The organism is Rugamonas violacea, from assembly GCF_016461825.1.
Lineage (GTDB): Bacteria > Pseudomonadota > Gammaproteobacteria > Burkholderiales > Burkholderiaceae_D > Rugamonas.
In genome coordinates this window covers 137,274-192,230 of record NZ_JAEMNU010000083.1, presented here as the reverse complement: position 1 = coordinate 192,230, position 54,957 = coordinate 137,274, and the positions used below count along the sequence as shown (strand labels likewise).

54 protein-coding genes (1 of these 54 cut by a window edge) are annotated in these 54,957 nt (G+C 65.1%); 22 read left to right on the top strand and 32 right to left on the bottom strand.

Annotated elements, in window-relative coordinates; genetic code table 11:
- Positions 1-244, bottom strand: the beginning of a protein-coding gene (gene gluQRS, locus H7U20_RS16870) for a tRNA glutamyl-Q(34) synthetase GluQRS (protein WP_199760298.1). Its footprint begins 692 nt before the window's first position; the window shows 244 of its 936 coding nt (coding positions 1-244); it begins with the start codon at positions 242-244; its stop codon lies beyond the left edge, outside the window.
- Positions 245-336: 92 nt separating this feature from the next.
- Between gluQRS and H7U20_RS30340 the strand changes: the two genes are divergently transcribed.
- Both H7U20_RS30340 and H7U20_RS16860 read left to right on the top strand, forming a co-directional pair.
- Positions 337-1,275 carry a nucleoside recognition family protein gene (locus H7U20_RS30340; RefSeq protein WP_233410818.1) on the top strand — a complete coding sequence of 313 codons (939 nt, stop codon included), beginning with the start codon at positions 337-339 and terminating at the stop codon, positions 1,273-1,275.
- A 217-nt stretch (positions 1,276-1,492) separates the two neighbouring features.
- Positions 1,493-3,124, top strand: a complete 1,632-nt coding sequence (locus H7U20_RS16860; RefSeq protein WP_199760297.1) for a M28 family peptidase — start codon at positions 1,493-1,495, stop codon at positions 3,122-3,124.
- A gap of 69 nt (positions 3,125-3,193) precedes the next feature.
- On the opposite strand, the gene H7U20_RS16855 is transcribed toward H7U20_RS16860, so the two are convergent.
- From H7U20_RS16855 to H7U20_RS16820, 8 genes are all read right to left on the bottom strand, one after another.
- Positions 3,194-3,913: an NYN domain-containing protein gene (locus tag H7U20_RS16855; RefSeq protein WP_370593166.1), complete on the bottom strand. Its 720-nt coding sequence runs from the start codon at positions 3,911-3,913 to the stop codon at positions 3,194-3,196.
- A gap of 165 nt (positions 3,914-4,078) precedes the next feature.
- Complete coding sequence (locus tag H7U20_RS16850) at positions 4,079-4,750, bottom strand: SRPBCC family protein (RefSeq protein WP_199760295.1); 672 nt, start codon at positions 4,748-4,750, stop codon at positions 4,079-4,081.
- Positions 4,751-4,754: 4 nt separating this feature from the next.
- On the bottom strand, positions 4,755-5,447 hold the full coding sequence (locus H7U20_RS16845; protein WP_199760294.1) for a hypothetical protein: 693 nt from the start codon (positions 5,445-5,447) through the stop codon (positions 4,755-4,757).
- Between the two features lie 49 nt (positions 5,448-5,496).
- Complete coding sequence (locus tag H7U20_RS16840) at positions 5,497-6,552, bottom strand: AraC family transcriptional regulator (protein WP_199760293.1); 1,056 nt, start codon at positions 6,550-6,552, stop codon at positions 5,497-5,499.
- A gap of 178 nt (positions 6,553-6,730) precedes the next feature.
- Entirely contained in the window at positions 6,731-7,282 is a 552-nt protein-coding gene (locus H7U20_RS16835) for a DUF2059 domain-containing protein (protein WP_199760292.1), read from the bottom strand.
- A 56-nt stretch (positions 7,283-7,338) separates the two neighbouring features.
- Complete coding sequence (locus H7U20_RS16830) at positions 7,339-9,009, bottom strand: OmpP1/FadL family transporter (RefSeq protein ID WP_199760291.1); 1,671 nt, start codon at positions 9,007-9,009, stop codon at positions 7,339-7,341.
- On the bottom strand, positions 9,010-10,065 hold the full coding sequence (locus H7U20_RS16825; protein ID WP_233410817.1) for a transporter: 1,056 nt from the start codon (positions 10,063-10,065) through the stop codon (positions 9,010-9,012). It lies immediately after the preceding gene.
- Positions 10,066-10,147: 82 nt separating this feature from the next.
- On the bottom strand, positions 10,148-10,861 hold the full coding sequence (locus tag H7U20_RS16820; protein WP_233410816.1) for a C39 family peptidase: 714 nt from the start codon (positions 10,859-10,861) through the stop codon (positions 10,148-10,150).
- A 668-nt stretch (positions 10,862-11,529) separates the two neighbouring features.
- Between H7U20_RS16820 and H7U20_RS16815 the strand changes: the two genes are divergently transcribed.
- The 5 genes from H7U20_RS16815 to H7U20_RS16795 all read left to right on the top strand — a co-directional run bounded on the left by H7U20_RS16815 (position 11,530) and on the right by H7U20_RS16795 (position 15,109).
- Positions 11,530-12,042, top strand: coding sequence for a DUF6160 family protein (locus H7U20_RS16815; RefSeq protein WP_199760288.1), 513 nt, complete (start codon positions 11,530-11,532; stop codon positions 12,040-12,042).
- A 153-nt stretch (positions 12,043-12,195) separates the two neighbouring features.
- Positions 12,196-12,708, top strand: a complete 513-nt coding sequence (locus H7U20_RS16810; protein WP_199760287.1) for a DUF6160 family protein — start codon at positions 12,196-12,198, stop codon at positions 12,706-12,708.
- A 136-nt stretch (positions 12,709-12,844) separates the two neighbouring features.
- On the top strand, positions 12,845-13,705 hold the full coding sequence (locus H7U20_RS16805) for a hypothetical protein (protein WP_233410815.1): 861 nt from the start codon (positions 12,845-12,847) through the stop codon (positions 13,703-13,705).
- Between the two features lie 2 nt (positions 13,706-13,707).
- The gene (locus H7U20_RS16800) at positions 13,708-14,619 is read left to right on the top strand and encodes a hypothetical protein (RefSeq protein WP_233410814.1); all 912 of its coding nucleotides are present in this window, start codon (positions 13,708-13,710) and stop codon (positions 14,617-14,619) included.
- Position 14,620: 1 nt separating this feature from the next.
- Positions 14,621-15,109: a hypothetical protein gene (locus H7U20_RS16795; RefSeq protein WP_233410813.1), complete on the top strand. Its 489-nt coding sequence runs from the start codon at positions 14,621-14,623 to the stop codon at positions 15,107-15,109.
- 10 nt (positions 15,110-15,119) lie between these two features.
- Here the strand turns inward: H7U20_RS16795 and H7U20_RS16790 are convergent, their stop codons facing one another.
- Entirely contained in the window at positions 15,120-16,277 is a 1,158-nt protein-coding gene (locus H7U20_RS16790; RefSeq protein WP_199760397.1) for an MFS transporter, read from the bottom strand.
- A gap of 235 nt (positions 16,278-16,512) precedes the next feature.
- Positions 16,513-17,502 carry an LLM class flavin-dependent oxidoreductase gene (locus tag H7U20_RS16785; protein WP_199760286.1) on the bottom strand — a complete coding sequence of 330 codons (990 nt, stop codon included), beginning with the start codon at positions 17,500-17,502 and terminating at the stop codon, positions 16,513-16,515.
- A 169-nt stretch (positions 17,503-17,671) separates the two neighbouring features.
- On the opposite strand from H7U20_RS16785, the gene H7U20_RS16780 reads away from it, so the two are divergent.
- The 3 genes from H7U20_RS16780 (at position 17,672) to H7U20_RS16770 (ending at position 21,347) form a co-directional block, all read left to right on the top strand.
- A complete protein-coding gene (locus H7U20_RS16780; RefSeq protein ID WP_199760285.1) occupies positions 17,672-18,469 on the top strand; it encodes a substrate-binding periplasmic protein in 798 nt (265 codons plus the stop codon).
- Positions 18,470-18,535: 66 nt separating this feature from the next.
- Entirely contained in the window at positions 18,536-20,134 is a 1,599-nt protein-coding gene (locus H7U20_RS16775) for a dipeptidase (protein ID WP_199760284.1), read from the top strand.
- A 325-nt stretch (positions 20,135-20,459) separates the two neighbouring features.
- On the top strand, positions 20,460-21,347 hold the full coding sequence (locus tag H7U20_RS16770; RefSeq protein ID WP_199760396.1) for a TraB/GumN family protein: 888 nt from the start codon (positions 20,460-20,462) through the stop codon (positions 21,345-21,347).
- A gap of 53 nt (positions 21,348-21,400) precedes the next feature.
- On the opposite strand, the gene H7U20_RS16765 is transcribed toward H7U20_RS16770, so the two are convergent.
- Positions 21,401-21,976 (bottom strand): hypothetical protein, encoded by a 576-nt coding sequence (locus H7U20_RS16765; protein WP_199760283.1) that lies wholly within the window; start codon positions 21,974-21,976, stop codon positions 21,401-21,403.
- A gap of 318 nt (positions 21,977-22,294) precedes the next feature.
- Between H7U20_RS16765 and H7U20_RS16760 the strand changes: the two genes are divergently transcribed.
- The gene (locus H7U20_RS16760) at positions 22,295-22,645 is read left to right on the top strand and encodes a hypothetical protein (protein WP_199760282.1); all 351 of its coding nucleotides are present in this window, start codon (positions 22,295-22,297) and stop codon (positions 22,643-22,645) included.
- A gap of 21 nt (positions 22,646-22,666) precedes the next feature.
- On the opposite strand, the gene H7U20_RS16755 is transcribed toward H7U20_RS16760, so the two are convergent.
- The 5 genes from H7U20_RS16755 to H7U20_RS16735 form a co-directional block, all read right to left on the bottom strand.
- Entirely contained in the window at positions 22,667-23,068 is a 402-nt protein-coding gene (locus H7U20_RS16755) for a VanZ family protein (RefSeq protein WP_199760281.1), read from the bottom strand.
- Positions 23,069-23,569: 501 nt separating this feature from the next.
- Positions 23,570-24,334, bottom strand: coding sequence for an SDR family NAD(P)-dependent oxidoreductase (locus H7U20_RS16750; RefSeq protein WP_199760280.1), 765 nt, complete (start codon positions 24,332-24,334; stop codon positions 23,570-23,572).
- A 65-nt stretch (positions 24,335-24,399) separates the two neighbouring features.
- The gene (locus H7U20_RS16745; RefSeq protein ID WP_233410812.1) at positions 24,400-24,978 is read right to left on the bottom strand and encodes a TPM domain-containing protein; all 579 of its coding nucleotides are present in this window, start codon (positions 24,976-24,978) and stop codon (positions 24,400-24,402) included.
- Positions 24,978-25,793 (bottom strand): TPM domain-containing protein, encoded by an 816-nt coding sequence (locus H7U20_RS16740; protein WP_199760279.1) that lies wholly within the window; start codon positions 25,791-25,793, stop codon positions 24,978-24,980. The genes H7U20_RS16745 and H7U20_RS16740 overlap by 1 nt, the downstream gene beginning before the upstream one ends.
- 4 nt (positions 25,794-25,797) lie before the next feature.
- Positions 25,798-26,424 carry a LemA family protein gene (locus H7U20_RS16735; protein WP_199760278.1) on the bottom strand — a complete coding sequence of 209 codons (627 nt, stop codon included), beginning with the start codon at positions 26,422-26,424 and terminating at the stop codon, positions 25,798-25,800.
- Between the two features lie 155 nt (positions 26,425-26,579).
- Between H7U20_RS16735 and pyrF the strand changes: the two genes are divergently transcribed.
- Positions 26,580-27,401: an orotidine-5'-phosphate decarboxylase gene (gene pyrF / locus H7U20_RS16730; protein WP_199760277.1), complete on the top strand. Its 822-nt coding sequence runs from the start codon at positions 26,580-26,582 to the stop codon at positions 27,399-27,401.
- Positions 27,402-27,474: 73 nt separating this feature from the next.
- On the opposite strand, the gene sbcB is transcribed toward pyrF, so the two are convergent.
- The gene (sbcB, locus tag H7U20_RS16725) at positions 27,475-28,923 is read right to left on the bottom strand and encodes an exodeoxyribonuclease I (RefSeq protein ID WP_199760276.1); all 1,449 of its coding nucleotides are present in this window, start codon (positions 28,921-28,923) and stop codon (positions 27,475-27,477) included.
- A 129-nt stretch (positions 28,924-29,052) separates the two neighbouring features.
- Between sbcB and H7U20_RS16720 the strand changes: the two genes are divergently transcribed.
- On the top strand, positions 29,053-29,727 hold the full coding sequence (locus H7U20_RS16720) for a DUF5610 domain-containing protein (protein ID WP_199760275.1): 675 nt from the start codon (positions 29,053-29,055) through the stop codon (positions 29,725-29,727).
- Between the two features lie 56 nt (positions 29,728-29,783).
- Here the strand turns inward: H7U20_RS16720 and H7U20_RS16715 are convergent, their stop codons facing one another.
- The 5 genes from H7U20_RS16715 to H7U20_RS16695 all read right to left on the bottom strand — a co-directional run bounded on the left by H7U20_RS16715 (position 29,784) and on the right by H7U20_RS16695 (position 37,155).
- Positions 29,784-30,776 carry a GGDEF domain-containing protein gene (locus H7U20_RS16715; protein WP_199760274.1) on the bottom strand — a complete coding sequence of 331 codons (993 nt, stop codon included), beginning with the start codon at positions 30,774-30,776 and terminating at the stop codon, positions 29,784-29,786.
- A 456-nt stretch (positions 30,777-31,232) separates the two neighbouring features.
- Positions 31,233-31,739 (bottom strand): hypothetical protein, encoded by a 507-nt coding sequence (locus tag H7U20_RS16710; protein WP_199760273.1) that lies wholly within the window; start codon positions 31,737-31,739, stop codon positions 31,233-31,235.
- A gap of 417 nt (positions 31,740-32,156) precedes the next feature.
- Positions 32,157-32,789 carry a hypothetical protein gene (locus H7U20_RS16705; protein ID WP_199760272.1) on the bottom strand — a complete coding sequence of 211 codons (633 nt, stop codon included), beginning with the start codon at positions 32,787-32,789 and terminating at the stop codon, positions 32,157-32,159.
- Positions 32,789-35,095: an RHS repeat-associated core domain-containing protein gene (locus H7U20_RS16700; RefSeq protein WP_199760271.1), complete on the bottom strand. Its 2,307-nt coding sequence runs from the start codon at positions 35,093-35,095 to the stop codon at positions 32,789-32,791. Before H7U20_RS16700 ends, H7U20_RS16705 begins: the two co-directional genes overlap by 1 nt.
- The gene (locus tag H7U20_RS16695; protein WP_199760270.1) at positions 35,092-37,155 is read right to left on the bottom strand and encodes a DUF6531 domain-containing protein; all 2,064 of its coding nucleotides are present in this window, start codon (positions 37,153-37,155) and stop codon (positions 35,092-35,094) included. The genes H7U20_RS16700 and H7U20_RS16695 overlap by 4 nt, the downstream gene beginning before the upstream one ends.
- Positions 37,156-37,400: 245 nt before the next feature.
- Here H7U20_RS16695 and H7U20_RS16690 point away from each other — a divergent pair, with 245 nt between their 5' ends.
- The gene (locus tag H7U20_RS16690; protein ID WP_199760269.1) at positions 37,401-38,180 is read left to right on the top strand and encodes a helical backbone metal receptor; all 780 of its coding nucleotides are present in this window, start codon (positions 37,401-37,403) and stop codon (positions 38,178-38,180) included.
- 78 nt (positions 38,181-38,258) lie between these two features.
- Here the strand turns inward: H7U20_RS16690 and H7U20_RS16685 are convergent, their stop codons facing one another.
- The 4 genes from H7U20_RS16685 to H7U20_RS16670 all read right to left on the bottom strand — a co-directional run bounded on the left by H7U20_RS16685 (position 38,259) and on the right by H7U20_RS16670 (position 42,149).
- Complete coding sequence (locus H7U20_RS16685; protein ID WP_199760268.1) at positions 38,259-38,624, bottom strand: HPF/RaiA family ribosome-associated protein; 366 nt, start codon at positions 38,622-38,624, stop codon at positions 38,259-38,261.
- A gap of 198 nt (positions 38,625-38,822) precedes the next feature.
- Positions 38,823-39,488 (bottom strand): DUF1345 domain-containing protein, encoded by a 666-nt coding sequence (locus tag H7U20_RS16680; RefSeq protein ID WP_199760267.1) that lies wholly within the window; start codon positions 39,486-39,488, stop codon positions 38,823-38,825.
- A gap of 188 nt (positions 39,489-39,676) precedes the next feature.
- Positions 39,677-40,948 (bottom strand): MFS transporter, encoded by a 1,272-nt coding sequence (locus H7U20_RS16675; protein ID WP_199760266.1) that lies wholly within the window; start codon positions 40,946-40,948, stop codon positions 39,677-39,679.
- Between the two features lie 172 nt (positions 40,949-41,120).
- Positions 41,121-42,149, bottom strand: a complete 1,029-nt coding sequence (locus tag H7U20_RS16670; protein ID WP_199760265.1) for a CDP-6-deoxy-delta-3,4-glucoseen reductase — start codon at positions 42,147-42,149, stop codon at positions 41,121-41,123.
- 12 nt (positions 42,150-42,161) lie between these two features.
- On the opposite strand from H7U20_RS16670, the gene H7U20_RS16665 reads away from it, so the two are divergent.
- The 3 genes from H7U20_RS16665 (at position 42,162) to H7U20_RS16655 (ending at position 44,148) form a co-directional block, all read left to right on the top strand.
- Entirely contained in the window at positions 42,162-43,058 is an 897-nt protein-coding gene (locus H7U20_RS16665) for an SDR family oxidoreductase (protein WP_199760264.1), read from the top strand.
- Between the two features lie 355 nt (positions 43,059-43,413).
- Complete coding sequence (locus H7U20_RS16660; RefSeq protein WP_199760263.1) at positions 43,414-43,659, top strand: hypothetical protein; 246 nt, start codon at positions 43,414-43,416, stop codon at positions 43,657-43,659.
- Between the two features lie 249 nt (positions 43,660-43,908).
- Positions 43,909-44,148: a hypothetical protein gene (locus tag H7U20_RS16655; RefSeq protein ID WP_008445950.1), complete on the top strand. Its 240-nt coding sequence runs from the start codon at positions 43,909-43,911 to the stop codon at positions 44,146-44,148.
- Positions 44,149-44,370: 222 nt separating this feature from the next.
- Here H7U20_RS16655 and H7U20_RS16650 read toward each other — a convergent pair whose 3' ends face one another.
- The 4 genes from H7U20_RS16650 to H7U20_RS16635 all read right to left on the bottom strand — a co-directional run bounded on the left by H7U20_RS16650 (position 44,371) and on the right by H7U20_RS16635 (position 48,627).
- Positions 44,371-44,577: a hypothetical protein gene (locus H7U20_RS16650; protein ID WP_199760262.1), complete on the bottom strand. Its 207-nt coding sequence runs from the start codon at positions 44,575-44,577 to the stop codon at positions 44,371-44,373.
- Between the two features lie 67 nt (positions 44,578-44,644).
- Entirely contained in the window at positions 44,645-45,391 is a 747-nt protein-coding gene (locus tag H7U20_RS16645) for a glycine-rich domain-containing protein (protein ID WP_199760261.1), read from the bottom strand.
- A gap of 349 nt (positions 45,392-45,740) precedes the next feature.
- Complete coding sequence (locus H7U20_RS16640; protein ID WP_199760260.1) at positions 45,741-46,631, bottom strand: hypothetical protein; 891 nt, start codon at positions 46,629-46,631, stop codon at positions 45,741-45,743.
- A gap of 145 nt (positions 46,632-46,776) precedes the next feature.
- Complete coding sequence (locus H7U20_RS16635) at positions 46,777-48,627, bottom strand: CHASE domain-containing protein (protein ID WP_199760259.1); 1,851 nt, start codon at positions 48,625-48,627, stop codon at positions 46,777-46,779.
- 517 nt (positions 48,628-49,144) lie between these two features.
- Between H7U20_RS16635 and H7U20_RS16630 the strand changes: the two genes are divergently transcribed.
- Positions 49,145-50,044, top strand: a complete 900-nt coding sequence (locus H7U20_RS16630) for a hypothetical protein (RefSeq protein WP_199760258.1) — start codon at positions 49,145-49,147, stop codon at positions 50,042-50,044.
- Between the two features lie 111 nt (positions 50,045-50,155).
- Here H7U20_RS16630 and H7U20_RS16625 read toward each other — a convergent pair whose 3' ends face one another.
- Entirely contained in the window at positions 50,156-51,919 is a 1,764-nt protein-coding gene (locus H7U20_RS16625; RefSeq protein WP_199760257.1) for a glutamine--tRNA ligase/YqeY domain fusion protein, read from the bottom strand.
- 292 nt (positions 51,920-52,211) lie between these two features.
- Here H7U20_RS16625 and H7U20_RS16620 point away from each other — a divergent pair, with 292 nt between their 5' ends.
- The 4 genes from H7U20_RS16620 to H7U20_RS16605 all read left to right on the top strand — a co-directional run bounded on the left by H7U20_RS16620 (position 52,212) and on the right by H7U20_RS16605 (position 54,812).
- On the top strand, positions 52,212-52,505 hold the full coding sequence (locus H7U20_RS16620) for a DnaJ domain-containing protein (RefSeq protein WP_199760256.1): 294 nt from the start codon (positions 52,212-52,214) through the stop codon (positions 52,503-52,505).
- A 137-nt stretch (positions 52,506-52,642) separates the two neighbouring features.
- Positions 52,643-53,143, top strand: a complete 501-nt coding sequence (locus H7U20_RS16615) for a hypothetical protein (protein ID WP_199760255.1) — start codon at positions 52,643-52,645, stop codon at positions 53,141-53,143.
- Positions 53,144-53,145: 2 nt separating this feature from the next.
- The gene (locus H7U20_RS16610) at positions 53,146-53,925 is read left to right on the top strand and encodes a hypothetical protein (protein ID WP_199760254.1); all 780 of its coding nucleotides are present in this window, start codon (positions 53,146-53,148) and stop codon (positions 53,923-53,925) included.
- A gap of 14 nt (positions 53,926-53,939) precedes the next feature.
- Positions 53,940-54,812, top strand: a complete 873-nt coding sequence (locus H7U20_RS16605) for a hypothetical protein (protein ID WP_199760253.1) — start codon at positions 53,940-53,942, stop codon at positions 54,810-54,812.
- The last annotated feature ends 145 nt before the right edge of the window (positions 54,813-54,957 follow it).

Below are 54,957 nucleotides of genomic sequence, written 5' to 3'. Positions count from 1 at the left end.
GCCGGCTTTGCCAAGCGACCTCGCCGTCCCAGCGCATGCCGCAGCGTTGCAGCGAGGCGAGGATGTGCTGGTCGGCGCCGGCCACGTTGCGGTCGCCGTCGACGTCCTCGATGCGCACCAGCCAGCGGCCGTCGTGCAGGCGGGCGTCCAGATAGCTGGCCATGGCCGCCACCAGCGAGCCGAGGTGCAGCGGGCCGGTGGGCGAGGGGGCGAAGCGCCCGATGTATTGTGCTTGTTCACTCATGGCGCAATTTTAGCGTGCGCGGCGCTGCGCCGCTGCGCAACCGCGGGGTTTTTTGGCGATGCCCTTCAGCGCCGCAGAGGTTAAGATAGGCCATGGAACTTCTGACCGAGATCATTCTGCGCGCCGGCCGCTCCGCCGTCGAGCTGGCCTTCTTCATCCTGCTGCCGGTGATGGTGGTGATGTTGTCGTTGATGCGCCTGCTCGAAGCCAAGGGCATCCTCGACTGGCTGGTGGCGCGCCTGGCGCCGCTGCTGTTGCCGCTGGGCCTGACCGGGCTGTCGATCTTCGCCATGTTGCAGATCAGCTTCGTCAGCTTCGCCGCGCCCATCGCCACCCTGGCCATGATGGACCAGCGCGGCGTCTCCGACCGCCACCTGGCCGCCACCCTGGCGATGGTGTTGGCGACGGCGCAGGCGAATATCTCGATCCCGATGACGGCGCTGGGCCTGCACTTCGGCTTCACCTTGCTGTTCTCGCTGGCCGGCGGCCTGGCCGCCGCCGCCTCCACTTATTATTTGTTCGGCCGGCGCCTCAACGCTGCCGAGTTGAGCCAGGACCAGTCGCTGCCGCACCCGGTGGCCGAGGATGCCAAGGGCGTGCTCGACGTCATCAACCGCGCCGGCGCCGAATCCTTCCGCATCGCCGTGGCGGCGCTGCCGATGCTGATCTTGTCGCTGGTGGCGGTGACCTTGCTGCGCTCGGTCGGCGCCATCGACATGCTGACCCGCGCCCTGGCCGCGCCGATGGCCATGCTGCGCCTCGACGCCGCGCTGGTGCTGCCGGCGGTCACCAAGTTCCTCGGCGGCGCCACCGCCTGGATGGGTGTGATGGACGAGATGATCAAGCACGGCACGGCCGACGCCGCCATGCTCAACCGCAGCGCCGGCTTCCTGCTCAACCCCTTCGACCTGCCCGGCGTGGCGATCCTGATCTCGGCCGGCCGCCGCGTCGCCGGCGTGTGGCGCCAGGCCGCGCTGGGCGCCTGCGTCGGCATCGCCCTGCGCAGCCTGGCCCACCTGCTGCTGGCCTGAGGCCGCAGCCCCAGCCCCAGCCGCAGCCGTAGCCGTAGCCGTAGCCGTAGCCGGGGTCGGGGTCGGGCCGGTGGTGCTGCCGGCGCCGGCCGACACGGCGCGCCGAATGCTGCACTGCGCAAGAGGTCGCGCTTCGGCGCCGCGCGCGGCTGACATACAATGTGCGGCGCGGCAAATGCACAGACCGCACCCAAACCCCATTCGCGATTAGGATCCCATGCAAAAAATGTCCCCATCCTTCGTAGCCTCCGCCCTGGCCATCAGCCTGGCGCTGGCTTTCCCCGCCCACGCCCAGCAAGGCAAAACCGCGCCGGTGGTGCAGGAAGCGCCGTTGCGCGCCCATCTGGCCTTCCTCTCGAACGACGTGCTGGAAGGTCGTGGCACCGGCCAGCGCGGCGGCGACCTGACCGTTGCCTACCTGGAATCGCAGGCGGCGGCCCTGGGCCTGAAGCCGGCCAACGGCAACAGTTTCCGCCAGTCGGTGAAGATCGCCGGCGTCAAGTCGACCCCGGCCGAGAGCACCCTGCACCTGGAAGCGGGCGGCCAGACGCTGCCGCTGAGCTTCGGCCAGGACTGGGTCTGGGCGCCGGGCGACGCCAAGCCGGTGCACAGTTTCGACAACGGCATGGTCTTCGTCGGCTACGGCATCAGCGCGCCGGAAGAGGGTTGGGACGACTTCAAGGGTGTCGATGTGAGCGGCAAGGTGGTGGTCATGATGGTCAACGATCCGCAGCCGACCGCCGAGCAGCCGAACCGCTTCAACGGCAAGGGCTTGACCTACTACGGCCGCTGGACCTACAAATTCGAGGAAGCCAAGCGGCGTGGCGCCGCCGGCGTGTTGCTGATCCACACCGACGCCACCGCCTCCTACGGCTGGAGCGTGGTGCAGAACAGCTGGGCCGGTCCGGAACGCTTCCAGCTGGCCGAGGGCGCCGTTGGCAGCGGCCTGCATGGCTGGATGACCGACGCCACCGCGCGCAGCCTGTTCAAGGCCGCCGGCCAGGACCTGGACGCGCTGCGCGCCGGCGCCGAACGCAAGGACTTCAAACCGGTGGTGCTGGCCGCCAAGGTCAGCGGCGAGATGAAGGCCGCCGTGCGCCTGCTGGAGCAGTTCAACGTGGCCGGCATCGTGCCCGGCAGCGATCCGAAATTGAAGGACGAAGTGGTGATCTACAGCGCGCACTGGGACCACCTGGGCAAGCAAGGCACGGGCGCCGACACCATCTTCAACGGTGCCGTCGACAACGCCTCCGGCAGCGCCGCGCTGTTGGCCATGGCCAAGGAGGCGGTGCACTCGCCGGCCCGCCGCAGCCAGATGTTCCTGTGGGTCGCCGCCGAAGAGCAGGGCCTGCTGGGCAGCGCCGCCTACGCCACGGCGCCGTTGTGGCCGATGGCCAAGACGGCCGCCAACCTGAACCTGGACAGCTTGAACTTCGTCGGCGTGACGCGCGACATCGGCACGCAGGGCAGCGAGCGCACCGAGCTGGGCAAGATGGCCGAAGCCACCGCCAAGCAGATGGGCATGCGCATTTCCGAAGCCGAGCCCGATCTGGCCGGCGGCTACTTCCGCAGCGACCACTTCAACTTCGCCAAGGGCGGCGTGCCGGCCTTCTCGATCGAGGCGGGCCACGACTACGTGAAGAATCCGGCCGCCGCCAAGAAGTTGGTCGACGCCTATTCCGCGCGCTACCACCAAGTGAGCGACGAGTACGATGCCAGCTGGGATTTGTCGGGCATGACGCAGCAGGCGCAGTTCACACTGAACCTGGGCCGCCGTGTCGCCGACGCGCCGGCGATGCCGACCTGGAAGGCGGGCGACGCCTTCGGCAAAGTGCGCGCCGCCAAGTAAGCTTTGCAATGAAAACGGCCGCCTCGCGGCGGCCGTGCAGGCGAACATCATAATGAACCGTGCCGTCGACTACCAATGCGCCGGTTTCCGAATTGGTTTTTTCTTGGTCGGCACGAGGCTCGGAAGTTGCGCCTGAAGCAGTTGATCATCGCTCAGATTATTCATAGTCCAGTGTGCGAGACGTGCAAGCGAACCACTAAGACGGCGATGTATTGTTGCCCCATGAACAGGAGGGCGAATAGGGGCAACGACACCAATCATAATACTGCCAAAGTCCTCGCGTATCGCCTCAAGCACAGGCTCGGCATCGCTATCGTTCGATACCAAAATAACGCGGTCGTAGAGCCGTTTGTTGGCATCCCGATACATCCGGATAGCGAGATTGACGTCGGTTTTCTTTTCTTCCAATTTCCAAACTCTAACCCGGTTGCTCCGGTCATGCGGCTGTCCCTCGACGAAGGCAGCTATCAATGAGCCATTCTTATCGTACGAATGATTGCCGTAGACCATTTCAACGCGGTCGCCATACAAAGTCTTCAAGGCACGATGGTAGGCCGATTGAGCTTCAACGGAAGCGACACCATGTGTCGCGAAGGTAGCTAACGCGGGTGCCGTGAAGAAAATTACTTTTTCTAGCACCTCGTTCTGATCGCGCTGAACAAGCAAGGACTCGAAGAACTGAACAACATCGAACCACTTGAATTTTGTACCCCGCAACCGCCCATAGTACAAGTTGTAGCCATCAATGTAGACTGCTGTCCTCCTGACGGCTGCTCGGCTCGTTGGCACAGATTCACTCCCTGTAGATGTGAAAAAGCCGCCCAATAGAGCGGCTTCTCCGTCTCAAGCAAGAGCCAACTGAATGACGCCGCGAGAGATGAGTGGTACTTGTATACTAAAGCGTACTGACCGTGTTGTCAATTTCTGCAAGCTAACAGTGCAGCCTGCCACCGCTTACATCTTCTTCGCCTGTCCGCGCAGCGCTTCGAGCGTGCGCGGCAGGCTCTTCTTGCTCATCATGTCGACGATCCAGCCCAGGCCGTAGGGCACCGGCCCCGGGTCGGCGTAGACCACGTACTCGACCACCGACTTGGCCGGATTGAGCGGCAGCGGACTGAACATCCAGTAGCCGGTGGTGTCGGCGATGGTGTCCTCTATCTTCAGCTCGCCCGGCACCAGCTTCCAGTTCAACTGGCAAGTGGCGCCGCGTTGCTTGGCGTCGAGCTGCAAACGGTAGCGTTTGATTTTTCCCAACGGCAGTTCCAGCGTCATGTCGACCAGCACATTGTGCTCGTTGGCGGCGACCACCTGCGCGCTTTTGGTGTTGGGCATGTAGGCGGCGTAGGCCGGGTAGTCCTGCACGATGGCGCACAGCTTGGGCACCGGGGCGTCGATGATGGTGGCGGCGGCGAAGGACTTGCCGGGCAGGGCCGGCCGGTTCAGCTCGATCACCTCGATCTGCTCCTCCGACAGGCGCTCGTGGGCGATGTAGGGCGGTGGCGCGGCGTTCTGCGCGCCGGCGCGGCCGCCGCACAGCGCGATGGCCAGCAGCAGCGGCCATAGCGACGGCGGCCGGGACGGGCTCGGCGGCGCACGCAGGGCGAGACGCGAGAGTGGGCGGTTCATGGCGTCAGTGGTGGAAGGCGACGGTGATGACGGTGCCGCTCAGGTCGATGCCCTTGATGGCGATGCTGCCGAAGCTGGGGCCGTCGGTGCCCTTGATGCGGATGTTCTGGAAGTTCATCTCGCCGATCGAGGTGGGCAGGCTCAGGGTCAGCGAGCCGTCCTTGTTGATGGTGGCGGCCGCCTTGCTCGGATCGTAGACGACGTTCTTCATGCTCACGTCCGATTCGAGGAAACCCAGCACCGGGTTGACGATCTTGGCGATGTCGCCGACCGCCGCCACGCCGTTGTGCTTGATCTGCTCCTTGACGTGGGCCACCAGATCCTCGCTCATGCCCTGGGCGGCGGTGTCGCTCATCTCGTCCTCGGTCAGCGCTTGCAAGCCGGACTGCTGCTTGGTCAGCAGCACCGGCGTGGTGATGGTCAGCGCCGGCAGCGCCTCGACGGCATAGGCTTCCAGCGGCGCCAGCAGGGAGGTGGCGATGGCCGCCGCCAGGCGCAGGTTGCGCTGGGTGTGCAGGATGTCGTTGACGTGCTCGTGGGTGATGATGTCCCACTCGGCGAAAATGTCGCCCAGCCGTTGGCCGGTCTTGCGCTGGTGTTCGATGGCGGCGTCGAGCTGCTCCTGCGAAATCAGCTTCTTCCTGACGAGCAGCTGGCCGAACATCGATTTGTGGTGATTATGTGACAGCCATCCCATGGCGGACTCCGGTTGTGGTGGTTGGGCTACAAAGTGTTCGGGCGTGTGTTCAGGCGATCAGCTTGTGGCGCAGGCCATCGGGCGATGCGGCGGGCGCCGGTGCTGCAGTCGTTGCCGGCGGCGCTGGCGGCGTGGCCGTCAACAACGGTGGCGGACCGGGCTGGTGCGCCATCTGCACGATGTCCGACGGCGCCATGCCGAACCAGCGCTTGCAGGCGCGGTAGAAGGCGCTCGGCTCGGAGAAGCCGAGCTGGAAGCTGAGCATCTTCAGCGACAGTTCGCCGCTGCGCAGCGCCTGGCGCGCCAGTTCGCGGCGGGTGTCGTCGACCAGGCTGGTGAAGCTGGTGCCTTCCTCGGCCAAGCGGCGCTGCAGGGTGCGCTCGCTCATCATCAGGTTGGCCGCCACCTCGTCGCGGTGCGGCGGTCCCTTCGGCAGCAGGCTGGCCAGCATCGACTGCACCTTGGTGGTGAAGCAGGGCGGCGCGGCGCGCGCCAGGCTGGCCAGCGCGCGGCGGCCGTCGCCGTTTTCCAGCGGCTGGTTGGGCAGCGCCATGACCAGCTCGGTGTCGGAGAACTCCATCACGTTGTGCGGCATGTTGAACTTGACCGGGCAGCCGAAGGTTTCGCTGTAGACCTGGGCGTTGGCCGGTTGTGGAAAGGCGTACTCGACCACCACCGGGGTGGCGTCGTCGCGCCCGGCGGCGCAGCGCAGGGTGCGCAGCAGCACGCACCAGACGAAGTCGTAACGTTGTTGCGGCACCACACGCTGGCGTCCCGGCAGCAGCATGCCGACCCGGGTGTGGCCGTGGCAGCGCTCGATGGTGCTCTGCACGGTGGGCGAGTCGAGCATGATCTGGCCCATCACGCCGAGCCAGCCGAGCCGGTGCGGCGTGGAAATCTTCAGGCCGAGCAGGGGATCGCCGGATTTTTCCACCAGCAATTCCCACAGGTGGCTGAGCTTGTCGGACAGGGTCAGCGCGTCGCAGGCCAGGCCGTCGCCCTCGTCGAGGCCGGCTTCGGCGAACAGCGCCTCGGCCTCGACGCCGGACAGGGCCAGCCGCGACTTGACGCCGCGCACCAGGTGCAGTGCCGATGAATAACTCATGTCGCGTCCTCCGCGGTGGGGCGGAAGGGGCGCGCCGAAGATGGTTCAGTGAAGTGCGTAGACAAGGTGGACCTCCTGTATGTCACCACTGCGGTTGGACTAAACGCGGGCCGCGGACTGCGCCGCGGCTGTGCTGCTGTGTTGCGCTGTTGCTGCATTGCGGTGGGGCGGTGTGGCATCAAGGCGTGACGGCGGCGCGCAGGCGCAGGCCGATGCGCTCCTTCAGGCCTTGCAGCTTGGGGTCGATGACGCCGCGGGTATCCTTGGCGACGCTTTCGCCGAGCAGCTTTTGCATCTCCGGCACCATCGACTCGAACTTCTTCTTCACCGGCGATTCGAGGATCACGATCAGCTGGCGCAGCTCGTCCTCGGAGAAGCGCTCGGCCAGCAACGGCGCCACCGTCGAGGGGATCAGCTTGTCGGCGCTGCCGACGGTGATCGGGCTGGCCTCCTCCATGAATTTTTTCGCCTCGGCGACAACGTCGCTCATGGCGGCGTCGCGCTTGTCGGCGGCGGCGCGGCCCTGCAGCATGGCGCGGGCCTGTTGCACGGCGTCGGCCACCGGCGCCTGCAGCATGGTCTGGCCGATGGCGTCGATGCGCCACAGTTGCAGGATCTTGTTGACCAGCTCCTGCTTGGCCGGCGGCACCGGCGCGGCGGCGCCGGCCAGGCCGGCGGCGCAGAAGGCGAGGATGAGGACGGCGGTCTTGGCTTGGTTTGCTGCGGACATTGCTTACACTCCTATAAAAATCCGGCCGGGCGGCGTGCCCGGCCATGCTGCCAGGGTCAAAAGCGGTGGGTGAAGTTGACGCCCATATAGCGCACGCGGATGTCGCCGGAGACATCCTGGCCGGCATACGGGTTGTAGATCACGTTCAAAAAAGTGTTGCAGTTCAGGTTGCAGTCGGTGTTGGCCGGCACGTTGAACTTGCCGACCATGTAGGAGCCGCTGATGCTGATGTCGCTGTGCGGGCTCAGCTTGTAGTTCAGGCCCAGGCCGTAGAGCTTGGTGTCGGGCAGCGGCGCGATCAGGTCGATCTTGTTGGCCGGGATGGAGCTCTTGCGCGGCTCGTAACCCATGCGCAGGGTCAGCTTTTCGGTCGGGAACAATTGCAGGCCGAAGGCGAAGTTGACCACGCTCTTGTAGCCGCGCGGAATGGTCAGCTTGCTCGAATTGGGGATGCCGTACAGCCGCGCCACCTCGAGCAGCTTGACGCTCTGGTCGAACTGGAAGCTCAGCTCCTTCCACTCGCCCCACTTGGCGTAGCTGGCGTCGACGTTGAGCTGGACGTATTTGATCGGCTTCAGCTTGACGCCCACCTGCAGGTGCGAGGGGAAGGGGATGGTGGCGCTCAAGTTGCCCTTCTGCTGGGCCGGGATCGACGAGGGGAAGCCCAGCACGGCGCCGGCGATCGGGCCGAGCAGGCTGGCGTTCAGGCCCTGGACGAAGTTGCGCAGCATCGGCTCGGTGTCGAACACATAGGTGCCGCTGTAGCTGGTCTTCGAACCGCCCTGGTAGACCGCGCCCAGCGCGAACCAGGGCCTGGGCTCCCACAGCACGCCGAGGTTGATGGTCGGGTCGAACGGCGCCGTCATCTCCAGGCGCATGTGGGCGGCCTTCTTGAACGGGCTGACCATGCCGTCCTTGCCGCCGCCGCAGACGCCGAAGCCGAAGGTGTCGATGATGTTGCCGCCGTCCTCGGGGCACCAGCCCTGCTGCAGCTTGCCGAACACGCCCAGCAGCTCGTTGGGGAAGCGCATATTGGTGTCGACCACGAAGGCCGAGTGGGCGATCGGCACCGAGACGCCGAAGCGCAAGGTGTCGGAGTACTTGTAGCCGACCGACGGCGCCACGTACACCAGGCGCTGCAGTTGCACCTGGCGGCCGCCGAACTGGGCCGGGTCGTTGATGTCGGTGGTGCGGTCCAGGCTCATCGCCTGCGACATATAGCTTTGCGTGGCGAAGGTGAACGGCGAGCCGGCCTTGTTCCAGGACATGCCGATGCCGGGGATGATGACGCCGGGCAGGCGCCAGCCGGGCTTGCCGTAAGCCGGCACGTACATGCCCTGGCGCACCGGGCCGCCGCTCTGGCCGCTGGTCGGGTCGTTGGTCCAGCCGCCGACGTCGAAGCCGGGCGGCGCGTGGAAGCTCGACGCCGAGCGGATCGAGGCGCCGAAGGCGTGGAAGCTTTCGCTGTCGCCGGTCAGGCGGGCCAGGCCGGCCGGGTTGAAGTGGATCGAGTCGATGCCGGGCGGATCGGCGGTGACGGCGTTGCCCAGCGCCATGGCGGTGACGCTGGTGGTCAGGTTTTCGGTCAGCGCGGCGCGCGCCGGCGCCGGCGCCGCGCACACGGCGGCGGCGGCGGCCGCCACGGCGAGCAGGCGCAGCGGCGCCACGCTGGCCGGCGCGCTGGCGCGGTCGCCGGCGCGGCCGGCGGCGGTGGGGCGCGCGCGCATTTAGAAGGCCAGCGGCAGATTCAGGCCCACCGTCAGATTGGGCGAATCGGCGGTCAGGCCGATGCCGACCGACAGGTTGACGGTGGTCTTGGGCGAGACGCGGTAGCCCAGGCCCAGGTTGAGGATGCCCGAGGTCTGCATCGCCGTCTTGACCTTCAGGCCGTCGGCGAAGCTCAGCTTGGAGCCGGCCGAGATCGCTTCCTGGAAGGAGATCGTCGTCGAAATGCCGTACGACAGCGCGTAGGCGAAGCCGAGGCCGAAGCCGACCGAGGCGCCGGGCTGGACCCGGGTCAGCACGCGCGTGCCGTTGACCTGCCACAGGTTCTTGGCCGGCAGGCTGGCGGTGACGTTGATCGAGCCGAACAGGGCGACCGGGTCGACGATGCGGTTGACGTTCAGCCCGCCGGTGAAGGAGGTGACGCCGGCGCCGGTGGCCTGGCCGCTGCCGGCGACGATCTTGAACGGGCTGCGGCCGCTGGGCAGGCGCATGCTGCCGGTGACGGTCATGTTGGGCGTGTCGCGGTGCGCCTCGAAGGGCTGCCAGCGCGCGCCCAGGCCGATGTCGCCCAGCGAGTTGGACAGGCCGCTGTTGCCGCGCGACTCGGAGTATTTCGAGATCAGGGGCAGGGTGACGTTGCCGGTCAGATTGTCGAGCAGGCCGTAGTCGGCCGACAGGGTGTTGGTGATGGTGTGGGCGCTGGTGTTCTCGATGTCGAACAGGGTGATGCCGCCGCCGGCCAGGTCGGTGACGATCTTCTCCTGGCCGATGTAGCTGTAGCTCAGGTCGTAGCTGACCTGCAACTGGCTGCGGCGGATCAGCGAGTATTGCTTGTCGACGGCGGTCAGGGTCTGTTTCAGCAGGGCGCTCTGGTCGCCCTCGCCCTCCTTCTTGGCCAGGGCGTCGCGGGCGGCGGCGGCGTCGGCCGGCTTGGCGGTGTTGCCGTCTTGTGTCGACGCGGCCGGGGCGCCGGCCGGCGCGGTTTGCGCCAGCGCCGGCGCGGCCAGCAGGGCGGCCGCGAGGGTGGCCGCGAGCGTGGCCGCGAGGGGGGGCGTCAATGCGAATGCAGCTTTCACAGCGGCGGGCAGAGTGCGAAGAGTCATGCGGGATCCTTGTGGAGAAAAGTGAACGCTGCAAAAATTATTGACGGTGCATCCAGGTGCCGGTGGTGCCGGAGTTGACGGCCCGCTCCAGCAGGTGGCTGGCGTGGTTGAGGGCGTCGAGCCGGCCCTGGTTGCTGACGCGGTCCATGTCGACCACGCCCAGTTCGCGGTCCGACAGGGCCAGCCGGGCCACCGCGCTCTGGCCCTTGGCCGGCGAGATGATGAACAGGGTGTTCTTGTCCCACAGGCCGGCGAATTCGGACAGCGAGAAGACGATGTTGCCGGCCGACGGGTCGGCGATGTAGACGACGCCGTCGCGGATGCCGCGCAGCACCACGAAGTGCTTGGCGCCGGCATAGTCGATCGGCACGATGGCCGGCTGGTCCAGGGTCAGCAGATCCTTGATGTCGGCCTTGAAGCCGGCGCCGGTCACGCCCAGCGAGGCGACGTAGCGCTTCATGTCGAGCAGCGAGAAGCCGCGCCGCTCGATGATCTTTTCCTTCTCGCCCTTTTCCAGCATGCCCTCCATGGCCTGCTGCTCGTTGACCTTCAGGCCCAGGTGGTAGGTCAGGATGGTCACCAGCGCGGCCGAGCCGCAGCTGTAGTCGAAGGCCTGGCGCACGATGTGGCGGTACTTCAATTCGGAGAACGGTTCCAGCGCCACGCTCTGGGTGTACTGGCCGCCGCCCAGCATGGCTTGCGGCATCTCGAACTGCCCTTTCGGACGGTCCAGCGGTTCGTGTCGGGACATGACACCGGCGCCGCCAATGATGGCGGCGACTACGCCCAGCAGGAGCATCAGCATGGGATCAGGCGGCGCGGCCGGTGGCGCCGCACGACGGCCGCGGGACGGCGAGGAGGGGGCGGGACGGCGCGCGGCGCGCGCCCGCCCCGGACGCGTGGCGCCCGAATACTGTGATCATCTTGTCTCCATTTTTTATATGAATAGAACGGTCGTGCTTTATTAGGCCGACAACACTTCTTATTTTTTTGTTATTTATTAACGCATGCTTTGCTTCGGCCCGGCATCTGTTTTTTTAGAAAGGAAGCTCTAAGAAAACCTTTAGAAAACCTTCAAAACTTATGCTAACGCAAGCAACAGCGGCGCAACACCGCGCTCACTCTGTGTGGCTCCCAAGGCCAAGTGCTTGGCTTTGCAAGTCAGTGCGAAAGGCTAGACCGGGGTGGAGAGCGGCCCCTATGATTAATTTAATTAATATCCAAATATTAAGATTTTCACGGCAGGCCGGCCCGGCGCGACGCAGTCCCAGGATTGCCGATACCGGCGGCAATTCCAGGGGGGAATCCCTGGCGGCAGGGCCCCGATCGGGGGCCAGGGCGGGGCGGCCGTGACATAAGAGCAAGACGGTAATTCGCAAATCAACCTTCGCACTCATACAACTATTCTTGGAGATAAACATGCAAATCATCAAAACCGCAGTCGCCGCAGCCCTGGCAACCCTGGCCCTGTCCGCCTCGGCCATGACGCCGATCCAGGACGCCGAACTGAGCACCGTCAGCGGCCAGGACGGCGTGTCGATCGCGGCGAATCTGAACATCAAGATCGATTCCTTCGTCTACACCGATACCGATGTGGTCGACGCCAACGGCCTGGGTGGTGGTTCGGTCAGCTTCAACGGCATCAAAATCAACGGCCTGATCGCCGCCAGCATCGACATCCTGTCGCGCAACTCCTTCCTGCAAGCCGCCGGCGCCGCCGGTGTGACCAATCCGGGCACCTTCTACAACGCGGCATCGGGCGGCGACGTGGTGCAGATCGCCATCCCGGCCGACGTGCAAGTGGCCGCCGGCAAGCTGCTGAACGTCTCGGTCGATTCGATCAAGATGGGCAACAGCACCGCCTCCTACGGTTCGATGGCGATGAACCAGATCGATCTGCGCGGCACCCAAGTCTGGATCTGGGCGCACTAATCGGCTAAGGCTGCGCTGGCTTCCCAGGCCTGATGGTTGGCCGCGAAAGTCAGCGCAGCACGCTGGACCGGCAGCGAAGCGGACCCTACACTGGCTCCGCAGTCTTGAAAAAAACACCATAACAATTAACCAAAACCAAATTCTGGAGACACCATGCAAATCATCAAAACCGCAGTCGCAGCAGCCTTGGCAACCCTGGCCCTGTCCGCCTCGGCCATGACCCCGATCCAGGACGCCGAGCTGAGCACCGTCAGCGGCCAGGACGGCGTGTCGATCGCGGCCAACCTGAACATCAAGATCGATTCCTTCGTCTACACCGATACCGACGCGGTCGACGCCAACGGCCTGGGTGGTGGTTCGGTCAGCTTCAACGGCATCAAAATCAACGGCCTGATCGCCGCCAGCATCGACATCCTGTCGCGCAACTCCTTCCTGCAAGCCGCCGGCGCCGCCGGTGTGACCAATCCGGGCACCTTCTACAACGCGGCATCGGGCGGCGACGTGGTGCAGATCGCCATCCCGGCCGACGTGCAAGTGGCCGCCGGCAAACTGCTGAACGTCTCGGTCGATTCGATCAAGATGGGCCACAGCACCGCTTCCTACGGTTCGATGGCGATGAACCAGATCGATCTGCGCGGCACCCAAGTCTGGATCTGGGCGCACTAATCGTCTGAAGGTCCGGGCTGGACGGCCGCGCCCGCGGCCGCTCCCGCCTGGACCGATAAGCCGCCGGCGATGCCGGCGGCCTGTCATCCCTCCGTGCGGGCGCAGAACGCTCGCCCACTGCGCGATCGAAACGACCATGACAATCACCCCATTCCCGCCGGGCCGGTTTGCCGTCCCGCGCACCCCGCGCCTGTCGCCGCGGCGTTTGCCGCGCGCGCTGCACGCGCTGCCCTTGTTGATGGCGGCCCTGGCGATGCCGTCGAGCTGGGCGCAACTCCAGCCGCTGAACGACGAGGAGATGTCCAACTCGCGCGGCCAGGGCCTGTTGGCGATGAACAACAGCAGCCTGGGCGGCTTCGACTTCACCCGCGTCGCGCTCGATGCCGACATCTCGCTGAGCGCCAACTTCCGCAACATGCGCCTGGGCGAGTACAACTACGCCGCGCGCAACGGCGGCGGCGCCGACATCGACATGCCCTATCTGCAGTTCGGCCGCAGCGACGCCGGCGAGGCGCAGCGCCTGGTCCACATCAGCAACCCGTACTTTGAATTCGTCTATCGCAGCGCGGCCGACAACGCGACGCGCGAAGTGATCGGCATGCGCTTCGGCTTCGACGCCATCAGCGGCGACATCGGCCTCAAATTGAACACCCTGTCCGGCTCGCTGCAGGTCGGCGCCACGGCGGCCGACGGCAGCGCCTTGCTGCTCGATTCGCGCAGCGACACGCTGGGCGGCGGCAAGCGCTGGGACGGCGCTTGCACCGCGCCCTGTCTGCCGCTGGCGCAACTGGGCGGCGTGCGGGCCGGCGATGCCAGCGGACCGAGCCGCGACTTCTGGATTTCCGCGTTGAAAACCGGCGTGCAGTTCCAGGCGCCGTCCGGCACCACCACCATGCCCGACATGGCGCAGGCCGGCATTTGGTTGAACTGGCGCGACAAGTTGCAGGCCATCAGCACCAACGGCCTGGTGCCGCCCAACCTGCCGAAGGTGCGCTGAGCATGCGCGCGCCAGGCACTGCGCCACGCACTTCTCTAGTACCGCGCCGCGCCGCGCTGCTGGTCGCGTTCGGCCTGCTTGTCGGCGTCGGCGCCGGCGTGGCGGCGCCGGCGGCGCTGGCGATGGAGGCGCTGAGCGACGGCGCCCTGTCGAACGTGCGCGGGCGCGACGGCGTCAGCTTCGACCTGAACGGCTTCGCCATGAGCGGCGACGCCCGCGTCACCTACACCACGGCGCTCGGCGCCAGCGTCTACGTCGACAATTTCGCCGCCGCGCGCAGCGACAATCCGCTGCCGTTTTCCGACCCTTACCGGCTCGACATCGTCGCCGGCGCGGCCGGCCTGGCCGACGTCGTCAAGCTGGCCTTTCCGCTCAACAGCAATGGCGAGCAGCGCTGGCAGTTCGCCTACGACTGGGGCGTCAACGCCGATGGCATCGCGCGCGGCAACGGCAGCGTGGTGATGAGCGATGTGGTGATGTATGGCGGCGGGCTGCAGTTTTCCACGCCGCAGGTCAATGACGGTGTCGCCTTCGGCGCCGCGCTGCGGCTCGACGTCGGCCAACTGGCCTTGCGGCCGCGCGGCCGCGACAACAGCGGCGAGCAGATGGCCCTTAGCGGCATCCACCTGGGCGGCGTCGACGCCAACGGCAACTTCAACCAGACGCCGTGGGCCATCGCCGACGTGGCGGCGCAGCCGGCGGTGATCAACGCGCTGACCGACGAGACCGGCCCGCGCCTGCACATCGGCATCGATTGGCCGGACGCGCGCTACGGCAGCGGCGCGGCGCCGGCCGGCGGCCTGGTGATCGACAACATCTCCTTCAGCAGCCCGGGCCAGCCGACGGTGGATCTGGGTTCCTCGCGCATCGGTTCGATGCAAATCCAGTATCTCGACATCAAGTTCAGGCGCTGAGATGGGCGGCGCCACTTTCCTTCGCACGGCGCTGGCCGCCATGCTGCTGTTGGGCAGCTTGGGCGCGCGGGCGGCCGGGCAGCCGCTGCGTCCGCTGGACGACGCGGAGTTGTCGCAGGTCAGCGGCGGCGACGGCATCAGCTTCGCCGCCCACGTCGTGCTGAACGATCCGACCCTGGTCGGCGCCGTCAGCGACAGCCGGCTCTCGCTCGGCTTCAACGGCGACGGCCAGACGCGCTATGTGGTCATCAAGAATGTGCGCGGCGTGGTCGACATGTTCGCCGTCAGCCTGGGCGTCAAGCAGCGCGGCGACGGTGGCGGCGACTACATCCAGATCGGTCTGCCCGGCTATGTGCACTACACCAATTTCGGCTTCGAATCGCTCAGCGTGCAGACCGATCCGAACGCCGCCGTCAGCGGCAACCTGGGCAGCCTGAACATCAACGGCACCGTGTCCTTGCAGGGCCAGGTGCGGCTGTGGTCGCACTGAGCGCGGTCGTCTATTTGCGTTTGCCGATGAACTCGCTGGCATAGCCCAGCAGCGCCGCCGTGGGGAAGGCCAGTCCGCTCCACAACACGCCGCGCCAGCCGTGCTGGGCGAACATCCAGCCGCCCAGCGAGGAGCCGAGCGCGCCGCCGGCGAAGAAGATGGCGATGTACAGCCCGTTCAAGCGGCTGCGCACCTCGGCGCCGAGCGAGAAGATGGCGCGCTGGCCCAGCACCAGGTTGGCCGACACGCCCATGTCCAGCAGAATCGAGGTCAACACCAGCAGGCCGAGGTCGGCCACACGTCCCCATTGCAGCAACAGCGGCAGCACGAAGGCCAGCGCGCCGATCGCCAGCGCGACGGCGGTGGTGGCGCGGGTGTGGCCGCGATCGGCCAGGCGGCCGGCGATCGGCGAGGCGATCGCGCCGGCCACGCCGACCAGGGCGAAGATGGCGATGCCGGTCTGGCTCTGCCGGAAGTAGGGGCCGGCCAAGACCAGCGGCACGGTGGTCCAGAACAGGCTGAAGGCGCCGAACATGCAGGCCTGGTAGAGGGCGCGGCGGCGCAGCACCGGGGTGGCGCGCAGCAGATGCCACATCGAGGCGAGCAGGGCGGGATAGCGCAAGGTCGAGTCGGGTTGGCGCAGCGGCAGCTTGCGGCGCAGCACGAAGGCCAGCGCCGCCGTGCCCAGCGCCGACAGCACGAAGATGCTGTGCCAGCCGAAGGCGTCGGCCACCAGGCTGGCGACGGGGCGGGCCAGCATGATGCCGAGCAGCAGCCCGCTCATCACCTTGCCGACCGTCTGGCCGCGCGTGTGCGGCAGCGACAGGTGGGCGGCGAAGGGCACCAGCACCTGGGCGGCGACGGAGCCCAGGCCGATGCACAGCGCGGCGGCGAGGAACAGCGGCGCGCTGCTGGTGCAGGCGGCGGCCAGCAGGGCCACGGCCGAGGTCAGCAGGGCGGTGAAGATCAGTCGGCGGTTTTCCAGCAGGTCGCCGAGTGGCACGATGAACAGCAGGCCGAGGCAGTAGCCGATTTGCGTCAGCGTGACGATCAGGCCGGCGGCGCCCGGCGTCAGGCCGGTGGCGCGGCTGATCGGGCCGACCAGGGTTTGCGCGTAGTACAGGTTGGCGACGATCAGGCCGCTGGCGATGGCCAGCAACCAGACCATGCCGGGGGCGATGTCGGCCGGCGCCGGCGCCGGCGCCGGCGCCGAAGTAGTGTGGGAATCTTGCGGCTGCGGGTGGGGCGCGCGTTGGGTGTGCGGCTGGGTCAAGGCGTGCTCCTGAGTTCGGTAGCAGGCTATTTTAACCGGCCCGGCAAATCGCTGCCGTGCGGCCCCGATGTTGCCGCTGTCGCCATCCTTGCGGTCCTTGCCGCTGCGGCGGCGCGCTCAGGCCAACTGTTTAGGCCAACTGTTGGTGCAGTTCGGCCGTGATCTCGTACGAGCGCAGGCGCTGGGCGTGGTCGAAGATCTGCGAGGTGATCATCAGCTCGTCGGCGCCGGTGCGGGCGATGAAGGCTTGCAGCTGTTCGGCGACGCGGGCCGGCGCGCCGATGGCCGAGCAGGACAGCACGGCGTCGAGCATGGCGCGTTCCGGCGGCGCCAATTGGTCGAGGTAGCCGGCGCGCGGCGGCGGCAGTTGGCCGGGGCGGCCGCTGCGCAGGTTGACGAAGGCTTGCTGCATCGAACTGGCGCGGAAGTGCGCGTCGGCGTCGTTGTCGGCGGCGAACACGTTGAAGCCGAGCATCACATACGGCTTGTCGAGCTGGGCCGAGGGCTGGAAGTTGTTGCGGTATAGCTCCAGCGCCTGCAGCATCATCTGCGGCGCGAAGTGCGAGGCGAAGGCGAACGGCAGGCCGAGGTGGGCCGCCAACTGGGCGCCGAAGGTGCTCGATCCCAGGATCCACAGCGGCACCTTGGCGCCCCGCCCGGGCACCGCCAGCACGCGCTGGCGCGGGTTGTCGGACAGGTAGTCTTGCAGTTCCTGAACGTCCTGCGGGAAGGCGTCGGCGTCGCTGTCGAGGTTGCGGCGCAGGGCGCGCGCGGTCAGTTGGTCGGAGCCGGGGGCGCGGCCCAGCCCCAGGTCGACGCGGCCGGGGAACAGCGCTTCCAGCGTGCCGAACTGTTCGGCGACCACCAGCGGCGAGTGGTTGGGCAGCATGATGCCGCCGGCGCCGACCCGGATGGTCGAGGTGCCGCCGGCGACGTGGGCGATGACCACGGCGGTGGCGGCGCTGGCGATGCCGGGCATGCCGTGGTGTTCGGCCAGCCAGTAGCGCTGGTAGCCCCAGCGTTCGGCGTGCTGCGCCAGGTCGAGGGTGTTGCGGAGCGATGCGGAAGCGTTGCTGCCTTCGGCGATCGGCGACAGGTCGAGGATGGAGAATGGGATCATGGCCCACATATCGGGCCGTTGCGGCCGCTTTCAATGAAGGCCCTGGTCAAGATGTGGGTATCGGTTTGCCAGTGAGTCGAGCGCACCGGGCGGCGCTGCGCTTATAATTGGTGCATGCGGCGCCGACGTGGCACCGCTTGGGATGGATGGAAGCCGGGCCAGGACGCATATGCACACCGATCACTATCACCGCGCGCCGCCCGGCCGCCGCCGCAGGGGCGCCTTGGCGCTGTTGCTGGCCTGCGCCGCCGGCTGGCCGCTGGCAGTATCGGCCGCCGCCGCCGCCGCCGCTGTCCATCGCACACAGGCGGGCGAGCTGGTGGTGCTGGTCGACACCGGCACGGAAATGCCGATGGCGCAATTCCATGGCGGGCAGTTGTCCGGCGGCATACACATGGAACTGGGCCGCGCGCTGGCGCAGAAAATGGGCAAGACGCCGCGCTTTCTCGCCTTGCCGCGCAAGCGCATCGCGCTGGCGCTCAACGACGGCCAGGCCGACCTGTTGTGCATGTATGTGCCGGCCTGGCTGCCGGGACAATTTCTCTGGAGCGAGCCCTTCTTCCCGATGAGCGAGGTGCTGGTGACCCAGGTATCGGCAGCACGTCCACACGCCTTGGCCGAGCTGGCCGGCCAGCCCATCGCCACCGTGCTCGGCTACACCTATCCGATATTGGAGCAGGCGTTGGGCGGCGCCTTCGTGCGCGACGACGGCCCTTCGAACGAAAGCAATTTTCGCAAGATGGCGGTGGGACGCATGCACCATGTGCTCACCCAGCAAAGCTCGCTGGACTATCATCAGAAAGTCGGCAGCCGGCTGCAGGTGCACCCGCCGTTGCTGGTCAAGCACTATCTGGGGCAGTGTGCGGTGTCGCCGCGCGGCCAGGCCAGCCTGGCCGAGGTCAACGCCGCGATCGCCCAGCTGCTCAGGGATGGCGCGGTGCAGCACATCATGGCCAACTACCGCTGAGTACGTCAAAAGAAGGGCTGTGCTATCCTCGAAAGCCTTTCTTTTTGATAAGCTTTGCCGACTCCCATGCTGAAGAAACTCGCCGTATCGTCGCTGTTGCCCCTGCTCGCCGGCGTCCTGCTGGCACCGCTCGCCGCCTCGGCCGCGCCACCCGGCGCGGCGGCCCTGGCCACCGCCGACTACGCGCTGGCGACCTATCGCGACGACGTCGTCGAGAGCCTGGAGCGCATGGTCAGTTTCAATACGGTGGCCGACCCGGCCGTTCCATTTGAGCGCAATCCACAGCAGCAGGGTTTCAAGCGCTATCTGCGCGAGCAGGCGCGCCGTCTCGGCTTCGATTTTCACGACTACGGCATGGTGCTGGTGATCGGCCTGGGCAAGGGCAGCGAACGGGTTGGCGTGATCACCCACGGCGATGTGCAGCCGGTCGACCCGTCGAAGTGGGCCAAGTCGCCGTTCGTGCTGGACCGTGTCAGCGAGCCGGGCCGCCTGCTCGGTCGCGGCACCGAGGACGACAAGGGGCCGATCGCCACCGCGCTGTATGCGATGAAGGCGATCAAGGACCGCCAGCCGGGCCTGCGCAAGCGCATCGAGCTGTACGTCTACATGGGCGAGGAGTCGGACTGGGCGCCGTTGCAAGCCTTCCTCGCCAAGCACAAGCCGCCGCAGATGAACATCACGCTCGACGCCGAATATCCGGTGGTGGTGGCGGAGAAGGGCTGGGGTGCGTTGACCGTGACCATGCCGACGCCGACGCCGACGCCAACGCCAACGCTACAGCCGGCCTCGGCTTTGACCTCTAGCGCGGCCTCGGCGCCGGCCGGCGCGGCCCGCCTGGCCGCCTTCAAGGGCGGCTTCTTCGGCAGCCAGATTCCGGAGGATGCCAGCGCCGTCATCGAGGCCGCCGGTGCCGAGTTGGAGCAGGCGATCCGCCGCCGCGCCGAAGGGCAGGCCGGGATGCGTTACCAGTTCCTGCGCGATCGGCTACAGCTGACCGTGGTGGCGCGCGGCCATGCCGCCCACTCGTCCAAGCCGGAGGACGGCCTCAACGCCATCAGCATGCTGGCCGACGCGCTGAACGTGCAGCCCTGGGACGGCACGGCCGCCGCCGCGATGGTCAACTTTCTCAACGACATGGTCGGCACCGGCCTGACCGGCGAGCGCTTCGGCGCCATCGCCTACAGCGATGGCTTCATGGGGCCGATGACGGTGGCGCCGACCGTCCTCAAGCAGACCGCCGAGGGGATCGAGCTCAACATCAATCTGCGCCGTCCGCGCGGCAAGAGCAAAGCCGCGTTGTCGGCCGAAGTGCAACAAGCCTTCGACGTGTGGAAGAACGCGCGCATGCCGCAGGCGCGCCTGAGCGCCGAAATCGGCGATCCCTGGGTGCGCGACGACGCGCCGCAGTTGGCCACGTTGCTCGGCGTGTTCGCCCACTACACCGGCATCGCCGACGCCAAGCCGATCTCCATCGGCGGCGGCACCAACTCGCGGCTGTTCCCCAACGCCGTCAGCTTCGGTCCGGCCATGCCGGGAACCGTCTACAGCGGCCATTCCGAGCACGAGTTCATTACCGAGAAACAACTGCTGTTGAATCTGCAAATGTATACGGCGGTGCTGGTGGAATTGGCGACGGCAAAATCTGATTCAATCAACAAGCATTGATTTGAATATCGCAATTTTCGTCGATATATTATTGCCAATTGATGTAATTATTTCATGTTGTAATCGATTTTTAAAAATCGCCAGTAATCGATAAAACCATTCCCCGAGGCCGCATCATGCTTTACCATTGGAAACGGTAACGCATTCTGCGGCCTTCTTTTATTCCAATTTATTCTCATTCATCCAAGCTGTTCGATGCCAGCGTGCGCCCGCCGCCGGCAGGGGAAACTGTATGTGCTCGACATTACCGCTGCGCTCCGCCTTGCGCTCTTCTTTATGCGCCGTATTTTTCCTGTTGCTTGGCCAGCCGGCGGGCGCGGTGGAAATGACTGTGCCGGGCGGTCCGGCGGCCTTTGCGGTGCCCATCGAGCTGGAGACGACGGATGTGCCACAGCGCCGGGGCGCGTTGTTTCGCGTGCGCCACGAGGGCCGCAGCGCCTATCTGTTCGGCACCATCCATGTCGGCAAGCAGGCTTTCTTTCCCCTTGAACCCGAGGTGACCCGCGCGCTGGCAGACGCCGGCGCCTTGGTCATCGAGCTGGATATCCGCGACAATCTGCCCTTCCAGCAGGCGCTGGACAAGCATGGCCGCTATCCGGCCGGCGACAGTATCGTCCACCATCTGGCACCGGCCACGCTGCGCCAGTTGGTGCAGGCGCTGACCAAGGCCGGTCTACCGCTGCGCTCGGTGGAGCAGTACAAACCCTGGTTGGTGGCCAACATTCTGGTCGGAATGCAACTGGAGGGGCAGGGTCTGGAACGCGGCCAGGGGGTTGAATATTTCCTGCTGGCCGCCGCCAAGCGCCAGGACAAGACGGTGCGCGAACTGGAGAGCGCCGATTATCAGTTGGCCCTGTTCGACTCGCTGGACGACCGGCAGCAGGAGCAGTATCTACGTGAAAACCTCGCCGACCTGGACGATGGCCGCGCGCTACGCAATTCGCAGAACCTGGTCGACGCCTGGAGTGCCGCCGACGCACCGCGCATGAACGCGTTGTGGCGCGACCTGACCAGCGGCCCCACGATTTCGGCGAGTTTTTTGCAGGAAACCTTGCTGGGCAAACGCAACCCGGAAATGGTCAGCGCCATCGAACGCATCATGCAGCACGATCAACGGCCCTTCGTCGGCGTTGGCCTGCTGCATTTGCTCGGCGAGAACAGCGTGCCGCAATTGCTCAAACGCCGAGGCTACGAGGTTGAACGCATCTACTGAGGCCGAGCCGAGCTACTGAGGCCGATCGGCGGACGGCGCTGCCGCGGCCTTGCTCAATACCGCTCCACCACGCCATTGCTGTAGCGTACCCGGTCGCCGATTTTGTAGTTCGGCATTGCGTCGACCACCACCATCTGGTTGCTGCCGTCGTCCAGATGCACGGTGATGCGGTAGACCTTGTCGGTGGGCGCGCCGATGCCGCCGCCGGCCGCCGCCGCGCCGATCGTGCCGGCCGAAATATCCTGTCTTTGCATCTGGTCGATCGCCTGCACCGCGCCATACGATGCCGCCACGTTGCTGGATGGCGTCATGCCGGGAACGTTAGGCGTGCCCGGTGTGCTCTGCGCACTTTGAGCGCTGCTGCGCGGCTGGTCGCCCATGCCGGCGGTGCCACCTGCCATGCCATTGTTCGTCTCGGTGGCGCTGGTATTGCCGGCGCTGCCGCCGCTCCCCATTCCCGTTCCCGTTCCCGAGCTGCTGGTGGTGCCACTGCTGGTGCTGTTGAGAGTGCTGCCGTCCGTGGTGCTGTCGGTGGAGCTGTTGTTGTAGCGGTTGCTGTCGGTGCTGCAGGCGCTGACGGCCAGCAGGAATGCCGCACCCAGCCAGGCCCTACGTTGTTGAATATTCATGCCGATCTCCCGAGGTTGATTGTTTTGCCCACGCATTTTATTCAATCAAATAGTTGAATAAAGTCCTTACCGTCGTCCGTCTTCCTCACGGAAAAACGTCCACTTGATATAAGAGAAAAATGCGTCGTTTTTGTTCTGTCGCCTTCGCCTGTGCATTGAGCTAAATCAAATCGAAAATCTGTTGAGCACGCTTGTCGGAATGGCCTGCAATCTTTGACAGGCAGGCAATTTCATTCCTAAAACGAAACAGTTGATAAATCTCAAAAGAATCCGGCTGTGAGCAAGCAATAATCGTTCGGTCGAAATCCAAGGGGCACTATGATGCGGATGCGAGCAACGGAAAATATTATTGAGGAATTAATTGTTTCTACCTACGGCGAGCAGCTGGATGCGCACAAGCGCCATGTGTTTGGCCAGGCCCTGCAGGGGCTGGTGCGCCTGGCCAAGGCCGAGCAGCTGCTGGATATGCGGCTCGATGCGCAGCGCTCGATTGGTCTGCCGGGCAATGCCGACAGCCGACGCCAGACCCGCACCATCCTGCGCCGGATCGGTTTGGATTTGGCGCTGGACCAGGCCCAGAGCAAGTTGGAGTTTGGCGACGGCAAGGACGCGGCGGCGAATGGCGGCCAGGCCGGCGCCGACCTCAACGACGGCTTGTCGCACGGCTGAGGACTGCCGGCGGCGCCTCGATCAGGCCGCCGGCAGCACCTTGTAGCGGCGCCACAGCGCCCACATCAGCAGCGAGGTGAGCAGGGCGGCGTTGCAGTCGACCAGCCAGTCCGACAGCGCGCCGTGGCGGTAGGGAAAGAAACTCTGCACGTACTCGTCCAATGCGCCCATCAGCATGATGGTCAGCAGGGCCTTGCCGGCGCGCCAAGCCGGCGCGCCGCTGCCGCCGGTGAAGACCAGGAAGGCCAGGCCGGCGTAGGCACAGGAATGCAGCAGCAGGCCGGAGGCGACGTTGCCGATGTCGCTGCGGGCGCCGGGAATGGAGCCGAGGATCAGAATCAGCAGATACAACACCATCGCGCTCCAGTAGCGCAGTTTGGCGTGGCTGGCGGTGAGGAATAATTGGCTGAGCAGGGTGCGCATGATGAACCGGGCAAACGAAAGAGGCGAACGATACCATGTTCGCCGGACAAAAAAAGCCCGCTGTTGATAGCGGGCTAAAAAACCCGGTTATGGGTCAAGAGAGAGGTGCTTGGCGTCGCTGCGGCAGCGGCGCCGGAGAAAGGGGAGTGGTGCGCCGAAACTGGCCCGGCGCACCTGCCTGTGGTCATGCACATCGGTTGCATGTACCGCAGATGTGAATCAGTATAAGGGGGCAATATGACGCTGTTATGACAGTGCGCAAAGACCAGCCGGGACGGCGGCGCGGCGCACCCGGTCTGGCGGCGGAAACGGCCGGCGCCGAAAAATGGACAAAAAAAAGCCCGCTGGTTAAAGCGGGCTTAAAACTATTTTCTTGGAGGAGAATAGTGGAGACAGGTGCATTATGCTGCGCCGCCACATATATGTCTAATTGTTGTTTCGGATACCAGACATATGTTTTGCGAATATCTCCACGAACCTCTCCTCATCTTCCTCCCACTCTCAGTCCTTGACCGGCACCGTGTAATTCAGCGCCAGGCGGCCGCCGTCGACGTACATGGTTTGGCCGGTCATGTAGCTGGCGTCGGCGCTGGCCAGGAAGGCGGCGATGCCGGCCACCTCCTCCGGTTCGCCGCAGCGGCCCAGCGGGGTGCGCGACAGGATGGTGTTGCGCGCTTCGGGGCTGGACAGCACGGCCTGCTTGGCCAACTCGGTCAAAATGGTGCCCGGGCCGATGCCGTTGACGCGCACGCCGAACGGCGCCAGGTTCAGCGCCATCACCTTGGTCAGCTGGTTGATGCCGCCCTTGGACACGACATAGGGCACCTGGTTCGGAATCGCCAGCTCGGCGTTGACACTGGACATGTTGATGATGCAGCCGCGCTGGTGCTTGACCATCTCGCGCGCCGCCGCCTGGCCGCACAGGAACATCGACTTCAGGTTGATGCGCAGCACGCGGTCGAAGTCGTCCTCGGTCAGATCGAGGAAATCGGCGGCGTGGGTGACGCCGGCGTTGTTGACCAGGATGTCGATGCGGCCGAAGGCGGCCAAGGTGGCCGCCACCATGGCGTCGACATCGGCCTTCTGGCTGACGTCGGCGGCGAAGAAGCGGGCTTGTTCGCCCAGTTCGGCGGCGACGGCGGCGCCCTCCGGTTTGATGTCGACCAGCATCACGCTGGCGCCTTCGGCCAGCAGGCGTTTGGCGCAGGCCAGGCCGATGCCTTGGGTGGCACCGGTCACAATGGCGACTTGTTGGGATAGTTTCATCGGATGGTCTTCCTAGCGAGGGTTGAGGGCGCTTGTGGCGCCCTGTTGCGATGGCGGATTCTAACCTACAGGATGATGGCGTCGTTGGGCAACTGGTTGGGACGGGGGCCGTCGGCCGGGAAGTGGCGTTGCAGCAGCGCGTTCAGCTGCGCCAGCGCGGCCAGCGTGCTGGCGTGGAAGTCGCCCCGGGCGAAGCCCTCGGTCAGGCGGGCACAGACGGCCTGCCAGTCGGCGGCCGCGACGAGCCGGCCGACGTTGCGGTCGGCGACGATGTCGACGGCGTGCTCGGCCAGGTTGATGTAGACCAGCACGCCGCAGTTCTCCTCGGTGTCCCATACGCCGTACTGGGCGAACAACTGGCGCGCCCGCGCGCGGTTGGAGACATTGTCGAAGGCGGCCGCGAGCGGCAGCGCGGCCTCGACGATCAGGCGGATTTCGGCGCGGTGCTGCCGCTCGCCGGCCTGAATGGCCGCCTCGATCGCCGCCAAGGTGGCCGGCGGAAAGGCGCGGCGGCCGGCGCCGGTGGTGCTGCACAGGTGGCGCCAGGCGCGCGCGCAGCGGCCGAACAGGGCGGCGCTGCTTGGATCGCGTGCTGTATCGTTGGTATCGTTGGGATTGTTCGTATCGTTCATCTGCTCGCTCATCACCAGTTCCCCGAGGCGCCGCCGCCGTCGAAACCGCCGCCGCCGCCGGAGAAGCCACCGCCGCCGCCGCCGCCACCACCGAAGCCGCCGCCATGGCGGCCCGATTGGCTCAGCTCGTTGAGCACGGCGCCCAGCAGCACGCCCTTGGCGCCGGCGCCCCAGCTGCCGCGCGCCACGCGCGGACCACCGCGCGAACGCAGCAGCGCCACCGCCACCAGAGCGGCGAAGAACAGCAGCGGCAGCCACAGGACCAGGTCGCTTTCCGCCTCGCCGGGCGCCGCATTCTGTCCGCCGGCGGGGAATTTCTCCTGGTTCAGCAAGGTGCTGATGGCGCCCACGCCGGCCACCAGGCCGCCGTAGAAATCGTTCTGGCGGAAGTGCGGCGCGATGACGTCCTGCAGCACGCGCTTGGACTGGGCGTCGGTCAGCACGCCCTGCACGCCACGGCCGGCCTCGATGCGCAGGCGGCGCAGGGCCGGCGGATTGTCCTTCGCCACCAGCAACAGCACGCCGTCGTCGACCCCCTTGCGGCCCAGCTTCCAGGCGTCGCTGACGCGGATGCTGTATTGCTCGATGGCCTCGGGCGCCGTGCTCTTGACCAGCAGCACGGCGATCTGGCTGCCGGTCTTGGCCTCGTAGTCGGCCAGCACGGCTTCCAGCGCGCCGTGCTGCTGGGTGTCGAGCATGCCGGCCTGGTCGGTGACGTGGGCGCTCAGCGCCGGCACCGCCAGCAACTGCTGCGCCGACGCCGGCAGGCCTGCGGCCAGCCAGAGCACAAGCAACAGCGCCAGGGAGTGCAGCGGCGGCGGCTTCATCGGATCACTTGCCGAAATTGACGGTCGGCGCGGTCGAGATGGCCTTTTCGTTCTCCACCGTGAACGAGGGCTTGACCTGGTAGCCGAACATCATCGCCGTCAGGTTGCTGGGGAAGCTGCGCGCCAGGATGTTGTACTCCTGCACGGTGACGATGTAGCGCTGGCGCGCCACGGTGATGCGGTTCTCGGTGCCTTCGAGCTGCGACTGCAGGTCGCGAAAGCTGGTGTCGGCCTTCAGGTCGGGATACTTCTCCGACACCGCCATTAGGCGCGACAGCGCGCCCGACAGCTCGCCCTGCACCTGCTGGAACTTCTGGAAGGCGGCCGGGTTGTTCAGCACCTCGGGCGTGATCTGGAAGCTGGTGGCGGCGGCGCGGGCGCGGGTGACCGCCTCCAGCGTGTCCTTCTCGTGGCTGGCGTAACCCTTGACGGTGTTGACCAGGTTGGGAATCAGGTCGGCGCGGCGCTGGTATTGGTTGACGACCTCGCCCCAGGCCGCCTTGCTGGCCTCGTCGCGGCTCTGGAAATCGTTGTAGCCGCAGCCCGACAGCAGGGCGCCGAGCAGGCCGGCAAACAGGCTCAGCCGCAGCAGGCGCGACCAGAAGGAATTCGGTGGCAAGGTGGTGGACATGCTGACTCCCGCAATAAGATACCTTGAATATACCTCAGCCGGGCGGCGACCGGCGTTCGCGTCGCGCCGATTCCGTCCACCGCCCGGGCCGCCCGGCCCGGTCGGCGGCCGGCGCGGTACAATGGAGGGTTTGCAACTGAATAGAAGGGTGTGTCGTGAATTTCATTAATAAATTGTCTGCCGCGTGGACGGCCAACGACTCCCTGTTGTGCGTGGGCCTGGACCCGGACATGGCCAAGCTGCCGCCGCAGTTCCAGAACGATCCGGACGGCATCTTCAAGTTCTGTACCGAGATCATCGACGCCACCGCCGACCTGGCCTGCTCCTTCAAGCCGCAGATCGCCTACTTCGCGGCGCTGGGCGCCGAGCGCCAACTGGAGAACATCTGTTCCTACCTGCGCGCCAAGCATCCGCACATTCCGCTGATCCTCGACGCCAAGCGCGGCGATATCGGCGCCACCGCGCGCCAGTACGCCCGCGAGGCCTACGACCGCTACGGCGCCGACGCCGTCACCGTCAACCCCTACATGGGCTCCGACTCGGTCGAGCCGTACATGGAGTGGAGCGACCGCGGCGTGATCATCCTGTGCCGCACCTCGAACGCCGGCGGCTCCGACCTGCAATTCCTGCAGGTCGACGGCAAGCCCTTGTACCAGCACGTGGCGCGCCTGGTGGCCGAGAAGTGGAATAGCAACGGTCAGTGCGCGCTGGTGGTCGGCGCCACTTTCCCGGAGGAACTGGCGCAGGTGCGCGCCATCGTCGGCGACATGCCGTTGTTGGTGCCGGGCATCGGCGCCCAGGGCGGCGACATCGCCGCCACCGTCGGTTCGGGCAAGACCGCCGACGGCATGGGCATGATGATCAATTCCTCGCGCGCCATTCTGTACGCCGCGCGCCAGCCGGGCGAGGACTTCGCCGCCGCCGCCCGCCGGGTGGCGCTGGAAACCCGCGACGCGATCAATCTGCACCGCGGCTGAGTTGCTGAGCTGATGTGAAAATGGCCGGGCCGCCACGCGCGCCCCGGCCATTTTTTTGTCTTGCCGCCGGCGCTTAGTAGCGCGCCGGCGCCACCATCTCGGCGTAGTCGTACAGCGCGCCGAGGATCTCCTCGCCGCGCTCGTCGGCGGTCTCCTGCAGGTGGTCGATTTCGCCGAACAACTGGTCGACCGTGCGCGCGCCGCCGGCGCCGTCGAACAGGCGCGCCGCGCGGTGCTCCTCCCATTGCGCCTGCTCGGCTTCGCTCAGCGTCTGCGGGAAGTTGCGCGCGCGGTAGCGGAACAGCAATTCCTGCAGGCGCTGGTCGTCGAACGAGGGCCGCAGGCTCGCCAGCTTGGCCGGGCTTTCCTTGCGCAGCGAGTCGAGCAGGCGGCGGTCGTTGTTGCCGACGAAGCCGCCGTACAAATCCTCGTCGACGTCGAGCGACTCGGCCGCGGCGGGACGCTGGAACACCAGGGCCCAGACGGCGCCCATGTCCGGCCCGGCCGCCGCCAGCGCGGCGTTGGCGCGGCCTTGTTCAAGGTCGATGCCCCAGCGCGCCGCCATGGCCGGCGTCAGCGTCTTCAGATTGGCCACCAGCATCGGCGACTTGTTCAGGTGGATGCTCTTCACCGGCAGCCGCGTCATGCCTTCGGGCATCGCGTCGGCGCGCGTGAACATGCGGGTGCGGATGGTGTCGGCGTCCAGCGTGAACAGCTCGCGCGGGTCGTGGCTGCAATCCCAGACGATCACCTCGTTCTTGTTCGACGGGTGCTGCGCCAGCGGCCAGACCAGGCCGAGGCAGCCGCGCTCGGTCGGGAACATGCCGGACACGTGCAGGAAGGGCGCGCGCAGGGCGGGCGCCAGTTGCATGCCGATCTCGTCGGCGACGCGGTCCTTCTTGTGCAGCGCGAAGCAGAAGTCGAACAGCTTGGGCTGCTTCTGGCGGATCAGGCGGGCCAGCGCGATGGTGGCGCGCACGTCGGACAGCGCATCGTGCGCCGACTCGTGCAGCAGGCCGTTGGCGGCGGCCAGGTGTTCCAGGCGGAAGCTGGGCTTGCCGTCCTCGCGCAGCGGCCACTCGATGCCCTCGGGGCGCAGGGCGTGGGTCATGCGCACCACGTCGAGCAGGTCCCAGCGGCCGCACTGGTGTTGCCACTCGCGCGCGTACGGGTCGATCAGGTTGCGCCAGAACATGAAGCGGGTGATCTCGTCGTCGAAGCGGATGGTGTTGTAGCCGACGCCGATGGTGCCGGCCTTGGCGAAGGCCTGCTCGATGGTGGCGGCGAACTGGTGCTCGGGCACGCCGAGCTCCAGGCACTGCTGCGGCGTGATGCCGGTGATCAGGCAGGACTGCGGGTCGGGCAGGAAATCATTTGCCGGCTGGCAATACAACATGATCGGCTCGCCGATCTCGTTGAGCTCGGCGTCGGTGCGGATGGCGGCGAACTGGGCCGGCCGGTCGCGGCGCGCCTGGGCGCCGAAGGTTTCGTAATCGTGCCAGAGGAAGGTATGGGTGCTCATGAGTTCACTAAAAAAAGGGCTACAGTTTTCTGATTTTCTGCCGTTATTATAATTATTGCAATTCTGTTCCGGCCGGGGGCGCTCGCCGCCCGTATGCTCGCACAGAATGCTGGACCAAGGAGAGCTATCGTGTCAAATCCCGTTTCCGTCGGCGCCGTTGCTGGCGCCGCCACGGCGGCCCCGGCCGCCCCGGCCACAGAGAATGTCAAAACCAAGGACGACAGCGGCCTGAGCGCCGTGCAGAAGGCCAAAGGGCAGCTCAACGCCTCCATCGTGCAGGCCTCGCTGACGGTGTCCATCGGCGCCGGCAACGATCCGCTGGCGCTGCTGCTCAAGTCGGCGCTGACCGGCGTCAACGAGGCGCTCAAGGACCAGTTCGGCGACAACGCGATCCAGAACGCGGTGTCGCAAGACAACACGCCGGAGGGCACGGCGGGCCGCATTGTAGCCTTGTCGACGGCTTTTTACGATGCCTTCCGCCAGCAGCATCCGGGCGAGGACCCGGACGTGGTGTTGCAGAAGTTCCTAGACACGATACGCGGCGGTTCCGCCACCGGCTTCTCGGAGGCGCGCGGCATCCTGCGCGGCCTGAACGTGCTGGGCGGCGGCATCGCCAGCAATATTGACAAGACCCAGGAGTTGGTCGACAAGGGCTATGCCGACTTCCTGGCGGCACATAAGTCCAAGCCGGCCGGCGACGACGCGGCGGCCGACACGGCAGCCGGCGCCGGCAGCACGCTCGGCGTGAGCGCGAGCGCCGGCGGCAAGAGCACGGCGCGCGTCGCCTTCGCCAAGGCCGCCTAGCCGCTTTGCCGCCGGCTGGCCATAGCTCCGCTCAGTCAGCTCGGCCGCGCTTCCATTCACTCATTCGCCGCCGCGGCCGGCTCGGTGACCACGCGGTTGCGGCCCTGGTCCTTGGCGCGGTAGAGGGCGGCGTCGGCCACCGCGATCAGCGCCTCGCCGTCCTGCCCCGGCCGCAGGCTGGCCACACCCAGCGAGGCGGTGATATGCGGCAGCGGCAGGCGCATGTCGCCGAACACCACGGCGTTCTGCATGCGCTCGCACAGCCGCTCGGCGACCAGCAGCGCGACCTTGCTGTTGGTGTCCGGCAGCAGCACCATCATCTCCTCGCCACCGTAGCGCACCGCGAAATCGGTCGGCCGCAGCGCACCGCTGAGCACGTGGGCGGCGGCGCGCAAGGCCTCGTCGCCGGCCAGGTGGCCGTGCTGGTCGTTGAACTTCTTGAAGTGGTCGAGGTCGATCATGATCAGCGCCAGCGGCGTGCCGGCGCCGTGCGCGGTGGCGATCATGGTCGGCAGCAGGTCGTTCAGCCAGGCCCGGTTGTACAGCCCGGTCAGGCCGTCGATCATCGACAACTGGCGGTAGAACTCGCCCAGCTTCTGGCGCCGGCGCAACTGGGCGTTGGCGGCGCGGATGCGGAAGGACAGCAGGCGCAGCAGGTTGCGCGCCAGCGCGTTCGACTCGTCGATCAATTGCCACACCAGTTCGGCTTCGATGAGCAGCAACTCGCTGTCCTCCAGCGCGCTGATCGACGACAAATTGGCCTCCTCGTCGAGCACCGATTGTTCGCCCACGCTCTCGCCCGGCAAGACCTTGCTGACGGTGCCGTCGGCCATACCGGTGCGGGTGTCGGCGGCCACCGCCAGCGCGCCGCTGAGCACGATGTAGAGGCGGGCGCGGCTGGCGTCGGCCACCACCTCGCCGCTAGCCACCCGGACGATGGGGCAGTCGGCCAGCAGCTTGGCGATGGCCGCCTCGTCGTCGGAGTCGCGCAGCAGTTGCAGGTCGCCGATGCGGTAATTGGAGGCGCCGAAGGTGCAGATCTGTTTCAAGGTAATCTTTCAAAAACGTATAACAACGTTCTTACAAGCAAGCTGAACGTCGATCATAGCGCAATCCCCGCGCCGCCGGCAGCCGGCCGGACTTTACCTTTGTAATATTTTGTGTGCGGTGCCCGCCTTATGGAAATCTGGAAAAACCGTCATTCCGCATCGGCGGACCGCCGTGCAGGCGGGAATCTATACCCCGCATGTCCATTGGCTCAGCATGGGTTCCCGCCTACGCGGCGGTCCGCCGATGCGGAGCGACAATTTGGTGGTTTTCGAAGTGCCCTTAGTCCTTACTGAACCATTGCGATATATGCGCCAGGCGCCAGCTTTACGATCAGTGAAATCCCAATGTGCCCCACTGGGCTAGGATGATTTAAGTCTGGATAAGCTATAGAAGTCAAGTTTCGTTAAGTCCGGTAGATTGCCCGGTTTGCGTAGAATAATCCCTGTGTAGTTGTATTATCTTGGCCGGATCTTATTAATTATAAGCGGGAAAAGCAAGAACCATTGAATATAACCAACCATGAAGAAGCCGAACCACATGCCGCACAAGCTGGCAATGCCACTTGAATTTTTCAAAACAAAGAAATTTATCATTATTACGTACGGTACCAGAAGGCCAAAAGGAAAAGACAGAATTAACATTGCGTAAGCCAAAAGCGTCTCTGCACCTTCCACTGCGTCTGCAATGGGGCGATTTGCCGATAACGTCGCGACAAGCAACGCCGTAAGATTCACCGTCAACCACACATATCGGGCCAACTTGAATACTGATTTTTTAGCAAACAACGCCGCCGCAACGGAAATAACGGTAATGAAGGCGGCAGGTAAAAAACTTAACAGCACCCCCCCCATTACATCTCCGATGAAAAAACCATAAGAAGAAATGCTAATTATGAGGGCAGGAATGAGAACCCATAGAAGAATAAGAAACTTTTCGTCCCGTATTTTTTTAATTATAAGCATACGTCACGTCATCTATTCTTAAATTGGGCGGGTTGGGGGCGGCTTTTTTTATTTAAAATAGAAGAGCAGCACCGCCCGTGTTTAACAAAGACCGCCCCTAACGGCGGGCGGTATGGTCATTTTTGGCGGGTAGCGTCATACGCGGAATGAGATAGTGTCATACGTGGGAAGCCTGCAACGGCGGGCTTTCTGGCCAACCCGGAGGGTTGCGTGATGTGTGAGGAATTGGAGGGGGCTGCGGGGACTCCCCGCGCACCCCGTCACCACAGTGTCTTGCGGGGGTTTTCGTACCCCAGTGGATTTTTCAGCAGCCCAGACGGGATACGACTAGATACGAATAGACTACGACAGGATACGAGCAAGATATGAACGGGATACGGCCCACGTCAACTGACGTTGACGCGGCCAACTCTTACCTCACTGCTCCGTTCGTGTACGTTTGTCGGCACTGGTGCGCACCTGCGCGGGGCCATCGAGGTACAGAAAACTTTCCCCGTCATAAGCACCAATCAAGATAAACTTGGCGGCACGAATAAGTTCAGCGACGGAGCCCGGGGTGTTCGTGCCGTCAACGACGAAAGCAAGAAAATGCCAGCTTTGTTGGCTGTACCGAATTAACTCTGCAACACGGCTTGAATCAAAGCTGCCAGTAAACACGAGGTAAATCGCTCCGTCAACGGATACATGCGGCAAGTTCCTTGCCCCTAGCTCCTCTTGCGTCAGAAGAGCTTCGTGCAGCCATAACGCAGGTTGCTCAGATAGCGTTAATTGTTCGCATACAATTTTGGCCGCAATCTCGACCGTAGACGGGACACATTGAACTAATGTTCGACCGTCGAAAACCTTCGGCATGGGCTCCAAAACCCCTCCATGAAGAAAATCCAACAGTTGACTGCTATCGACACTCTCGGGTGCAAGGGCAAATATGTTCTCTGGTGCTAGTGTATAGTCCTCTGAGCCCTTGCCGGACGCGCCCGCATCGTGGAAAACGTCTTGGATGTATTCCAACGCCACATCGACTGGTAACGATATCGAAACGATTTTATCCATTATTTTGGCCTTACTGAACCATCGGGGTATATGCGCCAGCCACCAGTTTTACGATCAGTAAAGTCCCAATGCGGGCCCACTGGCGCTGGATGATTTAAGTCTGGATGAGCACTTTGGTCCGGGTTACTTGGGTTCACATACCCTCCACGAGGGCCTCCCGGAGCATCCGGGCCACGCCACGGCCATTCCGTGCCATCTGGGCCTTTAGGCGGGACTGATGGATCATTCCAATCAAAATCTGGTCGGGGTGGGCAAACTTTCTCGCCCTCGGAATCATTGCGAATCGGGCCCTTCATTTTATTGTGGTTAAGGCCCCACCAGATTGCCGCGCCAGCAAGCGCGCCGCCGATTGCTTCGCATCCGCCGGCAGCGCAAACTCCGGCGATCACCAGCGGAACAAATCTACCGGTAGGGTCCGTGTACTTGACCGGATTTCCGAGCGCGTAGCTATATGTGTTGATGCCCCCCGCCAGCCCAATCGGATCGCTCTGCACATACCGCCCGGTCTGCGGATCGTAATCCCTGTAGTAGTTGTAATGGGTAATCGTCTCGAAGTCAAACAACTGCCCGGGGAAGCGCAGGTTGTACACGAAGGCAGCGCCGCCGCCGGGGTTCTCTAGCGGATGGGCCACGCCGAAGGGATCGGCGGCATCCCAGCGCCAGACAATTGCGTTGCCGGCCGCGCTGGTGATCACGCGTGGGGTGTTGATTTGGTCCGCATACACGTAATAGATGTTCGGCGCGGACGGCGCGCCGGGCTTGAGCACCGCCACCGGCAAGTCGCCCAGGTAGACAGTTTCCTCCAGCGCCACGCCGGCGGCGTCATATTCGCCCAGCAAATGGCCCGCCTCGTCATAGGCGTAGACGTTGGCGCCGCTGGCCAGCAACGGACTGCGCTTGCTGATCCGCTGCCCCAGTCCGTTATGCTCGTAGCTGGCGTTGTCGGTGGCGCTGCGCCACATCTGCACCCGCTGGCCGAAGTCCCGGTAGGTGTAGCTGGTGTTCAGCTCGCGGATGAGGTTGCCGGCGTCGTCATAGTCGTAGCGCTTGGCGGGGAGGGGGCCGGAGGTGCTGTCGAGCCTGTTGCTGGCAGGCGACGTGACGTAGTTGTAGCTGGCCGCGCCGTAGCTGAGCGTGCTGCGGTTGCCGCTGGCGTCGTAACCGTAGCCTTGCGTGCCGCTGTTGCTGGTGAAACTGGTCAGGCGGTCCAGGTTGTCGTAGCCGAAGCGCTGGTCGAAGCTGGCCGGCGCGGGCGATGCCGAGGCGCCGCCCGTATGCTCGAACGCGGCGATGCGGCTGGCGGCGTCGTAGCGCACGATGCGTTGCAGGCCGTTGCGCGCGGCGTTGCCCAGCGGGTAGGCGACGAGGCGGCCGTCCAGATCGAAGAGGCGCGCATACAGGTTGGGGCTGGTGGCGCTGTGGTTGCCCCAGGTCCAGGATTGCGGGGCGCCGAACGGGGCGTAGCTGATCTGGCTGAGCAGTGCAATGCGGGTGGCACCATCGGTGACGCCGCCCGTCCCGGCCGGGTTGAGCGTCAGGCCGGCCAGCTGTCCGGCGGTGTCGTAGCCGTAGTTGACCCGGTTGCCGCTCGGGTAGGCGATGCTGGCCAGCTTGCCGGTGCCCGGGCCACTGTCGACATAGGTGTAGCGGGTCGTGCGCACGAGCGCCGGGGTGTTGAGGTAGACCGTTTGCACCGTGCTGGCCAGCCGGCCGCGCGCGTCATAGGCAAAGCTGGTTTGCGAGGCGGGATCGCTGATCTTGCTGAGGCGGCCGATGGCGCCGGCGGGACCGCCGACGCCGCCGTCGTACTCGTATTGGACCGTGGGCGCGCCGCTGAAGGTGCGGCTGGTGAGGCGGTTTAGGGCGTCGTAGGTGTAGGTGCTGACCTTGCCGCGCGCGTCGGTGCGGCTCAGCAGGTTGCCGGCGCCGTCGAAGGTGGTGGCGGTGGCGCCGGTGTCGGGGCTGGTCTGCTGCCGGCTCTGGCCGTAGCCGTCCACCGTGTAAGTGGTGAGCAGCTGGCGCGGATCGGCCACCGAAGTGAGCTGGTCGCGCCCGTCGTAGCCCAGCTTGATGGCGGGCCGGGCGGCGCCGGTCACCGGTGCCGGTGCCAACTGCTGCTTGAGGCGGCCCAGCCCGTCACGGCCGTGGTCGCTGGCCTGGGCCTGCGGGTTGGTGATCCGGGTCAGCCTGTCTTCGGCGTCGTATTCGTAGCGGTAGGTGCTGTTTTGCCGCGCCTGCGCGAAAGCGGCCGGGGCCAGCGCGGCGGCCAGCAGCGCGGTGATCAATTGCCTGGCGTGGCGTTTCATTGCATACCTCCCGTCTGTTGCCGCATGCGGTTGAGCGCGTCGTAGACGCGCGTTGTTTGGCGACTCAGCACGCCGCCCGGATCCTTGACGGTGTCCTCGGTGCGGTTGCCTTTGTTGTCGAGGATGTAGTTGATGGTGTTGCCCAGCTTGTCGGTGACGCCGGTCAGGCGCTGGGCGTCGTCGTAGCGGTAACTTATGGTGTTGCCGTCGGGCAGGCTGACCGTTTTCAGCAGGCCCGCGTCGTCATAGGCGTAACCGGTGGTGTCGCCCGTGCCGGCGCCCGGCGCCAGTGTGCTGCTGCTTTTGAGCCAGCCGCGCGGATAGTAGTCGAGCTTGGTGACGACACCGTTGGGCTCGGTCACCACGGTGGGGCGGCCGACGTCATCGTAAAGGTTGACGCGGGTGACCTGTCCGGCCGCATTGGTGATCGTGGCGAGCTGGCCGGTGGCATCGTCGTAGGTGTAGGTGGTGCGCTCGAGCACATCGCTGCGCGGGCCGGTGGCCGTGCGCAACTGGCCGGCCGTGTTGTAGGTGTAAGTCCAGCTGCGCGCGACGCCGTTGAACGTGGGTTTCAGGCCTTGCGCGCCGGTGGCGTCGCTGGTGGCCTGCAGCGTGCGGGTGATGAGGTTGCCGGCCGCATCGTAGCTTTGCGTGGTCAGTAGTTTGGGTTCGGCGATCTTGGTGCGCAGCCTGAGGCTTGGGTGCCATTCCGTGGTGATCGTGCGCGCTTCCGGCAGGGTGGCCGCCTCGATCCTGCTGATTTCGAGATTGCGTACCAAGTCGTAGGTGTAAATCGTTTGCGTGCCGGTGAAATCGGTGCGCGACGCCACGTTGCCGTTGCCGTCGTAGCTGATGGTATTGGATGCCGCCGAGCAACCCGCTCCGCCGGGCTGGCTGATGCCCGTCAGCCTGGGCGCGCCGAGTACCTTTTTGAACGTGTAGACCCGGCTGGTCTGCAACGGATCGACGATGGTGGTGGCGCCGACGCCATAGCTCAGTTGGTATTTGTCCACGCCGCTGGCGTATTCCGTCGCGACGGCGCGGCCCTCGGCGTCGTAATGATAGGTCGCCAGCCGTTTATCGTTTTCATCGATGATGCCGGTCAACGCGGACGGGATCGATACATTCGCCGTCAAGGCCAGCTCGTTGTACAGGTAGCGCTTGCTGGACAGCGGCGTCGTCTCGCTGGGGGCGGTGACGCTGGTCAACCGTCCTTCGGCGTCGTAGCCGTAACTGTAGGTATGGTTGCCGGGGTCGGTGAGCGTGGCCAGGCGGGATGCATTGTCCCAGGTCAAGGTCATTTTTTTGCCGAAGTGGTCGCTTACGGCGATGGGCAGGCCGGCTTTGGGCGCGACGGTGGATGGGGTCAGATTGGTGCTGAGAGTAAAAGTCTGCCGTTGTCCGTTGCGCGCGGTGATGCTTGTCAAGTGGCCGCCGGCGTCGTAGGTTTCGACCGTATCCGACGCCGCGTCGCGAAACGACCAGCCCGTCGTCTGGCCGGCGGCGTCCAGCAGTTGCTTCAGCACGTCGGTGACGCCTTTGCCGGCCAACCAGTTTCCCACACTGCCGGTGAAGAAAACGACGGTACCGTCCGGGCGGTAAACGAGTGCCTTGTCTGAGCGCGGCGCCCTCACTTTGCGGTCCAAACTTGAGCGCCAGAGTGTGCCGAGCGCGCCTTGTTGTTGCGCGCGAGGGGAGCTGTCGTAGTAGCGTTCTAAGGTCAGCGGAAATAGGCCGGTGCCGTTGAAATCGGTTTCGGTCAAATGCTTGTTGCCGTTACTGCTGTTGATCGGGTGGCCGACATCGGCATCGCATGAATTTTTCTTCAGCACCTCGCCGCAATAGCGATCAATCGGTGGGCTATTTCCACAGAAATAGGTGCCCAATCCGAAATCCGCGCCAACGGCATCAAATTTGCAGCTGGCCGTCATCGGGATCGCCCCGGCATCGCGATATAAGGGAAAGCAGATGTTGTCGCTGCTGTCCGCTTGCGCACTGAACGAAATGGAGAGTCCCGATAGGCCAGTTAGACACAGGCCGAATGCTTTTCTGATACGCATTTTTTGTTCCCTATCTTCAAGTCATGAATGGTAAACAAGGCTATTTGAGAAATCGCAGCATAAATATTATCATTAAATTATTAATTTATTCATAATATTCTTCTTGGATTTCGGCACGTGACGTGCGCTCTATTTGTATGGTTCGACGGAAACAACGTATTGCATCGCAGACGAATCGGCGCGCTATCGCCAACGCGGGCCGCTTGTGGTTCAATAGCGCCGTTATCCCAGCGCAGGACGCAATCATGAGTTTCATCGACGCAATCGGCACCGCGCACGCGGCCGCGCCCCAGGCGCGCATCGTCTCGCTGGTGCCCTCGATCACCGAGTTGCTGTGCGAACTGGGCCTGGCCGGCCAGTTGCTCGGGCGCACCGGCTTTTGCATCCACCCGGCCGAGACGGTGGCCGCGATTCCCAAGGTGGGCGGCACCAAGGACGTCAACGTCGAGAAGATCCGCAAGCTGGCGCCCACCCATCTGGTGGTCAACATCGACGAGAACGAAAAGCCCACCGTCGCGGCGCTGGCCGAGTTCGTCCCGCACATTGTGGTGACCCATCCCAACACGCCGTTCGACAACCTGGCGCTGGTGCGGCTGATGGGCGGCATCTTCTGCGCCGAGCCAGCGGCCGAGGCCTGGTGCGCCGCCTTCGCCGCCGAATACGCCGCCTTGCAGGCCGCGCCGCGCGGCCCGGCGCAGACCATGTTGTATTGCATCTGGCAAGACCCATGGATGAGCGTGTCGGCCGACACCTATATCGCCAACATGCTGGCGCAGATCGGCTGGCGCGTGCCGGCCTTGGGCGCCGGGCGTTATCCGCGCTTCGACTGGTCGCCGCAGTTGCTCGAACAAATCGACGGCGTGCTGCTGTCGAGCGAACCCTATCGCTTCACCGAGGCGCACGCCGACGCGCTGGAAAAACAGATCGGCAAGCCGGTCCTGCTGGTCGACGGGGAAATGCTGTCGTGGTACGGCACGCGCGCCCTGCAGGGGTTGCGCTACCTGCGCCAGCTGGCACAAAACTAAGCCGCCGGCCCCGCGTGGGCGGGGAGGGGCGGCTGTCTGCTCCGTGTGAGGGGCCGGCGGCATGCCGGCCGGGGGGACTTATTCTTCTTCCGCTTCAGCCTCGACGGCGACCGGTGCCGGGGTGTGGCGCTTGCTGTCGTTCAGGCGGCCGAGGGCGCTGTCGATGGCCCGTTTCAGTTTGTCGGCGGCACCGGCGATGGCTTGGTGCAGCGTGGCGGCATGGTCGCTGACGGCGATCGGCTGGTAGCCGGCGACCCGCGCTTCCATCAGGCAGCGATTGTCGCCGTCGGCCGATTTCTGGCTGTTCTTGTCGCTCAGGTGGACTTCGACCCGGCTGATTTGTTCGCCGAAGCGATTGAGGGCGGCGCCGACGACGGTCTGCACGTGTTCATCCAGACTGGCATGATGTTCGATGGTGGTATCGGTGTTGACTTTGATCTGCATATGCTTACTCCCGGTTATACAAAAAGATAAACCCGTCCAACCCAGGTCAAAGCAGTTGCTTCGAGGGCCGCGTGGCGCAGCTTGCGTCGCCATGGCGCGGCCAATGTGCATCTGGTTGAAACGCTGTGCACATGACTTCATATTACTCCTTTTTTTTGCCACCGCCGGTACTCCAGAATGCATAGCCGAGCTAGCCACTCAGGAATTAATCAGACCCGCTGCAATATTGATGGACAGCCCCAATATGACCAGGTTGAAGAAGAAACTCAGCACCGCCTGGCCCAGCACCACCTTGCGCATGGTGCGCGTGTGCACCGACACGTCGGCGGTCTGCGCCGCCACCGCGATGGTGAAGGCGAAGTAGAGGAAGTCCCAGTAGTTCGGCTCCAGCTGCTGGTCGGGGAAGGCGAGCGGCTTGTGGCCGCCGTCGTCGCGGTAGTACAGGTGGGCGTAGTGGAAGCAGAACAGCGTGCCGACCAAAAACCAGGAGCCGAGCAGGGTGGCGATGACGAAGCCGTAATGCCAGGCCTTGTCGCCGTCCGGCAAGTCCTTCAAGGCCGACAACTGCGAGACGATGGCTAGCAAGCTCATCATCGCCGCCGCGCACAGTGTCGCCAGGATCACCGGCGAGCGTTCGTCCTGCAAGGCGGCGGCGCGTTTGACCTGGCCGTGGTCGGCCCGCATCATCATCCAGCCCATGGTCAGCAGATAGGCCCAGACGGCGACGTCCCAGGCCGCCAGCAGGCGCGTCAGGAAGGGCCAGGCGGCCGGCAGGAAGGGGCTGACCACGGCGCCCAGCGCGATCGCCAGACTCAGGTGGGGACGGCTGCGCACGAAGTTGCGGAAGGGTATAGGAACGGACATGGCAGGCGCTGAAAGTGGGTTAGCGCCCATCTTACAAGCAATGCGGGCGGGGCGGCGCCTATTGCTGCTCGGCGACAAGGACGGTGCGGACGGTGCCGCTGGCGGCGCGGTGCCGGCCGTTTGCCGGCGCCATCGTCCGCGCCATTATCCGCGCCACCATCCTCGCCGCCGCCAGCACACCGGCCGCCTCAGGCCGTTTTGGCGTCGCGCTCCTTGGCGTCCAGCGCTTTTTGGTCGTGCGGGAAGCGGTCCATATGGGTCAGCACCGGGAACAACCAGGTCCAAGCGCCGGTGACGGCCAGCGTGGCGGCGCCGCCGAACAGCACGGCGCGCACCAGGCCGAACCAGCCGGCGGTCAGGCCGGACTCGAACTCGCCGAGCTCGTTGGAGGCGCCGATGAACACCGAGTTGACCGCGCTGACGCGGCCGCGAATGGCGTCCGGCGTCTCGTACTGCACCAGCAGGTGGCGGATGTAGACGCTGACCATGTCGCCGGCGCCCATCAGCAACAGCGCGGCCAGCGCGACCACGAAGCTGGTGGTGGCGCCCAGCGCCATGGTGGCGGCGCCGAACACGGCGACGCCGCCGAACATCCACAGGCCGACCCGGCGGGTGATCGGGAAGAAGGCCAGCGCCACCGAGCACAAAGCGGCGCCGATGCCGGGCGCGCTGCGCAGCAGGCCCAGGCCGCTCGGGCCGATGTGCAGCACGTCGTGGGCCAGCGCCGGCAGCAGCGCGGTGGCGCCGCCGAACAGCACGGCGAACAGGTCGAGCGAGATGGCGCCCAGCACGATGGGGCGCGAGCAGACGAAGCGCAGGCCTTCGAGCACGCTGTGCCAGGTGGCCGGTTCGCGGTTGCTGGCCTGCGGCGCGGCGCGCACCAGCCACATCAGCACCACCGACAGCAACAGCAGCAGCGCGGCGATCAGGTAGACGATGTTCGGTCCGGCCAGGTAGAGCAGGCCGCCCAGGGTCGGCCCGGCGATGACGGCGACGTGGAAGCTCGACGAGCTCAGCGCGACCGCCTGGCCCAGGCTGGCCGGCGGCACCAGGTTGACCAGCATGGCCTGGGTGGCCGGCCCCATGAAGGCGCGGGCGCTGCCGAACAGCACCAGGATGGCGAACACCGGCCACACCACGCTCAGGCCGCTGTGGCTGAGCGCCAGCAACAGCAGGCTGCACGCCAGTTGCGCCGTCAGGCAGAGGGCGACGATGTTGCGCCGATTGTAGCGGTCGGCGACGTGGCCGGCCAGCAGGATCAGCAGCAGGAAGGGGGCGAACTGGGCCAGGCCGATCAGGCCCAGGTCGAACAGGTTGCCGGTCAGCGCGTAGACCTGCCAGCCGATCGCCACGTTTTGCATCTGCACGGCGATGGTGCCGAGCACGCGGGCCGTCAGGTAGAAGGTGAAGTTGCGGTGGCGCAGGACGCGGAAACCATTTTCATCGGACGGCTGGGACATGGAAACTTTCGGCGCGGCGGCGCGCGTGAGGAAAGGGCATTTCAGGTTGCCGGGAATGCCGGCTTACCCCAAAGGCGAGGAGCCGGGGTCAGACCCGCGGGGGTCTGACCCCAGTTTGTGCCGCCGGGTGTTGCCGGCGTTCCGGCAAGCCGTGGGCGGCGCTGCGGCGGCCTCAGGGCCGGTTCAGGTCGGCTTCGGTGGTGAAGGCGTCGGCGTAGAATTCCTCGGCCGGCAACTGGCACTGGGCGACGAAATCGCGCTTGGCCGAGTCGACCACGATGGGCGCGCCGCAGGCGTAGACCTGGTGGCCGGACAGGTCGGGCAGGTCGGCCATCACGGCCTGGTGGACGAAGCCGCCACGGCCCTGCCATTGGTCTTCCGCCAGCGGGTTCGACACCACCGGCACGTACTGGAAGTTGGGCAACTGCTCGGCCCACTGGCGGCACAGCGCGTCCATGTACAGGTCCTGCGGGCGGCGGCCGCCCCAGTACAAGGTCATGCTGCGGGTCGACTGCCGGGCGATCATGTGTTCGACGATGGCCTTGATCGGCGCGAAGCCGGTGCCGGAGGCCAGCAGCACCATCGGCTTGTCCGAATCCTCGCGCACGAAGAAGGTGCCGAGCGGGCCTTCGAAGCGCAGGATGTCGCGCTCCTTCATGCTACCGAACACCTGCTCGGTAAACAGGCCGCCGGCCATGTGGCGGATGTGCAGCGTGATCGGCGCCTCGCCGTCGGGCGCGGTGGCCATGCTGTAGCTGCGGCGCTTGCCGTCGCGCAGCATGAATTCGATATATTGTCCGGCGCGGTATTGCAGGCGTTCGTTGGCCGGCAGTTGCAGGGTCAGCACGACGACGTCGGGGGCCACCTTCTCGATGCCGGCGACGCGCGACGGCATCTTCTTCAGCGGATAGTCGCTGCTGCCGGCCACCTCGCGCGCCTCGATCACCAGGTCGCTGTGCGCGCTGGCGCAGCAGAACAGCGAGAAGCCCTGGGCCTCCTCTTCCGGCGTCAGGGCGCGCTGCTGGTGCGCCTTGTGGCTGACCGAGCCGGACACCACCTTGCCCTTGCAGGAGCTGCAGGCGCCGTTCTTGCAGCCGTAGGGCAGGCCGACGCCGGCGCGCATGGCGGCCGCCAGCACGGTTTCGTCTTCCTCGCAGCTGAATTGATGGCCGCTGGGCTGAACAATAATCTGGAACGTCATACAATCCTTGATATGAAAAAAACTCTGAGTCAAAAAATCAACTTGCCGCGCCTGCTCATCCTCGGCTGCGGCGACGTCGGCATGCGCCTGTTGCCGCTGCTGCGCGGGCGCTTCCGCGTGTTCGCCGTCACCAGCCGGCCCGAGCGCCGCGCCGAGCTGCGCGCGCTGGGCGCCGTGCCGCTGCTGGCCGACCTGGACCGGCCGGCCACGCTGCGCCGGCTGGCCGGTCTGGCGCACTATATTGTCCATTTGGCGCCGCCGCAAGCGGACGGTGTGCTGGACCGGCGCACGCGCAATCTGTGCGCCATTTTACCTGAGCGCGCGCGGCTGGTTTATGTCAGCACCAGCGGCGTCTACGGCGACTGCGGCGGCGCTTGGATCGACGAGACGCGGCCGCCGGCGCCGCACAACGGCCGCGCCCAGCGCCGGGTCGACGCCGAGCGGGTGCTGCGGGCTTGGGCCGGCCGCGCCCAAGGCCGGCTGGCGATCCTGCGCGTGCCCGGCATCTACGGCGCCGAGCGCCTGCCGCTCAAGCGTCTGCAGGCCGGCACGCCGGCGCTGCTGGAGGCCGAGGACGTCTACACCAACCACATCCACGCCGACGACCTGGCCGCCATCGTCGCCCGCGCGCTGTGGCGCGGCGCGCCGAACCGGGTCTACCACGCGGTCGACGACAGCGAGATGAAGATGGGCGCCTACTTCGACGCCGTGGCCGACGCCTTCGGCCTGGCCCGTCCACCGCGCCTGCCGCGCGAGCAATTGCGCCAGGTGGTCACGCCGGCGCTGCTGTCGTTCATGTCGGAGTCGCGGCGCATGCGCAACGGGCGGCTGAAAAACGAGCTCGGCGTGCGGCTGCGCTACCCGACGGTGGCCGCGACCTTGGCCGCCTGCGTTGGAGTTCCAACTTAATAATTGGCAAGGAAATACACTATCACTATACGGGCGCGAACAGCGCCAGTGAGCGCGCCGAAAAAGCGGACAGGGACGGGCGGCGCCGGGCGTCGGCCTCGCCAAAAAAAGCAACATGCCTGTTTGCAAGGCAACGATGAAAGCTGGCTGTAAGCTTTGCGGCGCAAACTGACTCCATCTAGCGGCTGACGGTGGCGACTTGATGTGCATCAAGTCCGGGTTTTTCGCATGACGATATTGTGAGCAAAATCGTGGCCGCGACTGCAGATTTGGGTTTGCCGGCCGTTAATTGGTGTATGTTATGTGTTGCCGTGTCGCCACGGTGATTGATTGGCGACCTCTTCAAGGAGTGCATATGTCTACCATCCTGCATCCAACCAAAGAACAGGTCCGGGCGTATATGCATTTGCGCGAGTTCGACCGCCGTCCACCGCCAACCCCGGCGGAAATCCGACAGCAACTAGGCTGGTACGGCTATTCCTCGCTCAATGCATCCTCTGGCAACCAATGCCTTTTCCTCCCCAGCACTATTGCGCAATTGGCCACGCTGTTGGCCGTTGAATGGTGCTTCCTCGCCGCCGGCGTCAGCCGATCCCGTTGATTTTCATTGCTATTTCTATATCAAAAAGCTTCCTAGCATAAGAAATAGCGGTGAAATCTATCAAAAAATCACAAAAATATCACCTGCGTTAGCCGAACGTTAACAGAAGGGTGTATTATGTGGACTGTGCGCTCGAAACCGGCATAAACGACTGCGTTTTACAGTGCTGCCTTGGCATTTCAGCTAAAAATTTTTTATTTTAGTGTCGCTTTTATCCAAAAGGCGGCCAAAAACCTGATTGAAACCATTATGTCTATCAAAGAAATCACGGCGTCGCCTACCTACAATCCAAATCGCGTTTTGGATGCCATCATCGAAAAACTGCAGCTGAAAAACGACGCGGCCCTGTCGCGCGCGCTGGAAGTCGCACCACCGGTGATCAGCAAGATCCGCCACAACACGCTGCCGATTGGCGCGACCATCCTGATCCGCATGCACGAGATCAGCGACTTCAGCATCCGCGAACTGCGCGAGCTGATGGCGGCATAAAGTCGTCACGCGGCCATAGCGGCCGCGACGGCCGCAAGGCTGAATAGGCGCGAGCTATGGCTCGCGTTTTTTTTCGTCTTTTTTTTGCCACGGCTGTGGCCGGAGTGCTGCAAGGAAGCGGCCGACGAAGCGACCGGACGCAAACAAGCCGGCCGCGTCGCGGCCAGGTTTGCCGGCTCGGGCAGGGCGCGCGCCGCCTGATCGGCGGGCGGCGCCAGCCGATCAGGCCGAGGTACTGATGGTGGTGCCGATCTTCTGTCCGCTGGTGTTGACCGATGGTGTGGAAGCGGTCGGAGCTGGTGGCGGGGCAACACGTTCGGCCGGCTTGTCGATCTGCTTGGGCGGTTCGGCCTGCTTGGTCGGTGCCGCCGGCACTACGCTGGCGCTGCTCGCCGCACTGCTGCTGGAGGGGATGGCGCTGATGCTCATGATGCGCTCCTGAAATGAGGGCCGGGCGTGCCGCCGTCAAGCGAGACGGCGGCACTGGCTGAGGCGCCTAGGCGCTCAGACGCGGCCGGGTCGAATACAAATTCTCCGTGGTCGACGCGCTCGGCACTCCGGAATAGGCCGCCGCTTGCTGCTGCGGCACGCCGGAGTAGGCCGACATATTCTGCGTCGGTACACCAGAGTATGCCATCTTCTGCGCCGGCACGCCCGAATACACCACGTTCGGCACGCCGGAATAGGCGGTTCCCTTGGCTTGCTGCGCCGGCACGCCCGAGTAGGCGACGGCCGGCACGCCGGAATAGGCGGTGCCCATGGCCTGCTGCTGCGGCACGCCCGAGTAGGCGACGGCCGGCACGCCGGAGTAGGCGCTGGCCTGTTGCGCCGGCACACCGGAATACGCCTGGGCGGCGGGACGCAGATAACTGTCGCCGAAGGTCGCCTCATACAGTTCACGCATGCGCTCGCCGACGCGGTGGTGAGCCGCCTCGTCATCCTCGCCGCGCAGGCCGAGGTAGGGGAAGTGGTGCAGGAAGTAACCGAACACGGCCTGGCAGTCGGCGGCGTATTTCATCGTGTCAAGAATGTGGTAATGCCAGAAGATATCGACGTCAAACAGCGGCGCCGTCTGCTCCTGCGGATAGGTTTTCATCAGATACAAGAAGCGGCGATATTCGAATTCGACGGCGTTGACTTGGTCGAGCGACCAACCCTCACCCGACTCGGCGTGCATCAGTTTGACCTTGATCGGTTCGAGGTCGAGAGCGGCGATCACTTTGAAGCTGTCATTGGAAATCATGGATGAAAACCCTTTGAAATAATGAGTGTGCTATGGAGGATGGGGTGAAATCGTGCGGCCGGGCGGTGCGTGGATTCGGCACCGGAAGGCGCTGCGTTCGATTGGCTGGCTTGGCCAAACAGTCGAATTGCCTTGCGTCAACTATCCCAGTATAGGCAATGCAATGCCGATTTCAACCACAAACTTCCAAAAGTGTAGGCGAATTGCACAAGGTGTTGCTTGCAAAATTGTAGTTAATCGCTGCGGATTTGATAGTGTCTGAACGGCGACACAGTGGCGGACATGCTGAAGTAAAAACAACCCCGCCGGTGGGCGGCGGGGCTGGGGTGCTTAAACGACAATCACACTATTAGTTCGCCGGGTTCAGGCGTGGCCGCTCGGTGTAGAAGCTGGCCAGGCGGGCATTCTCGATGGCCGCGCTGGCCTGGGCGGCGCTGGCGCCCGAGTAGGCGGTCTGGCCGGCGGCGCCGGAATAGGCGGTCTGCGCGGAGGCGGCGCCCGAATAGGCGGTCTTAGCGGCGGCGCCCGAGTAGGCGGTCTGCGCGGCGGCGGCACCGGAATACGCCGTCTTGGCGGCGGCGCCCGAGTAGGCGGTCTGCACGGCGGCGGCGCCGGAATACGCGGTCTTGGCGGCGGCGCCCGAGTAAGCGGTCTGCACGGCGGCAGCGCCGGAATACGCGGTCTTGGCGGCGGCGCCCGAGTAGGCGGTCTGCGCGGCGGCGGCACCGGAATACGCGGTCTTGGCGGCGGCGCCCGAGTAGGCCGTCTGCGCGGCGGCGGCGCCGGAATAAGCCGTCTCGGCGGCGGCGGCGCCCGAGTAGGCGGCCTGGTTGGCCACGCCGGAATAGGTGGCGTCGGCGCGCACATAGTCCTCGCCGAAGGTCTGCTCGTACAACTCCTTCATGCGCTGGCCGACGCGCAGGTGGGCTTGCTCGTCGTCCTCGCCGCGCAGGCCGATGTAGGGGAAGTGGTGCAGGAAATGGCCGAACACGGCGTCGCAGTCGACCGCGTACTTCATCGTGTCGAGGATGTGGTAGTGCCAGAAGGTGTCGACGTCGACCAGCGGCGCGGTTTGCTCGTTGGGGAACTTTTTCATCAAAATCAGGAAGCGGCGATACTCGAACTCGATCGCGTTGGCGTGCTCCAGGGTCCAGCCCTCGCCGGATTCCCGGTGCATCAGCTTGACTTTGATGGGTTCCAGATCCAGTTGGGCAATTGCGTCGAATGTGGTCGAGGTCATGAGTGATTCCCTTTCAGTGATACGGGTTGATGAAAAGCATGCAAGTTGATTTTTGTCCATTGCCATCCAATACATATTGATATTTATCAATGTTTAGTCAGGATATTCCTAACGCTGTCGGAGGATGCCGGGGGCGGCCGCGCGCTCAGGCCGCCACATCGTCGGCCACCGCGTTGGCGTCGTCGACGCCAAAGCCGGCCGGCGCCTGGTGTTCGATCGGCACCGACACCGTCACCGTGGTGCCGGCGTTGGCGCTGCCGCTGATGGCGCACTGGCCGCCGAGGATGCTGATGCGCTCCTCGATGCCGACCAGGCCGAAGGAGCCGATCTTGTTGCGGCTGTTGGCGCGGATGCCGACGCCGTTGTCGCTGATGGTCATGCTGAGCATGCCGTGCTGCTGGCGCAGCTCGACCCGCACCAGGCTGGCCTTGGCGTGCTGCAGGATGTTGCTGAGCGATTCCTGCAGCACGCGGAAGAAGGCGGTGGCGCAGTGGTCGTTGATGGCGATGTCGTGCTGGTGGCCGTGCAGCTCGCAGACCATGCCGGAGCGCTGGCGGAACTGGGCGATCTGCCACTCGACGGCGGCGGCCAGGCCCAGGTCGAGCACGGTCGGACGCAGGTCGTTGATGATGTGGCGCACGCTCTTGATGGTGGTGTCGATCTGGCTCAGCGTCAGGCGGGCGCGGGCGTGCAGGCGCGGATGGCGCAGGCGCGTGCGCGAGGCCAGCATGTCGGCCTCGATGCGCAGCACCAGCAGGTTCTGTCCCAGGTCGTCGTGGATCTCGCGGGCGATGCGCTTGCGTTCCTGCTCCTTGATCTGGTCGGCGTGGGCGGCCAGGCGGCGCAGCTTGTGGTGCGACATCTGCAGCTTGGCCTGGCTGTCGCGCAATTCCTGGGTCATCGCCTTGGCCATCTTGATGGCGCGCAGGCGCGACGACGACAGGGTGTGGAACAGCGCGTAGATCAGCAAGGTGCCGGCGAAGCCGGTGAGCAGGGCCAGCCAGGGCAGGTAGGCGTCGAAGCTGGTGTACCAGTCGGACTTGGGGGCGCTGAAGCGGGCCTTCCAGGCGCGGCCGTTGAAGTCCAGCGGCAGCACGATGGAGAACAGCTGGTTCTCGGCCAGCGGGCGGACGCCGCGCGGCAGGCTGTCGAACAGCAGCAGGTCGCCCGGCTCGGCCTGGCGCAGGATGGGGTCGGAGCTCTTGCCGCCGTCGTACAGCGACAGGCGCACGTCGCGCACCGGCATCTCGTCGAGCGCGCCCTGCACCAGGCGGTGCACGCTGAAGCCGATGCCCACCGTGCCCAGGTAGGCGGCGCGGCGCTGCGCCACGTTGTGCAGCGGCAGCGCGTTGCGGTAGACCGGCAGGCGCATCGCCAGGCCGGACTGGCGCGGCTTGCTGAGGATGTCGATCGGCTGGCCCGAGGCGCTCAGCGTGTTGCTGTCGCGCGCACGCGCCAAGACGCTGGCGACGTGCTCGCGGGCGGCGATGTCGAGGCCGAACTTCTCGGCGAAGGGCTGGACCGGTTCGAGCATGGTGATGACGGAGTAGTCGGCGCGGCGGCCGGGCGGGGTGATGTGCAGCGGCGGGTAGCCGTCGCGCGCCAGCTCGGCCGGATCGTCCATGGCCCGCTCGAAGTCGGCGCGCTGCGCCTCGGTCAGGTATTGCGCGTAGTTGATGTTGTCGATCGCCGGGAAGTGCTGCTGCAGGTCGAGGCCGGCGACGTAGTGGTGGAACTTGCTGCGGCTGACCTGCTCGGTGGCCTGGACAAAGCTGGCCGCGCCGCGCAGCACGTCGGTGTAGGCCTTGATGCGCGAGGCGATGGCGTATTGGGTGTTGCGCGCCTGGTGCTTGAAGCGCTGGCCGGCGTCGTGCTCGATCGAGCGGGCGGTGATGAAGTAGAGCAGCGCGCCCACCCCCAGCGACAGCAGTACCCCGCTCCACCAGACCGGTTTTTTGGGGGAGAGGACGAATTTGTGCGCGAGGAAGGCAGGCATGGTGCGGTGGCTCGAAGCTGCTCCTTGTGCTGAACGTCCGGCGGGACGGGGTGGATTGGACAATATTGCACAAATATATAAACGACTGCTTATGCGAGTCAAGGAACTTTTTATCAAAATGTCACTTCTGACAGGATAGTCACGGCGGTCGGGCGAGCCACGGCTAAAGAAATCTCCCGCAAGGCACTCCAGGCGGCCGAGCGCGTCCAGCTGGAAGCTCGGCGCAATGCCGAGCTGGGGGAGGCCGTCAAGTAGCGGCCGGGCCAAGCGCGGCCACGTGGCCGCCCCAGATAAAGGGGAGAGGGGGAGCTGAGGTGCTCCAGCAGCAAGAAAATGAACTATCCCTCGTTTTATCCTACTCATGGAAAAGCTCACAACTTTTCACTGCGTAGGGGGAGCATGCAATGCAATGCGATGAAATCGAATTGCGGCGTGGAACCGGCAAAAATATGCTTTTTCCAGTGGGCGGACTCTTGCTACCTCCTGCATTCTTTATTCTTAAGTATAGGAACAGACTATGAGCAACAATATCGGGCCAAATTTCAATCCCGGATTCAGTGGCGGTTCATCCCAGCCACCGCCGGCTACTACTTCGCCAGCTCCCGCGCCATCTGTGCCGACGACGCCCAGTCTGCCGTCAATTGCCTCGCTGCAAACTAATCGGCCGGCCTGGTTGGCCAGCCCCGGCGCCGGAGCGTCAGCCGGAACGTCGCCAGCTCCGGCGGTGGCACGTGGTGGCCGCAAGTTTAAGGGGGCAGGGCTTACGTTGAATGTCTCGCCAACGGTTGTTTCGGGGGGCGTTGACATGGCAAAGTTGCGTCTCGTCTCAAATGGGAGTACCCATTTCCATGGATCGAGGTCGGGTAGTCTGATTACTTTCCACGAGTCGACACGTGAAGATTTGCGTGGCAGCTTGTTGCCGATGGGCGCGCTGATCGACGCCGGCGCGGCGGTGTTCACCGGGGAGCGTGGTAATTCCTTTGACGCAGATGGTCTTAATCGGAATAACCTGTCAGTCGTCGACGAGCACAACGTTATTGAGGCCATTAATTATGCAGGCGATACTTCGCTTGCGAGGAAGTCGCCGGTGCTCAGTGCGGCGAGCAATTCGTCCAATGAGACGCCGGAAGTAGCTGCATTTCACGCCAACGCTCGGGCTGCTATGGATCTATTGGCCGCCTCCCCCGACATGCTGGCACTGGTCAATGAGGGCTTCCCGGTCATCTATGGACTGACACCCGACCAGGACAATCTGCAGGCCGCTTCATCTGCAATTAAAGGTGAAGTTGGTGTCCCTGGTGGCGTTACGCGAGAAAATATCAAAGCTATTTTCGTACCGGCCGACAAAGTGGCTGTAGTCCAGTCGCTTGTCGGTGAAGCGATTCATGTCGCGGCAATCTCGACGTTCAAAAGTTAGCCGCTTTGGTTCCGGGGGCATTTATACCCCTTAAAACAAAAAATGCCGTTCAGTCTTAACTGAACGGCATTCCCCCGAAGGGCGGTTGGCGCGGTGGCGGGACGGCCGGGCTTACTTGGCGACCCAGCTGTCCTTCAGCGTGACGATGCGGTTGAACACCGGCTTGCCGGCCGTCGAGTCGACCCGGTCGGCGACGAAGTAGCCGTGCCGCTCGAACTGGTAGCGCTGGTCCGGCAGGGCCGCGCTCATGCCTGGCTCCAGGTAGGCGGTGACCACTTCCTTGGCGTTCGGATTGAGCGCGCCGATGAAGTCCTTGCCGCCGGCGTCCGGCTGCGGGTCGCTGAACAGGCGGTCGTACAGGCGCACCTCGGCCTGCAGCGCGGTGGCGGCCGAGACCCAGTGGATGTTGCCCTTGACCTTGTAGTTGTCCGAACCCGGCGTGCCCGACTTGGAGTCCGGGAAGTGCTTGACGTGGACGGCGATGACCTTGCCGTCGGCGTCCTTGTCGTAGCCGACGCACTCGGTGACGAAACCGTGGCGCAGGCGCACCCGGCTGCCCGGCGCGTCGCCGATCGGCGGGTAGTAGCGGAAGTAGCCCTTGCTCGGCGTCTCCATGAAGTCGTCGGCCTCGATCCACAGCTCGCGCGTGAAGGGGAAATTGCGCACGCCGCGCTCGGGGAAGTGCGGGTGCACCGGCGACTGGCAGTCGACGCTGTCGTGCTCGCCGAAGTTGTCGACGATCAGTTTCAGCGGCCGCAGCACGGCGGTGGCGCGCGGCGCCTTCGGATCGAGATCCTCGCGCAGGCAGCCTTCCAGCGTGCTCATGTCGATCCAGCCGTCCGACTTGGTCACGCCGATGCGCTCGCAGAACAGTTGGATGGCTTCCGGCGTGTAACCGCGGCGGCGCAGGCCGACGATGGTCGGCATGCGCGGGTCGTCCCAGCCGTCGACGATCTTCTCGTCGACCAGCTGGCGCAGCTTGCGCTTGCTGGTGACGACATAGGTCAGGTTGAGGCGCGAGAACTCGTACTGGCGCGGCACCGGTTGCTGGAAGAAGCCGCCCTCGGCCAGGGTGGCCAGCAGCCAGTCGTAGAACGGCCGGTGGTCCTGGAACTCCAGCGTGCAGATCGAGTGGGTGATCTGCTCGAGCGCGTCCGAGATCGGGTGGGTGTAGTCGTACATCGGGTAGATGCACCAAGCGTCGCCGGTGCGCACGTGGTGGGCGTGGCGGATGCGGTAGATGGCCGGGTCGCGCAGGTTCATATTGGGCGAGGCCATGGCGTCGTCGCTGGTCTTGGCGCGCAGGATGTGCTCGCCGTCGGCGAACTTGCCGGCCTTCATGTCGCGGAACAGTTGCAGCGACTCCTCGCGCGGGCGGTCGCGGAACGGCGAGTTCTTGCCCGGCGTGCCGAAGTTGCCGCGGTTGGCGGCCATGTCGTCGGCGCTCTGGCTGTCGACGTAGGCGAAGCCGGCCGTGATCAGGTACTCGGCCATGGCATACAGCTGGTCGAAGTAGTCGCTGGCGTAGTGCAGGTGGTGCTCGGTGCCCTGCGGACCTGCGTGGTCGTAGCTGAAACCGAGCCACTTGACGCTGTCGATGATGGTGTCGACGTATTCCTGCTCTTCCTTGGCCGGATTGGTGTCGTCGAAGCGCAGATGGCAGCGGCCGTCGTAGTCGCGCGCCAGGCCGAAGTTCAGGCAGATCGACTTGGCGTGGCCGATGTGCAGATAGCCGTTCGGCTCGGGCGGGAAGCGGGTGATCACCGGCGGCAGGCCGGCGCGGCTGTGGGTGCCGGCTGCCAGGTCGGCCTCAACGATGGCGCGCAGGAAATTGGAGGTCAGTGCCGGTGCGGGGCTGTTTTTATCGTTGCTCATCTGGGAAGTTGCTTTGTTAGGGGTAGAGTTGGAGGGCATTTTACCGTATCACCCCGCCGCTCGGCGGCCGATCACGGCAAAACTTGCCTGCTCGGCAACGCCGGGCGGCCGCCCGGGACGCCGTCCGCCGGCTCGCGCGCCGTTTCCGCCCGCCTTTCTTCCGTCTTTCCGCCTTCTTTTCCCCCTCAAGTGCCAGCATGTCGGCGCCGCCGGCGCCGCCGCCCGCCGCTGCCCCTCGTTCTATAGGATAATTCGTCTTTAATTGTTTTGGCATTCGGCCCGGAGTTTCCTTATGGAAAATTTATACAATGTGCTCGGTGTCGCGCCCAACGCTTCCGACGAGGAAATCAAGAAGGTCTACCGTTCGCTGGCGATGCGTTTCCACCCGGACCGCAACGACGCCCCCGGCGCCGAGCAGCGCTTCAAAAGCATCACCAAGGCCTACGAGATCCTGTCCGATCCCGTCAAGCGCGACGAATACAACCAGAGCGTGAACCACCGCATCATCCTCGATGCGGAAGGCGAGGCCTACCAGATGTGGCGCGCCGTCTTCAATCTGCACGGCAGCGTGCTGCCGGCGAACTGAAACGGGCGCCTTGGCGCCGGACCCGGCCGCCGCCTTCATCCAGGAACGGCCGGCACAGGCCGGCACAAGCCACACCGCAAGCACGGGCGTCCGGCGCCCCGCAAGAACCAGACAGCACCATTTAGAGAAAGAACGTCATGAGAAAAGTACACCCCGAATTTGCCTATCAGTCGCGCGAGCTGGGCGGCCAGATCGACGGCATTCTGGGCGATCCGCCCGATCGCAAAAACTACCAGAACATGGTCGACGCCCTGGTCTCCGAGTACGCCAGCGGCGCCGGCATCGAGGACGTCAACATGCTGGCCTTCGCGCTGGTCGACCACATCCAGTTCTCCGACCCCAAGGGCCTGCTGGCCGAGGCCGAGGACTACGAGTTCGGCGACCCGTCGCGCGTCTTCGCCATGGCCTCCTGCGCCGGCGAAGAGGCGGCCAAGATGTACGCCGCGCTGGAGGAAAGCCTGCCCGACCTGGCGCGCCAGGCCATCATCACCGCCTTCCTGTTCAAGAACCCGCGTAAATGGGACGACGACGACCAGTCGCTCGACCAGTTGTCGGCCAACGACGACGGCGACGACGTGCATGACGACGACGACGTGACCGACGAGTTCGCCCAGATGTTCGACCAGGATGGAGACTGACCATGACTGAAAAAAGCAATCTGCCGGCACTCACCAAGCAGGTCACCGAACTGGTGTTGGCCGGCTCGCTGGGCCACGCCGAACAAGCCTTCTCCGAGGCGGCCGACCAGTACGGCGACCTGGCCGTGGTCGAGGTGTTGAACAACATCCCGCCGCAGGTCACCGCGCTGCACATGGCCGGCTTCGACGGCGGCAAGATGTCGCTGGCGACGCTGCTGGTGCCGCCCAAGGCCTGGGCCGACAGCCTGGCCTTCTTCGCCGCCACCTGGGGCGACGACCTGATCGAGGACGACCCGGAGCGCATCGCCGAGTCGCTGTTCGCCCACATCCACGGCGTGGTCTTCGCCACCGACGACGAGGAGCGCCGCCACGCGCTGCTGGCCGAGGCCTCGGCCACCGACTGGGGCTCGACCGCCTTCGCCATCCTGTTCTCGATGGCGCCCAAGGAGATCCTGGAAGTGGCCGGCGAGATCATCTCGAAAGGCCCCTACCTGACCGGCCAGACCTCGTCCGACAACGACGTCGTGCCGCTGGCGGTGGAGCTGGCCAAGGCCTCCGAAGACGGCTGGGACCGCGCCCTGTTCGAGCTGTTCCCCGAGTTCCGCCACAGCGCCGACCTGGCCGACGCCGAGTTCAGCGACGACCCGGACGAGGAGCCGGCGTTCCTGCAGCGCTCCACCAAGGAGCTGCTGTACCGCCTGCGCAAGCAGGTGCCGTCGAGCCGCAGCGTGTCTGCCCGCACCAGCGCGCGCCGCAGCCTGGGCAGCGGCATCTTCTCCTGATGGAAGCCGGACACATGCTGCCTGCGTTAGTCGTAGAAAACCTGCCGCGGCTGACCCGCGCGATCAAGCAACTGGCCGCCGATCCGCGCGAGGACGCCGCCGTCAACCTGGCCGACGAACTGGCCGGCATCACCGCCATGGTGGCCGAGAAGTTCACCAACGAGCGCACCGCCGACGGCATCCAGAAGGCGCTGCAACTGACCGTGGGCGGCGTCTCGCTGGGCCTCGACAGCGTGCTGCTGGACGAGGGCGACGGGGCGGCGCTGGACTTCCTCATCGAGCACGGCGCCGAGGCGGCCTTCCAGGCCGGCTACCGCCTGATCCGCGAGTTGTCGGCGCTGCCCGAGGACGCCCTGGTCGGCGAGTACGACCAGGACCCGGTGTACACCCAGCGCCGCCTGCGCGACCTGTTCGTCGACCTGTGCCAGGCCGACCCGAACCAGAACTGGTCGGGCTACGAGCGCTACGCCGTCATGCTCAAGCAGCGCAAGGAGGTGCAGGCCATCGTCCGCCTGGCCGGCTGGCTGCGCCGCCATCACGAGCGCGGCCCGGTCAACGACAGCGACCTGAACGCCGAGGGGGTGATCGCGCTGGCCATCATCTTCGCCATCGAGGGTGGTGGGCGCGTTGTCGCCCGCACCGGGCAGAAGGAGTTCGAGCGCTTCGTCAAGGCGGTGCGCAAGAACAAGCCGGACTTCGAGGAGGGCTGGGCCGCGCTGTTGGCCAAAGTGCCGGTGCAACACCACCCGGTGCTGCTCGATCGCATCGCCAGCTATCGCGACCACTGCACGGTGGTGCAGAACATTCGCGGCCGCACGGCCATGAAGACCCTGTTCGCCGAGTTGGAGAACTACGCCGGCTCGGAGCTGGACGCCGACTACGATTGACGTGTTGATGTGTTGATGTGTTGACGTGTTGGCGTGTTGACGTGTTGATATGTTGGCGTGTTGGCGTGGCGGATCGGCGGAAGGGCGGCGCAAATGCGCCGCCTTTTTTTTCGAACGGCCGCGCGCCGCAGATGCCGGCCAACCC

Excerpts from the sequence above, each read along its gene's own strand:
- H7U20_RS16735 (WP_199760278.1), bottom strand. The coding sequence starts at position 26,424 with ATGTCCACCACCTTGCCACCGAATTCCTTCTGGTCGCGCCTGCTGCGG.
- H7U20_RS16675 (WP_199760266.1), bottom strand. The coding sequence starts at position 40,948 with ATGTCCCAGCCGTCCGATGAAAATGGTTTCCGCGTCCTGCGCCACCGC.
- H7U20_RS16835 (WP_199760292.1), bottom strand. The coding sequence starts at position 7,282 with ATGTCCGCAGCAAACCAAGCCAAGACCGCCGTCCTCATCCTCGCCTTC.
- H7U20_RS16680 (WP_199760267.1), bottom strand. The coding sequence starts at position 39,488 with ATGTCCGTTCCTATACCCTTCCGCAACTTCGTGCGCAGCCGTCCCCAC.
- H7U20_RS16740 (WP_199760279.1), bottom strand. The coding sequence starts at position 25,793 with ATGAAGCCGCCGCCGCTGCACTCCCTGGCGCTGTTGCTTGTGCTCTGG.
- H7U20_RS16850 (WP_199760295.1), bottom strand. The coding sequence starts at position 4,750 with ATGAACCGCCCACTCTCGCGTCTCGCCCTGCGTGCGCCGCCGAGCCCG.
- H7U20_RS16820 (WP_233410816.1), bottom strand. The coding sequence starts at position 10,861 with ATGTCCCGACACGAACCGCTGGACCGTCCGAAAGGGCAGTTCGAGATG.
- H7U20_RS16795 (WP_233410813.1), top strand. The coding sequence starts at position 14,621 with ATGGGCGGCGCCACTTTCCTTCGCACGGCGCTGGCCGCCATGCTGCTG.
- H7U20_RS16695 (WP_199760270.1), bottom strand. The coding sequence starts at position 37,155 with ATGCGTATCAGAAAAGCATTCGGCCTGTGTCTAACTGGCCTATCGGGA.
- H7U20_RS16745 (WP_233410812.1), bottom strand. The coding sequence starts at position 24,978 with ATGAGCGAGCAGATGAACGATACGAACAATCCCAACGATACCAACGAT.
- H7U20_RS30340 (WP_233410818.1), top strand. The coding sequence starts at position 337 with ATGGAACTTCTGACCGAGATCATTCTGCGCGCCGGCCGCTCCGCCGTC.
- H7U20_RS16660 (WP_199760263.1), top strand. The coding sequence starts at position 43,414 with ATGTCTACCATCCTGCATCCAACCAAAGAACAGGTCCGGGCGTATATG.
- H7U20_RS16755 (WP_199760281.1), bottom strand. The coding sequence starts at position 23,068 with ATGCGCACCCTGCTCAGCCAATTATTCCTCACCGCCAGCCACGCCAAA.
- H7U20_RS16830 (WP_199760291.1), bottom strand. The coding sequence starts at position 9,009 with ATGCGCGCGCGCCCCACCGCCGCCGGCCGCGCCGGCGACCGCGCCAGC.
- H7U20_RS16605 (WP_199760253.1), top strand. The coding sequence starts at position 53,940 with ATGCTGCCTGCGTTAGTCGTAGAAAACCTGCCGCGGCTGACCCGCGCG.
- H7U20_RS16770 (WP_199760396.1), top strand. The coding sequence starts at position 20,460 with ATGACTGTGCCGGGCGGTCCGGCGGCCTTTGCGGTGCCCATCGAGCTG.
- H7U20_RS16780 (WP_199760285.1), top strand. The coding sequence starts at position 17,672 with ATGCACACCGATCACTATCACCGCGCGCCGCCCGGCCGCCGCCGCAGG.
- H7U20_RS16645 (WP_199760261.1), bottom strand. The coding sequence starts at position 45,391 with ATGATTTCCAATGACAGCTTCAAAGTGATCGCCGCTCTCGACCTCGAA.
- H7U20_RS16635 (WP_199760259.1), bottom strand. The coding sequence starts at position 48,627 with ATGCCTGCCTTCCTCGCGCACAAATTCGTCCTCTCCCCCAAAAAACCG.
- H7U20_RS16685 (WP_199760268.1), bottom strand. The coding sequence starts at position 38,624 with ATGCAGATCAAAGTCAACACCGATACCACCATCGAACATCATGCCAGT.
- H7U20_RS16765 (WP_199760283.1), bottom strand. The coding sequence starts at position 21,976 with ATGAATATTCAACAACGTAGGGCCTGGCTGGGTGCGGCATTCCTGCTG.
- H7U20_RS16815 (WP_199760288.1), top strand. The coding sequence starts at position 11,530 with ATGCAAATCATCAAAACCGCAGTCGCCGCAGCCCTGGCAACCCTGGCC.
- H7U20_RS16650 (WP_199760262.1), bottom strand. The coding sequence starts at position 44,577 with ATGAGCATCAGCGCCATCCCCTCCAGCAGCAGTGCGGCGAGCAGCGCC.
- H7U20_RS16710 (WP_199760273.1), bottom strand. The coding sequence starts at position 31,739 with ATGCTTATAATTAAAAAAATACGGGACGAAAAGTTTCTTATTCTTCTA.
- H7U20_RS16610 (WP_199760254.1), top strand. The coding sequence starts at position 53,146 with ATGACTGAAAAAAGCAATCTGCCGGCACTCACCAAGCAGGTCACCGAA.
- H7U20_RS16630 (WP_199760258.1), top strand. The coding sequence starts at position 49,145 with ATGAGCAACAATATCGGGCCAAATTTCAATCCCGGATTCAGTGGCGGT.
- H7U20_RS16655 (WP_008445950.1), top strand. The coding sequence starts at position 43,909 with ATGTCTATCAAAGAAATCACGGCGTCGCCTACCTACAATCCAAATCGC.
- H7U20_RS16705 (WP_199760272.1), bottom strand. The coding sequence starts at position 32,789 with ATGGATAAAATCGTTTCGATATCGTTACCAGTCGATGTGGCGTTGGAA.
- H7U20_RS16760 (WP_199760282.1), top strand. The coding sequence starts at position 22,295 with ATGATGCGGATGCGAGCAACGGAAAATATTATTGAGGAATTAATTGTT.
- H7U20_RS16845 (WP_199760294.1), bottom strand. The coding sequence starts at position 5,447 with ATGGGATGGCTGTCACATAATCACCACAAATCGATGTTCGGCCAGCTG.
- H7U20_RS16805 (WP_233410815.1), top strand. The coding sequence starts at position 12,845 with ATGACAATCACCCCATTCCCGCCGGGCCGGTTTGCCGTCCCGCGCACC.
- H7U20_RS16665 (WP_199760264.1), top strand. The coding sequence starts at position 42,162 with ATGAAAAAAACTCTGAGTCAAAAAATCAACTTGCCGCGCCTGCTCATC.
- H7U20_RS16860 (WP_199760297.1), top strand. The coding sequence starts at position 1,493 with ATGCAAAAAATGTCCCCATCCTTCGTAGCCTCCGCCCTGGCCATCAGC.
- H7U20_RS16750 (WP_199760280.1), bottom strand. The coding sequence starts at position 24,334 with ATGAAACTATCCCAACAAGTCGCCATTGTGACCGGTGCCACCCAAGGC.
- H7U20_RS16800 (WP_233410814.1), top strand. The coding sequence starts at position 13,708 with ATGCGCGCGCCAGGCACTGCGCCACGCACTTCTCTAGTACCGCGCCGC.
- H7U20_RS16810 (WP_199760287.1), top strand. The coding sequence starts at position 12,196 with ATGCAAATCATCAAAACCGCAGTCGCAGCAGCCTTGGCAACCCTGGCC.
- H7U20_RS16690 (WP_199760269.1), top strand. The coding sequence starts at position 37,401 with ATGAGTTTCATCGACGCAATCGGCACCGCGCACGCGGCCGCGCCCCAG.
- H7U20_RS16840 (WP_199760293.1), bottom strand. The coding sequence starts at position 6,552 with ATGAGTTATTCATCGGCACTGCACCTGGTGCGCGGCGTCAAGTCGCGG.
- sbcB (WP_199760276.1), bottom strand. The coding sequence starts at position 28,923 with ATGAGCACCCATACCTTCCTCTGGCACGATTACGAAACCTTCGGCGCC.
- H7U20_RS16785 (WP_199760286.1), bottom strand. The coding sequence starts at position 17,502 with ATGATCCCATTCTCCATCCTCGACCTGTCGCCGATCGCCGAAGGCAGC.
- H7U20_RS16615 (WP_199760255.1), top strand. The coding sequence starts at position 52,643 with ATGAGAAAAGTACACCCCGAATTTGCCTATCAGTCGCGCGAGCTGGGC.
- H7U20_RS16775 (WP_199760284.1), top strand. The coding sequence starts at position 18,536 with ATGCTGAAGAAACTCGCCGTATCGTCGCTGTTGCCCCTGCTCGCCGGC.
- H7U20_RS16620 (WP_199760256.1), top strand. The coding sequence starts at position 52,212 with ATGGAAAATTTATACAATGTGCTCGGTGTCGCGCCCAACGCTTCCGAC.
- H7U20_RS16670 (WP_199760265.1), bottom strand. The coding sequence starts at position 42,149 with ATGACGTTCCAGATTATTGTTCAGCCCAGCGGCCATCAATTCAGCTGC.
- H7U20_RS16640 (WP_199760260.1), bottom strand. The coding sequence starts at position 46,631 with ATGACCTCGACCACATTCGACGCAATTGCCCAACTGGATCTGGAACCC.
- H7U20_RS16625 (WP_199760257.1), bottom strand. The coding sequence starts at position 51,919 with ATGAGCAACGATAAAAACAGCCCCGCACCGGCACTGACCTCCAATTTC.
- H7U20_RS16790 (WP_199760397.1), bottom strand. The coding sequence starts at position 16,277 with ATGGTCTGGTTGCTGGCCATCGCCAGCGGCCTGATCGTCGCCAACCTG.
- H7U20_RS16700 (WP_199760271.1), bottom strand. The coding sequence starts at position 35,095 with ATGAAACGCCACGCCAGGCAATTGATCACCGCGCTGCTGGCCGCCGCG.